This is a genomic window from Ruegeria sp. CDSA034 (genome assembly GCF_059612275.1).
This window is the reverse complement of sequence record NZ_JBXWQH010000006.1, coordinates 111,870-168,036: the sequence shown is the minus strand read 5'-3', so window position 1 is coordinate 168,036 and position 56,167 is coordinate 111,870. Positions and strand designations below refer to the sequence as shown.

General features: G+C 57.6%; 54 protein-coding genes and 1 pseudogene (2 of these 55 only partly in view). 23 read left to right on the top strand and 32 right to left on the bottom strand.

Annotated elements, in window-relative coordinates; all coding sequences use genetic code 11:
- Positions 1–867 carry the 5' portion of a glycosyltransferase family 4 protein gene (locus AC2FLJ_RS12665; protein WP_496706085.1) on the bottom strand. Its footprint begins 135 nt before the window's first position, so only the first 867 of its 1,002 coding nucleotides appear in the window; it begins with the start codon at positions 865–867; its stop codon lies off the left edge, out of view.
- Between the two features lie 217 nt (positions 868–1,084).
- Here AC2FLJ_RS12665 and AC2FLJ_RS12660 point away from each other — a divergent pair, with 217 nt between their 5' ends.
- Both AC2FLJ_RS12660 and AC2FLJ_RS12655 read left to right on the top strand, forming a co-directional pair.
- Positions 1,085–1,864 (top strand): succinate dehydrogenase iron-sulfur subunit, encoded by a 780-nt coding sequence (locus AC2FLJ_RS12660; protein WP_496698778.1) that lies wholly within the window; start codon positions 1,085–1,087, stop codon positions 1,862–1,864.
- An 88-nt stretch (positions 1,865–1,952) separates the two neighbouring features.
- Complete coding sequence (locus AC2FLJ_RS12655; RefSeq protein ID WP_058278778.1) at positions 1,953–2,201, top strand: hypothetical protein; 249 nt, start codon at positions 1,953–1,955, stop codon at positions 2,199–2,201.
- A gap of 566 nt (positions 2,202–2,767) precedes the next feature.
- Here AC2FLJ_RS12655 and deoD read toward each other — a convergent pair.
- The 3 genes and pseudogenes from deoD to AC2FLJ_RS12640 form a co-directional block, all read right to left on the bottom strand.
- Entirely contained in the window at positions 2,768–3,478 is a 711-nt protein-coding gene (gene deoD, locus AC2FLJ_RS12650) for a purine-nucleoside phosphorylase (RefSeq protein WP_496698781.1), read from the bottom strand.
- 24 nt (positions 3,479–3,502) lie between these two features.
- Entirely contained in the window at positions 3,503–3,817 is a 315-nt protein-coding gene (locus tag AC2FLJ_RS12645) for an H-NS histone family protein (protein ID WP_058278776.1), read from the bottom strand.
- Positions 3,818–3,941: 124 nt separating this feature from the next.
- Positions 3,942–5,912 (bottom strand): annotated as a pseudogene (locus tag AC2FLJ_RS12640) (methylmalonyl-CoA mutase family protein); the annotation flags it as partial.
- 141 nt (positions 5,913–6,053) lie between these two features.
- Here AC2FLJ_RS12640 and AC2FLJ_RS12635 point away from each other — a divergent pair.
- The 7 genes from AC2FLJ_RS12635 (at position 6,054) to AC2FLJ_RS12605 (ending at position 12,968) form a co-directional block, all read left to right on the top strand.
- Entirely contained in the window at positions 6,054–7,442 is a 1,389-nt protein-coding gene (locus AC2FLJ_RS12635) for a 1-acyl-sn-glycerol-3-phosphate acyltransferase (protein ID WP_496698784.1), read from the top strand.
- A gap of 113 nt (positions 7,443–7,555) precedes the next feature.
- Positions 7,556–8,842, top strand: a complete 1,287-nt coding sequence (gene ccrA / locus AC2FLJ_RS12630; RefSeq protein ID WP_058273680.1) for a crotonyl-CoA carboxylase/reductase — start codon at positions 7,556–7,558, stop codon at positions 8,840–8,842.
- A gap of 208 nt (positions 8,843–9,050) precedes the next feature.
- On the top strand, positions 9,051–9,269 hold the full coding sequence (locus AC2FLJ_RS12625) for a hypothetical protein (RefSeq protein WP_058278773.1): 219 nt from the start codon (positions 9,051–9,053) through the stop codon (positions 9,267–9,269).
- Positions 9,208–9,927, top strand: coding sequence for a helix-turn-helix transcriptional regulator (locus AC2FLJ_RS12620; RefSeq protein WP_282169795.1), 720 nt, complete (start codon positions 9,208–9,210; stop codon positions 9,925–9,927). Before AC2FLJ_RS12625 ends, AC2FLJ_RS12620 begins: the two co-directional genes overlap by 62 nt.
- An 84-nt stretch (positions 9,928–10,011) precedes the next feature.
- Positions 10,012–10,650, top strand: a complete 639-nt coding sequence (locus AC2FLJ_RS12615; RefSeq protein WP_496706084.1) for an acyl-homoserine-lactone synthase — start codon at positions 10,012–10,014, stop codon at positions 10,648–10,650.
- Between the two features lie 60 nt (positions 10,651–10,710).
- Positions 10,711–12,243 carry an ATP-dependent DNA helicase gene (locus AC2FLJ_RS12610; protein ID WP_496706082.1) on the top strand — a complete coding sequence of 511 codons (1,533 nt, stop codon included), beginning with the start codon at positions 10,711–10,713 and terminating at the stop codon, positions 12,241–12,243.
- Positions 12,240–12,968: an SDR family oxidoreductase gene (locus AC2FLJ_RS12605; protein ID WP_496706080.1), complete on the top strand. Its 729-nt coding sequence runs from the start codon at positions 12,240–12,242 to the stop codon at positions 12,966–12,968. The genes AC2FLJ_RS12610 and AC2FLJ_RS12605 overlap by 4 nt, the downstream gene beginning before the upstream one ends.
- 7 nt (positions 12,969–12,975) lie before the next feature.
- Here AC2FLJ_RS12605 and AC2FLJ_RS12600 read toward each other — a convergent pair whose 3' ends face one another.
- From AC2FLJ_RS12600 to trpS, 13 genes are all read right to left on the bottom strand, one after another.
- Entirely contained in the window at positions 12,976–13,740 is a 765-nt protein-coding gene (locus tag AC2FLJ_RS12600; RefSeq protein WP_282120127.1) for a TIGR02186 family protein, read from the bottom strand.
- Positions 13,741–13,742: 2 nt separating this feature from the next.
- Complete coding sequence (locus tag AC2FLJ_RS12595; protein WP_058273512.1) at positions 13,743–14,663, bottom strand: sulfite exporter TauE/SafE family protein; 921 nt, start codon at positions 14,661–14,663, stop codon at positions 13,743–13,745.
- 346 nt (positions 14,664–15,009) lie between these two features.
- Entirely contained in the window at positions 15,010–15,978 is a 969-nt protein-coding gene (locus AC2FLJ_RS12590) for an ABC transporter permease (RefSeq protein ID WP_058278769.1), read from the bottom strand.
- On the bottom strand, positions 15,978–17,072 hold the full coding sequence (locus AC2FLJ_RS12585) for an ABC transporter permease (protein WP_108860780.1): 1,095 nt from the start codon (positions 17,070–17,072) through the stop codon (positions 15,978–15,980). Before AC2FLJ_RS12585 ends, AC2FLJ_RS12590 begins: the two co-directional genes overlap by 1 nt.
- Before the next feature lies 1 nt (position 17,073).
- The gene (locus AC2FLJ_RS12580; RefSeq protein WP_058273509.1) at positions 17,074–18,603 is read right to left on the bottom strand and encodes an ABC transporter ATP-binding protein; all 1,530 of its coding nucleotides are present in this window, start codon (positions 18,601–18,603) and stop codon (positions 17,074–17,076) included.
- A gap of 89 nt (positions 18,604–18,692) precedes the next feature.
- Positions 18,693–19,691: a BMP family lipoprotein gene (locus AC2FLJ_RS12575; protein WP_496698793.1), complete on the bottom strand. Its 999-nt coding sequence runs from the start codon at positions 19,689–19,691 to the stop codon at positions 18,693–18,695.
- 159 nt (positions 19,692–19,850) lie between these two features.
- A complete protein-coding gene (locus AC2FLJ_RS12570) occupies positions 19,851–20,264 on the bottom strand; it encodes a GNAT family N-acetyltransferase (RefSeq protein ID WP_496698795.1) in 414 nt (137 codons plus the stop codon).
- The gene (tsaB, locus tag AC2FLJ_RS12565) at positions 20,264–20,848 is read right to left on the bottom strand and encodes a tRNA (adenosine(37)-N6)-threonylcarbamoyltransferase complex dimerization subunit type 1 TsaB (protein ID WP_282169789.1); all 585 of its coding nucleotides are present in this window, start codon (positions 20,846–20,848) and stop codon (positions 20,264–20,266) included. Before tsaB ends, AC2FLJ_RS12570 begins: the two co-directional genes overlap by 1 nt.
- A complete protein-coding gene (locus tag AC2FLJ_RS12560) occupies positions 20,838–21,401 on the bottom strand; it encodes a NifU family protein (RefSeq protein ID WP_058273506.1) in 564 nt (187 codons plus the stop codon). The genes tsaB and AC2FLJ_RS12560 overlap by 11 nt, the downstream gene beginning before the upstream one ends.
- A 69-nt stretch (positions 21,402–21,470) precedes the next feature.
- Complete coding sequence (locus AC2FLJ_RS12555; RefSeq protein WP_496698798.1) at positions 21,471–22,064, bottom strand: 2-hydroxychromene-2-carboxylate isomerase; 594 nt, start codon at positions 22,062–22,064, stop codon at positions 21,471–21,473.
- A gap of 9 nt (positions 22,065–22,073) precedes the next feature.
- Positions 22,074–22,529, bottom strand: a complete 456-nt coding sequence (locus AC2FLJ_RS12550) for a universal stress protein (protein ID WP_109312876.1) — start codon at positions 22,527–22,529, stop codon at positions 22,074–22,076.
- Positions 22,530–22,594: 65 nt separating this feature from the next.
- Complete coding sequence (locus AC2FLJ_RS12545) at positions 22,595–23,458, bottom strand: branched-chain amino acid aminotransferase (RefSeq protein WP_282120134.1); 864 nt, start codon at positions 23,456–23,458, stop codon at positions 22,595–22,597.
- Positions 23,459–23,517: 59 nt separating this feature from the next.
- A complete protein-coding gene (gene trpS, locus AC2FLJ_RS12540) occupies positions 23,518–24,546 on the bottom strand; it encodes a tryptophan--tRNA ligase (protein WP_496706075.1) in 1,029 nt (342 codons plus the stop codon).
- Between the two features lie 86 nt (positions 24,547–24,632).
- On the opposite strand from trpS, the gene AC2FLJ_RS12535 reads away from it, so the two are divergent.
- On the top strand, positions 24,633–25,319 hold the full coding sequence (locus AC2FLJ_RS12535; protein ID WP_496706073.1) for a rhomboid family intramembrane serine protease: 687 nt from the start codon (positions 24,633–24,635) through the stop codon (positions 25,317–25,319).
- On the opposite strand, the gene murJ is transcribed toward AC2FLJ_RS12535, so the two are convergent.
- From murJ to AC2FLJ_RS12520, 3 genes are read right to left on the bottom strand one after another with little or no spacing between them, the layout of a single operon-like run.
- Positions 25,320–26,861, bottom strand: coding sequence for a murein biosynthesis integral membrane protein MurJ (murJ, locus tag AC2FLJ_RS12530; RefSeq protein WP_496706071.1), 1,542 nt, complete (start codon positions 26,859–26,861; stop codon positions 25,320–25,322).
- A complete protein-coding gene (locus AC2FLJ_RS12525) occupies positions 26,858–29,629 on the bottom strand; it encodes a [protein-PII] uridylyltransferase (RefSeq protein ID WP_496706069.1) in 2,772 nt (923 codons plus the stop codon). Before AC2FLJ_RS12525 ends, murJ begins: the two co-directional genes overlap by 4 nt.
- 7 nt (positions 29,630–29,636) lie before the next feature.
- Positions 29,637–30,809 (bottom strand): penicillin-binding protein activator, encoded by a 1,173-nt coding sequence (locus AC2FLJ_RS12520; RefSeq protein WP_282120139.1) that lies wholly within the window; start codon positions 30,807–30,809, stop codon positions 29,637–29,639.
- An 88-nt stretch (positions 30,810–30,897) separates the two neighbouring features.
- Between AC2FLJ_RS12520 and rsmI the strand changes: the two genes are divergently transcribed.
- The 3 genes from rsmI (at position 30,898) to gshB (ending at position 33,122) form a co-directional block, all read left to right on the top strand.
- A complete protein-coding gene (gene rsmI, locus AC2FLJ_RS12515; protein WP_058278756.1) occupies positions 30,898–31,755 on the top strand; it encodes a 16S rRNA (cytidine(1402)-2'-O)-methyltransferase in 858 nt (285 codons plus the stop codon).
- Position 31,756: 1 nt separating this feature from the next.
- Positions 31,757–32,128, top strand: a complete 372-nt coding sequence (locus AC2FLJ_RS12510; protein ID WP_496706066.1) for a YraN family protein — start codon at positions 31,757–31,759, stop codon at positions 32,126–32,128.
- Positions 32,129–32,189: 61 nt separating this feature from the next.
- Positions 32,190–33,122, top strand: coding sequence for a glutathione synthase (gene gshB, locus AC2FLJ_RS12505; RefSeq protein WP_496698809.1), 933 nt, complete (start codon positions 32,190–32,192; stop codon positions 33,120–33,122).
- Here gshB and AC2FLJ_RS12500 read toward each other — a convergent pair.
- Genes AC2FLJ_RS12500 through cobU form a run of 4 tightly spaced genes read right to left on the bottom strand, consistent with a single transcriptional unit; the run spans position 33,119 to position 36,718 of the window.
- Positions 33,119–34,633 (bottom strand): YifB family Mg chelatase-like AAA ATPase, encoded by a 1,515-nt coding sequence (locus AC2FLJ_RS12500; protein WP_496698810.1) that lies wholly within the window; start codon positions 34,631–34,633, stop codon positions 33,119–33,121. The genes gshB and AC2FLJ_RS12500 overlap by 4 nt on opposite strands.
- Before the next feature lie 45 nt (positions 34,634–34,678).
- Positions 34,679–35,563: a glutathione S-transferase gene (locus AC2FLJ_RS12495; protein WP_496706120.1), complete on the bottom strand. Its 885-nt coding sequence runs from the start codon at positions 35,561–35,563 to the stop codon at positions 34,679–34,681.
- A gap of 58 nt (positions 35,564–35,621) precedes the next feature.
- Positions 35,622–36,200, bottom strand: coding sequence for a histidine phosphatase family protein (locus tag AC2FLJ_RS12490; RefSeq protein WP_496706064.1), 579 nt, complete (start codon positions 36,198–36,200; stop codon positions 35,622–35,624).
- Entirely contained in the window at positions 36,197–36,718 is a 522-nt protein-coding gene (cobU, locus tag AC2FLJ_RS12485) for a bifunctional adenosylcobinamide kinase/adenosylcobinamide-phosphate guanylyltransferase (RefSeq protein ID WP_496706062.1), read from the bottom strand. The genes AC2FLJ_RS12490 and cobU overlap by 4 nt, the downstream gene beginning before the upstream one ends.
- 100 nt (positions 36,719–36,818) lie before the next feature.
- Here cobU and AC2FLJ_RS12480 point away from each other — a divergent pair, with 100 nt between their 5' ends.
- The 6 genes from AC2FLJ_RS12480 to AC2FLJ_RS12455 all read left to right on the top strand — a co-directional run bounded on the left by AC2FLJ_RS12480 (position 36,819) and on the right by AC2FLJ_RS12455 (position 43,409).
- Positions 36,819–37,697 (top strand): RNA polymerase factor sigma-32, encoded by an 879-nt coding sequence (locus AC2FLJ_RS12480; protein ID WP_058273490.1) that lies wholly within the window; start codon positions 36,819–36,821, stop codon positions 37,695–37,697.
- Positions 37,694–38,509, top strand: a complete 816-nt coding sequence (locus AC2FLJ_RS12475) for a ChaN family lipoprotein (RefSeq protein WP_058273489.1) — start codon at positions 37,694–37,696, stop codon at positions 38,507–38,509. Before AC2FLJ_RS12480 ends, AC2FLJ_RS12475 begins: the two co-directional genes overlap by 4 nt.
- A gap of 62 nt (positions 38,510–38,571) precedes the next feature.
- The gene (gene coaBC / locus AC2FLJ_RS12470) at positions 38,572–39,768 is read left to right on the top strand and encodes a bifunctional phosphopantothenoylcysteine decarboxylase/phosphopantothenate--cysteine ligase CoaBC (protein WP_496698818.1); all 1,197 of its coding nucleotides are present in this window, start codon (positions 38,572–38,574) and stop codon (positions 39,766–39,768) included.
- Between the two features lie 15 nt (positions 39,769–39,783).
- On the top strand, positions 39,784–40,239 hold the full coding sequence (gene dut, locus AC2FLJ_RS12465) for a dUTP diphosphatase (RefSeq protein WP_282169778.1): 456 nt from the start codon (positions 39,784–39,786) through the stop codon (positions 40,237–40,239).
- A complete protein-coding gene (locus AC2FLJ_RS12460) occupies positions 40,239–41,288 on the top strand; it encodes a HesA/MoeB/ThiF family protein (protein WP_496698820.1) in 1,050 nt (349 codons plus the stop codon). The genes dut and AC2FLJ_RS12460 overlap by 1 nt, the downstream gene beginning before the upstream one ends.
- A 105-nt stretch (positions 41,289–41,393) precedes the next feature.
- Positions 41,394–43,409 carry a M3 family metallopeptidase gene (locus AC2FLJ_RS12455; RefSeq protein WP_496706059.1) on the top strand — a complete coding sequence of 672 codons (2,016 nt, stop codon included), beginning with the start codon at positions 41,394–41,396 and terminating at the stop codon, positions 43,407–43,409.
- A gap of 5 nt (positions 43,410–43,414) precedes the next feature.
- On the opposite strand, the gene AC2FLJ_RS12450 is transcribed toward AC2FLJ_RS12455, so the two are convergent.
- The 6 genes from AC2FLJ_RS12450 to AC2FLJ_RS12425 are packed head-to-tail and all read right to left on the bottom strand — an operon-like array spanning position 43,415 to position 49,982.
- Positions 43,415–44,347, bottom strand: coding sequence for a 2-hydroxyacid dehydrogenase (locus AC2FLJ_RS12450; protein ID WP_496706057.1), 933 nt, complete (start codon positions 44,345–44,347; stop codon positions 43,415–43,417).
- Between the two features lie 15 nt (positions 44,348–44,362).
- On the bottom strand, positions 44,363–45,502 hold the full coding sequence (gene rodA / locus AC2FLJ_RS12445) for a rod shape-determining protein RodA (RefSeq protein ID WP_282169774.1): 1,140 nt from the start codon (positions 45,500–45,502) through the stop codon (positions 44,363–44,365).
- Positions 45,499–47,448, bottom strand: coding sequence for a penicillin-binding protein 2 (gene mrdA / locus AC2FLJ_RS12440; RefSeq protein ID WP_496698828.1), 1,950 nt, complete (start codon positions 47,446–47,448; stop codon positions 45,499–45,501). Before mrdA ends, rodA begins: the two co-directional genes overlap by 4 nt.
- The gene (locus AC2FLJ_RS12435; protein ID WP_282120150.1) at positions 47,445–47,981 is read right to left on the bottom strand and encodes a rod shape-determining protein MreD; all 537 of its coding nucleotides are present in this window, start codon (positions 47,979–47,981) and stop codon (positions 47,445–47,447) included. The genes mrdA and AC2FLJ_RS12435 overlap by 4 nt, the downstream gene beginning before the upstream one ends.
- Positions 47,974–48,876 (bottom strand): rod shape-determining protein MreC, encoded by a 903-nt coding sequence (gene mreC / locus AC2FLJ_RS12430; protein WP_108860807.1) that lies wholly within the window; start codon positions 48,874–48,876, stop codon positions 47,974–47,976. Before mreC ends, AC2FLJ_RS12435 begins: the two co-directional genes overlap by 8 nt.
- A gap of 59 nt (positions 48,877–48,935) precedes the next feature.
- Entirely contained in the window at positions 48,936–49,982 is a 1,047-nt protein-coding gene (locus AC2FLJ_RS12425; RefSeq protein ID WP_039523195.1) for a rod shape-determining protein, read from the bottom strand.
- Between the two features lie 155 nt (positions 49,983–50,137).
- On the opposite strand from AC2FLJ_RS12425, the gene AC2FLJ_RS12420 reads away from it, so the two are divergent.
- The 3 genes from AC2FLJ_RS12420 (at position 50,138) to AC2FLJ_RS12410 (ending at position 52,522) form a co-directional block, all read left to right on the top strand.
- Positions 50,138–50,929 (top strand): 23S rRNA (adenine(2030)-N(6))-methyltransferase RlmJ, encoded by a 792-nt coding sequence (locus tag AC2FLJ_RS12420; protein WP_496698830.1) that lies wholly within the window; start codon positions 50,138–50,140, stop codon positions 50,927–50,929.
- 177 nt (positions 50,930–51,106) lie between these two features.
- Complete coding sequence (locus AC2FLJ_RS12415; protein ID WP_496706055.1) at positions 51,107–52,006, top strand: sterol desaturase family protein; 900 nt, start codon at positions 51,107–51,109, stop codon at positions 52,004–52,006.
- A gap of 18 nt (positions 52,007–52,024) precedes the next feature.
- The gene (locus AC2FLJ_RS12410) at positions 52,025–52,522 is read left to right on the top strand and encodes a DUF2141 domain-containing protein (RefSeq protein WP_496698834.1); all 498 of its coding nucleotides are present in this window, start codon (positions 52,025–52,027) and stop codon (positions 52,520–52,522) included.
- Between the two features lie 55 nt (positions 52,523–52,577).
- Here the strand turns inward: AC2FLJ_RS12410 and AC2FLJ_RS12405 are convergent, their stop codons facing one another.
- The gene (locus AC2FLJ_RS12405; protein WP_496706053.1) at positions 52,578–54,152 is read right to left on the bottom strand and encodes a 2-isopropylmalate synthase; all 1,575 of its coding nucleotides are present in this window, start codon (positions 54,150–54,152) and stop codon (positions 52,578–52,580) included.
- A 288-nt stretch (positions 54,153–54,440) separates the two neighbouring features.
- Between AC2FLJ_RS12405 and AC2FLJ_RS12400 the strand changes: the two genes are divergently transcribed.
- The gene (locus AC2FLJ_RS12400; protein WP_496698838.1) at positions 54,441–55,106 is read left to right on the top strand and encodes an SDR family NAD(P)-dependent oxidoreductase; all 666 of its coding nucleotides are present in this window, start codon (positions 54,441–54,443) and stop codon (positions 55,104–55,106) included.
- 5 nt (positions 55,107–55,111) lie between these two features.
- On the opposite strand, the gene AC2FLJ_RS12395 is transcribed toward AC2FLJ_RS12400, so the two are convergent.
- Positions 55,112–56,167, bottom strand: the 3' portion of a protein-coding gene (locus tag AC2FLJ_RS12395) for an MORN repeat-containing protein (protein WP_496698840.1). The gene runs 402 nt beyond the window's last position; only the last 1,056 of its 1,458 coding nucleotides appear in the window; its start codon lies beyond the right edge, outside the window; it ends in the stop codon at positions 55,112–55,114.

Genomic DNA, 56,167 nt, shown 5'->3' with positions numbered 1-56,167 from the left:
GCGGATCAGGCCTCTTGGGTTCCGCGCGGGATAGAGCAGATCATGACAGGCCTCCGGTGTAGTATGCTTGTGCGCATCAATGTCGGGGCCGATAATCGGCAAGCCATAGGTCTGCGCCAGCATTGCCGTTCCCGAGGTAAAAGTGGTCGTCGACGGCAGCATGTATGCATGCGCATTTGAGAACACTTGGGCTATTTCGGAATCAGGAATTCGATCTGGAATAACCGTAGTATTTCGGTTTGATCGCATGCGGCGCATCAGGCGGCGGCCGGACGGATACACCCGCCCGACGACTGATACCTGAAAGTCGTGACCACGATTGGTCATTTTTTTTGCGGCATCTTCCAACCGTTCCAATTCACGGCTGCCCCGCATTGTTCCAAAGCTTAAGAAATGGGTGCGCTCGCGTAGGGGAAGGGGGCGTTTCAACGTTTGCTCTGACGGTTCGTAAACACCAAGATAGCTCGGATGCGGAATGAGGCGCAGTTTATCTGGGTCAGTGCCATATTCATCAATCATATGTTGCCGGGCATGGGGCGTGTGAACGTGAATCAGGTCGACAATTTCCGCTAATTCCCGGCGGTTATTGCGGAAGTAATCTGTCTTGACTCCTTCGGAATGCGCGAACTGATTGTGAATGGTCCAGATCACGCGCCCGCCATTGGCCTGGTATTGTCTCATGCCGTCACAGGTAGACCGAAAATCAGAAGCCTGCGCTTCCGTTTCCGGCTTGGGGAACAACCGGTCGTCCCAATGAATATGAATGATGCTTTGATCGGGTTGAAAATCAGCCTTTGCAAACGCGGACAAAGGAGCGCTTCTGGAAGCAATCAAGCAGAACTCTGGCTTACAGGCCGAATACAGCATGTTCTGGTAGGGGTTCTTATTGCCGTAAGGTATGTTGACGACATTAATCGACATGCGCTGTCCTGAACTCAACTCGTTTCTTCAGCGGCACGATCCTTGTGCGCCGCGGGAATTTTGTGGTGAACTTGCCCAATTTTCTTGGGTGTTTTCAAGGTTAAAAGGTTGGCTTTCCGGCCCGCCGAGTATATCTATACGCAGGATTTTAGCGAGGTCGGAAATGGTACAACTCACCCTGCCAAAGAACTCTCGGATTACTACAGGTAAAACTTGGCCAAAGCCTGAAGGCGCGGCCAATGTTCGTAAATTCCAGATCTATCGCTGGAACCCGGATGACGGTCAAAATCCACGTGTAGACACCTATTTTGTCGATATGGACAACTGCGGCCCGATGGTTCTGGACGCGCTGATCAAGATCAAGAATGAAATCGACCCGACGCTGACCTTCCGCCGGTCCTGCCGCGAAGGTATCTGCGGTTCCTGCGCGATGAATATCGACGGGATCAACACGCTGGCCTGTATTTACGGCATGGATGAAATCAAGGGTGACGTTAAGATTTATCCGCTGCCGCATATGCCGGTCGTCAAGGACCTGATCCCTGACCTAACGCATTTCTACGCGCAGCATGCAAGCATCATGCCGTGGCTGGAAACCAAGACCAACCGTCCTGCGAAAGAGTGGAAGCAATCCATCGAAGACCGCAAAAAACTTGATGGGTTGTATGAATGCGTGATGTGCGCCAGCTGCTCGACCTCGTGCCCCAGCTATTGGTGGAACGGGGATCGCTACCTTGGGCCCGCTGCGCTTTTGCATGCGTATCGCTGGATCATCGACAGCCGTGACGAAGCCACTGGTGAACGTTTGGATGAGTTGGAAGACCCGTTCAAACTGTATCGCTGCCACACGATCATGAATTGCGCCAAGACCTGTCCGAAGGGTCTGAACCCGGCCAAGGCGATTGCCGAAATCAAAAAGATGATGGTTGACCGCGCAGTTTGAACACAGCCGAAAGAAATTATGACACCCGGGATGGTAACTTTCCGGGTTTTTTCGTGTTCTGCGAGTATTGAAAATTCGGAGAACATCAATGACTCAAACACTTACTAAGGTTTTGTCTGTCGCCGCGATCACGGCTCTTTCGGCCTGTGGTGGATCGAGCAGCAATCGGGCGGATATTGTATTCAAGCAAGTGGAATGCGCCGGGCAGGCGGGGATTAGTGGTTCGTTTACGACGCAATACGAACTGCAGGGTGGCAAGCAGGCTGAAGTATTTGTTCCAGGTGATGGCGTAAGCGAGGCTCAGGCCGCCAAAGCGAATGCCTGCATGGCGGCGTAACCGGCATCAAGCCCAGGGTTGGCAGATGCAAATGCCAGCCTTAGTTGCGTTCAGGGCATACCGAAACTGCAAAAAAATGCGGTGAATCTGTCGGCGCGTCTGTCTATTTTTCAATCAGGGAGGAGTGCTGAATTAGAACAGGATCTCTCCGATGGAAGAAAAACAGAACACAAAATCAGAGGCTCTAAAAACGTTGGAACAAGCGTGGTCCTATTACACTACGGAACCTGTGAATCCCGTAAATGACCGCATCCCAGATTTGTTCGAATACGCTAACGCCGCCTGAACCGACAACTGTGGGCTTGCCACCAGTGGGAAAAATGGGCCATGCATTGGCATGCCCATTTTGCTTCTTATTCTGGCAGGCGGAGTATTTGCCTATTTCCTGTGGCGATCGCGCACCTCATCCTTGAGCCGGGACTGCCGCTGGCGGCAGCACCGCAAAGAAGGCGTTTGGGTGTGTGCATTTTGTGGCGCTCAGCAGCAGGGAGGCGACGCTCCAACTCAATGCCTGAAGGGGCAATAGCGGCATAAGCAGGGCGGTTTCCCACCCTGCATGTTTGCATTTACGCCGCCGGAAATGCCGCCTGTAGTGCGATTTCAACCATATCGCCAAAACTGCTTTCGCGATCAGCTGAGGGCAAAGCTTCGCCGGTCAGCAAGTGGTCGGAAACGGTTAGAACAGCCAATGCCCGGCATTTGTGGCGCGCGGCCAGAATGTACAGCTCAGCAGCTTCCATCTCGACCCCGAGAATACCGTGCCGCACCATCTGTTCGTTCAGATCTGGGCGTTCGTCATAGAAAACGTCCGACGAGTAGATGCCACCAACATGGGTTGGCGTGCCTTTGGCCGCTGCCGCCTGAGCCGCCGCCTGAAGCAGCCCCCAATCAGCGCAGGGTGCAAAGTTCAGCTCTTTCATGATGCCGCGTGACGGTGAGCTAAGCGTGGTCGAGGTCATCGCAAGGATCACATCACGGACATTCACGCTGTCCTGCATTCCCCCGCAGGAGCCGATGCGGATCAGCGTTTTGGCCCCGTAGTCCCGGATCAATTCGTTGACGTAAATCGACAAGGACGGCATGCCCATACCGCTGCCCTGAATGGTGACAGGGTTGCCTTTCCAGCTTCCGGTAAAGCCCAGCATACCGCGAACGTCATTGACTTGCTTCACATCGTCCAAAAACGTTGCGGCCGCCCATTTTGCGCGATAAGGATCGCCAGGAAGAAGAACCGTTTCTGCGATGTCGCCTTTTTGGGCTCCAATATGAATGGTCATTTTGGGATCAGTTCCAATTAGATATTAGATTTCCAGATCCGAGATATCCGCCCCGGATTTCAATGCGTCATGAAGCCATTGCGGTTTTCGGCCGCGACCCGACCATGTTTGTTTTGGATCTGCAGGATTTCTGTATTTTGCTTTTGCAATTTTTCCGGAAGTCGGGTTGTCTTTTGCCAATTCTGACAATGAAAATCCAAATTCTGCAGCGGCTTTTTCAGCGGCTTTTAACGCCTCTTTCCGTTCGCGCTTTTCCGCGTCGATTAGTGCTTTTTCGACCTTTTCGCGCAATTCGAGTAGTTCTTTACGCGACATTTTTTCCAGATTTGTCCCCGACATTCACCCTCTCCCAGGAGTTAGTCATTACCGCTGTCCCCGATGGCACACCGTAATTCCAAAGAAATAAATTATCTATCCCCTTTTGTTCAGGGGATAGAAGAGGAATTGGCGAAATTGGCAGATATTACTCAGCAGCGAGGGTTTGCGGATCTACCAGGGTGACGATATCGCCCATGATTGCATTCAGCTCAAAATTCTTGGGCGTATAGATCTTTGCGACGCCCATCGCAGTGAGCTTTGCGGCATCGTCATCGGGGATGATGCCACCAACAATCACCGGAATATGATCCAGCCCGGCCTCGCGCAGTCGGTTCATGACGTCCTGCACAAGCGGAATGTGGCTGCCGGAAAGAATTGACAGACCGATGACATGTGCGTCGTCATCCACTGCGGCAGTTACGATTTCCTCTGGCGTCAGGCGGATACCTTCGTAACTGATTTCCATACCGCAATCACGTGCGCGGAATGCGATCTGTTCCGCACCGTTCGAATGACCGTCCAGGCCGGGTTTTCCGACCAGGAATTTCAGGCGACGGCCAAGCTTGTCGCTGACCGCATCCACTGCGGCCCGCAGATCTTCCAAGCCCTCTGTTTTGTTCGAGACCGAGCCCGAAACGCCCGTGGGCCCACGATAGGTACCGTAGACTTTGCGCATTTCTTCGGCCCACTCACCGGTGGTTACACCAGCCTTGGCAGCTGCGATTGAGGGCTCCATGACGTTGGTGCCGTTTTGCGCCGCTTCGCGTAGCGCGGCCAGAGCCGCCGCGACAGCTGTGTCATCGCGATCTTGCCGCCATTCATTCAGGCGCGCGATTTGTTCTTGTTCGACTGCGGGATCAACGACCATGATGCCGCCATCTTTGGTCTGCAGGGGCGAGGGTTCGCCTTCGATCCACTTGTTCACACCGACAACGACAGTTTCGTTCCGTTCAATGCGGTTCAGGCGTTCAGCGTTTGAATCAACAAGCCGTGACTTCATGTATTCGATCGACGCAACCGCACCGCCCATCGAATCCAGATTGGCCAGTTCGGCGCGTGCGCCCTGTTTCAATTCTTCAACCTTCGCGTCCACGGCGGGGTTGCCATCGAACAGGTCACCATATTCCAGAAGGTCGGTCTCATAGGCCAGAATCTGTTGCATCCGCATGGACCACTGCTGATCCCACGGGCGGGGCAGGCCCAGTGCCTCGTTCCATGCAGGCAGCTGAACTGCGCGGGCGCGGGCTTTTTTCGAAAGAGTCACGGCCAGCATCTCGATCAGGATGCGGTAGACGTTGTTTTCAGGCTGCTGCTCGGTCAAACCGAGCGAGTTGACCTGAACGCCATACCGGAATCGGCGGAATTTCGGGTTCTCTACGCCGTAGCGGTCGCGCAGGATTTCGTCCCAAAGATCGACGAAAGCGCGCATTTTGCACATTTCAGTGACAAAGCGGATACCTGCGTTAACAAAGAACGAAATCCGTCCGCAAAGTGCCGGGAAATCCTCGGCGGGAACACGAGGGCGCAGTTCGTCCAGAACGGCGATGGCGGTGGCCAGCGCATAAGACAGCTCTTGCTCCGGTGTCGCGCCGGCTTCTTGCAGGTGATAGGAACACACGTTCATCGGGTTCCATTTCGGCACGTTGGTATAACAGTACTCGGCCACGTCTGCGATCATCTTAAGCGAGGGTTTGGGCGGGCAGACATAGGTGCCGCGGCTCAGGTATTCCTTGATCAGGTCGTTTTGTACCGTGCCCTGCAGTTTGGAGATATCTGCGCCTTGTTCCTCGGCCACAGCGATGTAAAGCGCAAGCAGCCAAGGCGCTGTCGCGTTGATCGTCATCGAAGTGTTCATCTGTTCCAACGGAATCTGGTCGAACAGAACTCGCATATCGCCCAGGTGGCCGACAGGTACGCCAACCTTGCCCACTTCGCCGCGCGCGAGCGTATGATCGCTGTCATATCCGGTCTGCGTGGGCAGATCGAAGGCCACCGACAGGCCCGTCTGGCCTTTTGCCAAGTTCCCGCGATACAACGCATTCGACGCTTTGGCGGTGGAATGACCGGCATAGGTTCGGATGAGCCAGGGGCGATCTTTCTGCGTCTGCGTCATAGCTGGACCTCGCGTCTCGGTTGGGCAAGAAAATTACGTTCTTGGCCTCTAAAGCGCAATTTTCGGGACATGTCAATTCGCTGCGTCGCGGCATACTAGGTTCTTCAGATTGTAGGACGCAGCGTTTGGTGGCAGGGTGCACGCATGACTCAGACCGTGGAACTTCCGCTTTGGCTTTTTTTGCTGATCCTGGTGTTTGCCGTGGTCACTTTGGCATCACATTTTCTGTTCCCGTCGGTGCGGTGGTTTTTCAGGCGTCGCCTTGAACGAGCGGTGAAACGATTGAACACGCGCCTGAAGCGGCCGATCCAGCCGTTCAAGTTGGCACACCGTCACGATATGATTCAGCGCCTGATCTATGACCCGCAGGTTGGTCAGGCCGTTCAGGATCACGCACGCGAAACGGGTGTCCCCGATGCTGTGGCGTTCGAGCAAGCGCAGCGATACGCGCGTGAGATCGTTCCCTCGTTTTCAGCCGTTGCCTATTTCAGCATTGCGATCCGTCTGGCTCGTTTGCTGAGCAATGCGTTTTATCATGTGCAGCTTAGCTATCAGGACGAAGACGCTGTCGAAAACATCGACCCCGACGCCACGGTGGTTTTCGTCATGAATCATCGCAGCAATATGGACTATGTGCTCGTTACCTACCTCGCAGCGCAACATTCGGCCCTTTCTTATGCGGTGGGTGAATGGGCCCGTGTCTGGCCCCTTAGCCGTCTGATCCGTGCGATGGGGGCTTATTTTATCCGGCGAAAGTCCGGCAATGATCTCTATCGTCAGGTGCTGTCCTGTTATGTGCGCCACGCGACCGCGGCAGGAGTGACGCAGGCCATGTTCCCCGAAGGTGGGTTAAGTCTGACTGGTGCCCTGGGTCGTCCAAAGCTGGGTTTGCTCAAATACATTATTGACGGGACCTCGGAAGAGGGCCGCGATGTTGTATTCGTCCCCGTGGCGCTGAACTATGATCGTGTGCTCGAAGATACTGTTCTGACGCGTGCCGCATTAGGCAATGAACGACGGTTTCGCGCGCGGATCGGTGTAATCACCAGATGGATCCTCAAACAACTCTGGCGGCGCGTGATCGGGCGCTACAAACGATTTGGCCTAGCCTCGGTCCGATATGGTCAGCCCGTTTCCTTGCGGGCGTTTCGGGCAGATCATCAGCGCGATCTGATGACCGATTTGGCGCGTGACCTGATGACGCGACTCCGCGCTGCCATCCCGCTGGTCCCGGTACCCGCCGCGTGTTGGCTAATGCAAAAGCATAAAGAGATGTCGGAGGCCGATGCCGTTCAGGTGATTGTCGAGCTCATGCGTCGCAATGGAATGACGGATCAAGAGAACCAGACATCGGTTGAGGCCGCGATTGATCAGTTGGTCGAACGGCGAATTCTCAGGCGCAGTGACGGAAAAATATGCCTGTCCGGTCAAAGGGTTGATCTTCTGGAGTATTATGCAGCCTCGGTTCCGATGGGACCAGACGAGGGAAATGCTGCAGATGCGAAAGAAATTTCTGCATCCGCTGGGTCATAAAGTTACAAAATGGCACCGATTTCGGTTGCATTATTTCCTAAAGGCCAATATTCCATCGGTTAATGCACGCGATTCTGCATCGCGGCAAAGGTTTAGAACTGAAGGAGGCCAACATGGCTCTGGACACCGACAGCGGCATCGCGTCGTACGAGGCACCGGAAAAAGACCTCTATGAGATGGGTGAAATCCCTCCGATGGGTTTTGTGCCCAAGAAAATGTATGCATGGGCGATCCGCAAGGAGCGCCACGGCGACCCGGACACCGCGATGATTCAGGAAGTCGTAGACGTCCCCGTGCTGGACAGTCACGAAGTGCTGGTTCTGGTCATGGCTGCAGGCGTCAACTACAACGGCGTCTGGGCCTCGCTGGGCAAGCCGATCTCGCCTTTTGACGGCCATAAGGCACCTTATCACATTGCTGGTTCGGATGCGTCTGGCATCGTTTGGGCAGTTGGTTCAAAAGTCACCCGCTGGAAAGTCGGTGATGAAGTTGTCATCCACTGCAATCAGGATGACGGCGACGACGAGCATTGTAATGGTGGCGACCCGATGTATTCGGATAGCCAGCGGATTTGGGGCTATGAAACTCCGGACGGTTCGTTCGCGCAGTTCACAAATGTTCAGGCTCAACAGTTGATGCCGCGTCCCAAGCACCTGACTTGGGAAGAAAGCGCCTGCTATACGCTGACACTGGCAACCGCCTACCGGATGCTGTTCGGTCACGAGCCGCATGACTTGAAGCCGGGTCAGAACGTTCTGGTTTGGGGTGCGTCGGGTGGCCTGGGGTCTTATGCGATCCAGCTGATCAATACCGCAGGTGCAAACGCCATCGGTGTGATCTCGGACGAAAGCAAGCGCGACTTTGTGATGGGTCTGGGTGCCAAGGGCGTTCTAAACCGCAAGGACTTCAACTGCTGGGGTCAGCTGCCGACGGTCAACACACCCGAATATGCCGAGTGGTTCAAAGAGGCCCGCAAGTTCGGCAAAGCCATTTGGGACATCACCGGTAAAGGCAACAACGTCGACATGGTGTTCGAGCACCCCGGCGAAAGCACCTTCCCGGTTTCGACCTTCGTCGTTAAAAAAGGCGGTATGGTTGTAATCTGTGCCGGTACAACCGGCTATAACCTGACCTTTGACGTGCGCTACATGTGGATGCACCAGAAGCGTCTGCAGGGTTCGCACTTTGCTCACCTGAAACAGGCGGCCGCAGCAAACCAGCTGATGGTCGAGCGTCGATTGGATCCCTGCATGTCCGAAGTGTTCACCTGGAATGATCTGCCCGAGGCGCACATGAAGATGCTGCGGAACGAGCATAAGCCGGGCAACATGTCGGTGCTGGTTCAGGCTCCACAGACCGGGATGCGCACCTTGGAAGAGGTTCTGGCCGCACGCGACTAAGTTCGTCTCAGACAAAATCCAAAACACCCGCGAATCGGTTTTCCGGCTCGCGGGTGTTTCTCTTTTGGGCGGTGGTATCAGCCTTTTCAAAGGCTTAATCGAAAATGCCCCGCTGTTTTTGGGGAGTAGAAATCAGTGAATAGGCTAAAAAAACTTCCTCATGCTATGGTTGTGTTAACCCTTCGTTAACCGTTTCGGAGAGACGCTGATGGCGCAAAATGAGTGGATACTGGACGTACTGTCGGACCTCAGCGCCTTTGCTGTTGAAAACGGTTTGACCGCGCTTGCCGAGCAGTTGGATGACACCAAGCTGATCGCCGCAGCCGAAATCTCGTCCAGAAAGAATGAGGTTCGAGCACCAGCGGATGGCAACAAAACTCGATATGAGCCAGGTTCTGGAGGACTTGGAAAACACCAGCTCGCTTGACGAACTAAGCGAAGTCGCCATTCGCCTGCGGGACAGGCTGCAGATTGAAAACCTGATTTACCATTGGGTCGACGGGGCCGGTGATCAATACGGCTATACCACCTATCCCGACGTCTGGGCCGAACGGTACCGCGAGCGTAACTATCATAGAATCGATCCGGTCATACTGGGCAGTTTCCAACGGTTTCATCCGGTGGACTGGAAGACGCTGGATTGGTCGGGCAAGGTTGCCAAGACATTTTTGAAGGATGCATTAGAGCACGGCGTTGGCAATCAAGGTTATTCCATTCCGATCCGTGGGCCGAATGGTCAATTCGCCTTGTTTACTGTCAACCACACCTGTGATGATGAAACCTGGCAGAGATTCATCGAAACGCATGGGCGTGAGTTGATCCTGATCGCGCATTACTTCAACCGGAAGGCGCTGGAGTTTGAAAGTGACCGTCAGCCCGAATCTTCACGCGGATTGTCGCCGCGTGAAGTGGACGCCATGACCTTGCTCGCCCTGGGTTATAGCAGGGCACAGGTCGCTCATTCCTTGTCGATCTCGGAACACACGCTGAGGGTCTATATCGAAAGCGCACGCGCCAAGTTGGGTGCGCAAAACACAACTCATGCTATCGCAACGGCCTTGAGCCGAGGGTTAATAGTGGTTTAAGGCGCGCGCGCACTAAAAACCGGAAATTAACCACGACTTTGTACCCCCTTCGTTCTTGCACAGGACGACAAGGGGAAAAGAGCCATGTTGCGTTATGTCTATGCTGACGAATTGCACAAATATCCAAAACTGGCCGAGGGGATGTTTCGGGACCGCGCCGATCAATTCAAAACCCGGTTGGGCTGGGATGTTCATGTCAACGAAAAGGGGGAAGAGCGGGATCAGTACGATGATCTGAACCCGATCTATGTTATTTGGGAAGAACCGGATGGCAGCCATGGTGGGTCCATGCGTGTTTTGCCGACGACCGGTTCGGTCATGGTGAACGAGGTGTTCGGACACCTGACGGGCGGCAAACCAATCAACAGCCCCTTGATCTGGGAAGTGACGCGCTTTTGCCTGTCGCGCACGGCAAGCCCGCACACGGCCGGGGCCATCATGCTTAGCGGTGGCGAGATGATGGAGGGGTTTGGTCTAACCCACATTGCGGGTGTTTTTGATGCGCGTATGATTCGCATCTATCGCCTGATCGGATCATCCCCGATCGTGCTGGGCACGGAAGGTAAGGGACGTGAACAAATCTCGGTCGGGATGTGGCCGTATTCGGCGGACGACTGCAACCGCGTGGCCAAGCGCGCAGGCATCCCGCGTGAATTGTCGCGGCTGTGGTTCAGGACGGCTTTCGGCGTTGGCAGGCAACACCCGTTTGCATTGTCAGCGTGACAGGATGAAAACCGAATTCCACATCTGGTGATAGCTGGCGCGGGCTTGTAGGGTCGCGCCATGTCTTTGCCCTCTGTGACTTACTCTGACGACCAGGCCGCCGCGTATGACAGCATCTCTGAGATGCTGAAGTCGGCAGGTGTTGACCTTGACGATGACGCGCTGCTGAAGCTTCCGGGATCGGGTAAGTCCGGTGTGATGGCCGTGATTGGCAAGGCGGGGTCCGGAAAAACCCTGCTGCTGGCTGAGCTTTACAAAGCCATTGCGGACACCGGCGTTCAGATCGTGTCCGGCGATTTCGAGAGCCGCAAAGCCCGTGAAAAACGCAGTCTGGCGATCTTGGCCCCGACGAACAAAGCGGCCAGCGTATTGCGTCTGCGCGGGGTGCCAGCCACCACGATCCACCGCATCCTTTATACACCCGTCTACGACCCTGAATATGAGCGCATTGCCGAATGGTTGGCTGGCAATGACGAACGTCCCGAAATCGAGGGCCTGACCGACGAGGCGCTGGATCGCGCCGCGGCGTTTTACCAGAACAACAAGTCCATCCCGGGCGCTCTGGCCGCGGCAGGGTTACGGGGCTCCGATTTTATCACCGGCTGGAAGCGCCGGGACGAGCCGTTGGACATTGGGTTTGTGGACGAAGCCTCGATGCTGGATGACCGGCAGTTCGAAGACCTGCAGGAAATCTTCCCAACACTTCTGCTGTTTGGTGACCCGGCACAATTGGCGCCGGTCAATCAGTCGGGCAGCATGGTGTTCGAGGCATTGCCGGAACCGCGCAAACAAATCCTTCACCGAGTTCATCGGCAGGATGCGGATAACCCGATATTGGACCTTGCCCATGCGCTGTCGGACCCTCAGATGGGGTTCGAAGATTTTGAACGCATGGTCGAGCAGACCGCCCGTCAGGACGACCGTGTGGTTTGGGGGCAGCGGGTCGAGGTCGATCTGATGGCCCGCAGTCCCGTTCTGGTCTGGCGCAATGCAACCCGCATTCGGTTGATTCAGGCTTTTCGAAATGTTCACGGCGCGCCGGATACCGAATTGTTGGAAGGCGAACCGCTTATCTGCGACGGTATCGAACTGCCCCTTAAACATCGCAAGAAACGGCTGGATCTTGAGGCGCGTGGTCTGATCAAGGGCGCTCAGGTCATCTATCTGGGCCCTGGCCGCAAACCGGGCTTTTCCAGGTTGCACGTGATGGGTGCCGAAGACCCTCAGGTCAGCGCCGCATCCATCGTCAAGATTGAAAAACCGGACGAGGAAGAGCCGTTCATTCCCTTTGCCGCGCGCATGGGCGCCACCTTTTTGCACGGTGCAGCAGTCACCATTCACAAGGCGCAAGGGTCGCAGTGGGACACTGTTCAGGTTTTCGCTCCGGATATCTATGCCGCTGCCCGTATGGGCCGCACTGAGGCTGGACAGCCGTTGTGGAAACGTCTGGCCTATGTGGCCATCACACGCGCGCAGGAAAGGCTGATCTGGGTCGTGCGCAACCGGCTTGCCAAGCCGACCTATCCGCTGCGTGTGGACGACCTGCGCGCTGTCCCGGCGGCCTCGCTGACATTGGAGGCAGAAGAGACATGACTTCCATTATTGTGACCGGCGCAAGTTCTGGCATAGGGCGCGCCACTGCTGAATTGTTTCTGGCCCAAGGATGGACGGTTGGTCTATTGGCGCGCAGTGCTGACAGGCTGAACCAAATGGCTGCAGAGCACGCAAACGCAATTCCATTGGTCGCGGATGTCACCGATGCACAAGCGGTCGAGGCCGCCTTTGGAGAGTTTCAGGGCAAAGCGGGCCATTTGGATGTTCTGTTTAACAACGCCGGAATTTTCGCGCCGGGGGGAACGATTGACGAGATTGCGTTGGACGATTGGTACCAAAGCGTCGCCGTCAACCTGAACGGCATGTTCCTGTGCGCTCGCGAGGCGTTTCGGATCATGCGTCACCAATCGCCGCAAGGCGGGCGCATCATCAATAACGGCTCAATTGCCGCCCATGTGCCGCGCCCCAACTCGGTGCATTACTCGGCGACAAAACACGCCATAACGGGCCTGACCCGCAGTCTGTCTTTGGACGGGAGGGGCTTCAATATCGCTTGCGGGCAGATCGATATCGGCAATGCGCGAACACAGATGGTGCAGGGTCTGGTCGATGCGGCCATTGCAGACGGGCAGCAGCCCGACCCAACAATGGCCGTCGAAGATGCAGCACAGTCCGTCCTGCACATGGCGAACCTGCCGCTTGAAGCAAACGTTCAGTTCATGACGGTGATGGCCACGACGATGCCCTACATCGGACGTGGGTAACGCTCAGTTACTCGCGCAATAGGCGGAACGCGGTTGACGCACCCCAACCCGCCGCAATCGCGATCACCAATGACATCAAGCCGTACCAGACCGGTTGCTGGCGGGACATGTTGTACAAGAACCGCTCCAAACCCACTTTGCGCACGTCGATGGTGGTCTCAAATTGCGAAACGACCGAACCGCCACGGGTTAAGAAGATGCGTGCCACATAATCGCCTTCGGTCAGATCCGCGGGCATTTCGATCGAGGTACGGAACAGGGTTTGTTCATCAACGGCCACGGTGTCTTCGCGAATGGAATACAGACTTTCGTGCTCGCGAATACGAATAACAGCGTCCGCGAATTCCTGCGCGCCGCGGATGTTCATCGCAGCACCAACAGACCGGATGGCACGTTCGATTGAAACGCTGTACCGCAGGTCTTCGGTATCCGACAGGATCTCATTCAAGGGCGCGCTGGTCGCAACCGCATAAAAACTGGGGGCTTCGTCTACGAGGACACTGTCAGTATTAACCCAGATTCCAAGCTTGCGCTCTTTACGCCGAACGGTGACAGGACTGGATGGACCGGACACTGCGACAATCACTTCCAGCGGTGGTCCTGACGGAATGGGAGCTTCGCGTTTGACCGCGCCAAAGACCAGGATCTCAGAGCCGTCGAAATTGGCGGTGATGGCCACGCGATCCTGGCTGAGGCCCAGAACGACCTCCTCATCAACAGCCAGGGCGGGGCTGGCACAAAGAGCCAGCGCAACAAGCAAGCGTTTCAGCATGATCAGTGCCCTCCGCCGGTGCCAAGCGAATAGAGCTCGGATGGTTCAAGCAGCAGATCCAGCGCCAGTTTTCCGCAAACCACAAGAACAAGGGCTGCGAGCAACACGCGCAACTGCTCGGCAGGCATGCGGGCGCCGATCACCGTGCCGATCTGTGCGCCGATGACGCCGCCAACCAGAAGCAATACGGCGAGAACGACATCAACTGTAAAGTTGGTGGTGGCATGCAGCATGGTCGTAAAGGCGGTGACAAAGATGATCTGGAACAGGGATGTTCCGACAACAACCTTGGTGGGCATTCCCAACAGATAGATCATCGCAGGCACCATGATGAACCCGCCGCCAACGCCCATAATGGCCGACAGAACGCCAACGAACAGGCCAACCAGCGCGGGCGGAATGACCGAGATATATAGGCCCGAAGTCCGGAACCGCATTTTGAACGGCATCGCATGCACCCAGCCGCGTTGGCGACGCTTGGGGGGTGCGGACACGCCTTTCTTGGATTTACGGAGCGCATTCAGGCTTTCGATGAACATCAATCCGCCCACGACGCCAAGGAACACGACGTAGCACAACGTCACAAGCAGATCGACCTGCCCGAGGCTTTTGAGGTAGTTGAAAATCACCACCCCAAGCGCGGCACCCGTTAAGCCGCCCATCAATAGGACGGTCCCCATTCTCAGGTCGACGGTTTTTCGTCGGAAATGCGCCAGAACCCCAGAGAAGGAAGAGGCAACAATCTGATTGGCTTCAGTTGCAACCGCAACGGCCGGCGGAATGCCGATAAAGAACAGCAGGGGCGTCATCAGGAAGCCGCCGCCGACACCGAACATGCCCGAAAGAATGCCGACCATCCCCCCAAGCCCCAATAGAAGGAAGGCGTTTACAGAAACTTCGGCGATAGGAAGGTAAATTTGCATATCGAGCTACTGGATGAGGGTGGGCAGGTCACAGAGGGTGACCGCGGTCGCCTCAAGGCAAAGTGGTATAGGTTTAATGCAGCGCGCGGCGGCAATGCCCCGTGACCACATGGCGAATGTCGGTTCGCTGGGCGTCATGCCAGCTGCCTGATAAGGCTGGTGATCTGATTTTCCCCAGTGTTGAGGTTTGCAAGCGTTCCCAAATTCACGATCCGGACCGCTTCCGAGTCGCGGGGTATGTTTGGAGACACTTGCATACCCCTTTAGAACGGTTGCGGCATGCAAAATCAACTCTGCATGCCGCTCTGCAGCGAACAGGACTGAACTGAGTCCGAAACTGGACTTATCAGCGCTCTTTCACGTAAGGCTCACCACCGGCGCGGGGCGGGACAGCCTTGCCGACAAAGCCAGCCAGAATGACCACGGTGAGGACGTAGGGCAGGGCATCCATTGCCTGCACAGGGATAACCACGCCGCCCAGATCGATGTTCTGGAAACGCAGTGCGATGGCTTGCAGCAATCCGAACAAAAGGCATGCTCCCATGGCATGCCAAGGCCGCCATTTTGCAAAGATCAGGGCTGCCAGTGCGATGAACCCACGGCCCGCGGTCATGTCCTTGACGAACCCGGCCTGCAACGCAGTAGCCAGATACGCCCCGGCGATGCCACACAGCACGCCACAGATGGCAACAGCGGCGTAGCGTAAGCCAACGACCGAGACACCGGCAGTGTCCACGGCAGCGGGGTTTTCACCCACAGCGCGGAGGCGCAGGCCGAACCGTGTGCGATACAGAATCCACCATGTTGCCGGAACCATCAGGAACGCGACATAGACCAGGATTGAATGACCCGAGAGCAGCTCGGAGTAGATCGGCCCGATGATCGGCACCCCGCTCAGCGACTCGGCAAAGGGAAAATTGATAGGTGTGAAACGGCCGCCGCCAAACAACGATGGCGTGCGCCCGCCCTGTTCGAACCAGCTTTGCGCGACAAGGACCGTCATACCTGCCGCAAGAAAGTTGATTGCGACCCCGGATATCAACTGGTTGCCCCGGAAGGTGATCGAGGCCAAACCGTGAAGTCCGGAAAGAACAAGAGAAGAGGCGATCCCCGCCAGCAGGCCCAACCAGACCGACCCGGTCACAGCCGCGACGGCTGCCGAGAAGAAGGCGGCCATCAGCATCTTGCCTTCCAGACCGATGTCGAAAATGCCTGCACGTTCGGAATAGAGCCCAGCCAGACAAGCCAGCAATAGCGGTGTGGCCAGACGGATGGTCGAATCCAGGACCTGGATGAAGGTAATGAAGAACTCCATCACTGCGCTCCCTTCCGCAGGCTCAGGAACAGCTTTTCAAGCGGCATCCGGACCATGTTGTCCAATGCTCCGGTGAACAGGATCACCAGGGCCTGAATGACAACGATCAGTTCGCGCGGGATCGACGTCCAGAAAGCCAATTCTGCACCGCCCTGATAGAGAAACCCGAACAGGATCGCCGCTAGGAATACACCAAACGGGTGCGACCGGCCCATCAGGGCCACAGCGATGCCGATGAAACCTGCGCCTTCAGTTGCGTTCAAAACCAGGCGTTCGGCCTCGCCCATCACGTTGTTGATGGCCATCAGCCCCGCCAACGCGCCCGAAATCAGCATCGCAATGATCGTGATCCGCACCGGCGAAATGCCTGCATAGACAGCGCCGGTTTCGGTCTTGCCGTAGGACCGGATTTCATAGCCCAACCTTGTCCGCCAGATCAGTGCCCAGACGACAAAACAGGCCAATACCGCGATGAAGAAGGTGATATTAACAGGGGTCCCTTTGAACACCACGTTTTCGGCGGTTGAGAACATCGACTGAAAAGTGGGTAGGTGAACGGCCTCGGGGAAACGCGCAGACGAGGGGTCTTGCGCGCCCGGTGGTCGCATAAGATTGACCAACACGTAGTTCAAGAATGCCGCCGCAATAAAGTTGAACATGATCGTAGTGATCACGATGTGGCTGCCGCGCTTGGCCTGTAGATAGGCCGGAATGGCGGCCCATGCGGCGCCAAACAGCATCGAACCTGCGCAGGCCGCCAACAGCGCGATGCTCCAATGCGGCCATGGGATGTAAAGGCATACCATGGCAACGCCAAGCCCGCCTAGCATGGCCTGGCCTTCGCCCCCGATGTTGAACAGTCTGGCGTGGAAGGCGACAGCCACAGCCAACCCGGTGAACATAAAGTTGGTGGCATAATACAGCGTATACCCCCAACCGTAGGTCGACCCGAGCGCACCGGTCACCATCAGTTTCACCGCTTCGATCGGGTTTTCACCGATGGCCAGAATGACCAAGGCGGACAAGATTGCGGCCAATATCAGACTGATCAGCGGGATCAGCACCACATCGGCCCATTTGGGCATCTTTTCCATGTTACGCGGCCTCTCCCGCAACACCGGCCATCAACAGGCCAAGTTCTTTTTCATCTGTTTCATGGGGCAGTCTTTCGCCCATGACATGTCCGTCAAACATCACAGCGATGCGATCCGATAGCGAGAAGATTTCTTCCAACTCGACCGAGACGAGCAGGATTGCTTTACCTTGATCACGCAGCGCGACGATCTGCTTGTGAATGAACTCGATCGCGCCGATGTCGACGCCGCGGGTTGGTTGCCCCACCAATAGAAGATCCGGGTTCCGTTCAATTTCGCGCGCGACAACAATCTTTTGTTGGTTCCCGCCCGAGAAGCTCTTGGCTGTAAGCCACGCATCAGGTGGCCGGACGTCGAATTTCTCGATCTTGCGCTCGGTATCGGCGCGCAGGGCGGCGTTGTTCATGAAAATCCCGCTCTGATAGGCAGGATCACGGTGATAGCCAAAGGCCACGTTTTCCCAAGCGTGGAAGTCCATCACAAGACCTTCGCGCTGACGGTCTTCCGGAACATGCGCAATATGCTGGGCGCGACGGGCCTGACCGTCCGATCCCGGACCGCTAAGCGCCAGCGGGGCACCGTTCAGTTTGATCGAACCCTGACCCGGACGCATGCCGCCCAGAACTTCCAGAAGCTCCGATTGGCCATTTCCGGCCACGCCAGCGATACCGACGATTTCACCGGCCCGAACGGTCAGGTCGATACCCTTGACCCGTTCGACCCCGGCCGAATCGAAAACGCTGAGCTTTTCAATTTCCAAAACGGGCTTGCCGGGTTGCGCAGGTACTTTGTCGACCTGCAGCAGCACCTTGCGGCCCACCATCAGCTCGGCCAGTTCCTCGGGGCTGGTGTCGGCTGTTTTCACCGTCGCCGTCATCTGACCGCGCCGCATGACCGAAACCGTATCGGTGTTTTCCATGATTTCGCGCAGCTTGTGCGTGATCACGATGATCGTCTTCCCTTCGGCCCGCAGGCGGTCAAGGATGCGGAAAAGCTGGTCAGCCTCGGACGGGGTCAGAACCCCGGTGGGTTCGTCCAGAATCAGAATTTCGGCCTTGCGATACAGGGCTTTCAGGATCTCGACCCTTTGCTGCATTCCGACGCCAATCTCGTCGATGCGCTTGTCGGGATCGACGAACAGCTCGTATTCCTCTTCCAGCGCTTTCAGTTCTTTGCGCGCTTTGGACAGGGACGGGGCCAGCAGCCCGCCGTCCTCGGCACCGAGAACGATGTTTTCCAGAACGGTGAAATTCTCAACCAGTTTGAAATGCTGGAACACCATCCCGATCCCGGCAGCAATGGCCGCCTGGCTGTCAGGGATGTCGGTCTTGTTGCCGTTAATCCAGATTTCACCTTTGTCGGCTTTGTAAAAGCCGTAGAGGATGCTCATCAGCGTGGATTTGCCCGCACCGTTTTCACCGATGATCCCATGGATCGTACCGGGGGCGACGCTGATGGAAATGTCTTTATTGGCCTGAACCGGCCCAAAGGCTTTGGATATCCCTTTGAGCTCAATGGCGGGGACGGTCATGTCTTGTCCTCAATTGCCGAAAGGGCCGCGGTGTCATACGCGGCAGAGTCGAGGGCAAGGCGGAGGTTGTACCCCCGCCTTGCGCGATATCAGAACTGCAGTGCCGGGCAGCTGTCGTTCTCATAATAGCTGACAACAGAAACGTTACCGTCGATGATGTCCTGACGCGCTTTGTCGACTGCGCCTTTCATCTCGTCCGAGACCAGAGGTGCGTTGTTGTCATCCATGGCGACGCCAACACCTTCTTCGGCCAGACCCATCTGGAATACGCCGGTTTCCAGGTCTTCGCCCGCAGACATCGCGTCATAAACAGCAACATCAACGCGTTTCAGCATCGAGGTCAGAACCTTACCCGGGTGCAGGTGGTTCTGGTTGCTGTCCACGCCGATCGACAGGATGCCTTCGTCTGCCGCGGTCTGCAATACGCCAACACCGGTGCCGCCAGCGGCCGCATAGATCACATCAGCGCCCTGGCTGATTTGTGCTTTGGTCAGTTCCGAACCCTTCACCGGGTCGTTCCATGCTGCCGGGGTGGTACCGGTCATGTTGGCAACAACAGTGATGTCAGGGTTTACAGCCTTGGCACCCTGCGCATAACCGCAGCCAAAGTGGCGGATCAGCGGGATATCCATGCCACCGATAAAGCCGACGGTGCCGGATTCCGATGCCATCGCGGCCATCATGCCAACCAGATATGACCCTTCATGTTCGGCAAAACCGATTTGGCGGATGTTGGGGATGTCCAGCCAGTTGACGTCAACCGCAACGAATTTGGTGTCTGGGTAATCGGCGGCCACGGCGGACAGCGGATCAGCCATGCCAAAACCCATCGTGATGATCGGGTTCGAGCCGGATTCAGCGAAACGGCGCAGAGCTTGCTCGCGCTGTGCTTCGGACTGGATCTCGATCTCGTTATACGAGCCGCCTGTTTCTTCGGCCCAACGCGATGCGCCATTGTGGGCGGCTTCGTTGAAGGATTTGTCAAACTTGCCACCAAGATCAAAGATCAGGGCAGGATCTGCCAGCGCAGCGCCAGCCGTAAGTGCGACTGCGGCGGTGGCACCCATCAAGGATTTCATCAGGGTCATTTTATACTCCCGTTTGTTATTATCGGTCGGGGCGAAGATAGCCCCGTTCACCCACTGTGAGCGAGCATAACTGTTGTGATGGCGGGAATTAAGGACGTTTGCAACCACCGTGGTCAACAGATTTTTGACCATTTGGTCGAAAAATTTTATCTGTGACGGTCAATCCAGCGCGGATTCCATCACGATAGCGTCGATTTTCTGATTGTTTTCGCGCAGGTAGTACCCCTTGCGCACTCCACAGGCGCGATAACCGCTGTGTTCATACAGCGCGATGGCCGGCAAGTTATCTGCAGCGACGTCCAGAACAGCGCGCGTTGCCCCCAAAGCCTTTGCTTTCGTGTGCCATTCATGCATGCAATTTCGGGCTAAGCCCTGTCGCTGAACGTCCGGATGCGTGGCGATCGTCAGCAATTCCGCCTCATCGCCGATCACCTGGAACAGCGCGAAAGATTGATTATTTCCAACGGTATGGATGAATCGACTGTTCAGAAGATCCGAGAATTCGACCGCAGCCCACGACCGTGACCGGGTAAATGCCGCCGCGTGTGTTCTGGCAAGATCCTCGGGAGTCATCAGTCCAGCAAAACCGGGGGGGTGTCTTTGGAAGGGGCCGCATCCGCAGGCCGAACATAGAGTGGAGCTGGCTGCGCGGTGTTGGTCTGCCACTTTTGCCCGGCGATCCGGGCAATTGCACGGATTTGCGCATCCGGGTCGTCATTCAGGATCAGGGGGCCAAGTGATTCTGCCTCAATTTGAGGCATAAGCATCGGACTTTGGTCCGGCAACGCCACGTAAACCTGATCACGTGGGGCGCGGATCGCGGGCAGGGCGTCCATAGACATTTCGGCCAATGCGTCGAACCCTGACACGCCTACCGCTGGAACGCCAAGCCCTAAGGCTAGGCCCCGCGCCGCAGAAACCGAGATTCGGATGCCGGTAAAGTTTCCGGGTCCAACGCCGACACCGATCGCGGACAGGTCTTTCCACCCATATCCGGCATCTGCCAGAACTTCTTCCAGCAACGGCATCAGACGTTCGGCTTGACCGCGTGACATGGCTTCGATGCGCGAAGTCACGATCCGGTTGCCGCACAACAAAGCGGCCGCGCAATGCGCGGCCGATGTATCAAACGCCAAAATAATGGGGTCAGACGGCAACAGGGCGAACCTCAGTCACTTCGGGGATGTAGTGGCGCAGCAGGTTTTCGATACCCATCTTCAACGTCAGGGTCGAAGACGGGCAACCCGCGCAAGCACCCTGCATGTGCAGGTAGACAACGCCCCGGTCAAACCCGTGGAACGTGATGTCGCCACCATCCTGCGCAACCGCCGGACGGACACGGCTATCAAGTAAGTCTTTGATTTGATTAACAACTTCGGCATCTTCGCCGGTGTGCTCTGCATGGCCCGATGCGGCTGTTTCACCAGCTCCGATGACCGGTTGGCCGGATTGATAATGCTCCATCACCGCACCCAGAATCGCGGGTTTGATGTGATCCCATTGGACGTCATCAGACTTGGTGACGGTCACGAAGTCATTGCCGAGGAATACACCCGTTACTCCGCTAACCGCAAAAATCCGTTTTGCCAAAGGTGATTTTTCACCGGCTTCAGCCGATGGGAAATCCGCAGTGCCCGCTTCTAGCACGGTCTGGCCGGGCAGAAACTTCAAGGTTGCAGGGTTCGGCGTGGATTCGGTCTGGATGAACATGTCACGGCTCCGTTTCAGTTGCCTCTGATATGCGGGTCCGAGCCGGATAAGTCAAGATTTGGAACGATTCTAAATGTTGGCCGCCAACCGGATTGCATCATCCAACCGATCGTCACCCCAGTATAGTTCGTCACCGACCAGAAAACTCGGCGCGCCAAACAGCCCCTTGGCCTGAGCGGTTTTGGTCTGCTCGATCAGATCTGACTTGATCTCGGGGTCTTGGGTTCTGTCCAAAAGGTCGTCAGGCAAACCGGTGGATTTCAGGCAATCAACCAGAACCGCATCGTCCGACACGTTCTGACCCCGTGCAAATTCCGCTGTATAGACCGCCCGAACGAAACGCGCCCTGTGGGACTGATCTTCAATAGACAGCGTGAGGCGCGCAGCCTTCAGGCCGTTTTGCGGAAACGGGTCCGGCTGCCGGAAGGGCAGGCCGCGCTGCGACGTCAAACGCTCCATATCGCGCCACATATAGCGCCCTTTGGCCGGGTAGATGTTGAACGGGGAATTGTTCCAGCCCTGCGTCGCGAAAATGGGCCCCAGAAGAAAGGGATGCCATTCTACGACGACGTCGTGCTGTGCCGCAGCCTGCTCGATTCGCATGGCGCTGAGGTAGGAATAGGTCGATGCGAATTCGAACCAGAACTGGATGCGGCGTTGCATAGGGTAGCCTCAGGTGATGGCTTCCAGCTTTTCCTTGCTAAGGTCGCCGGGCACAATTGTGATCGGAATCGGCAAGCTGCCCGAGTTTTTAGTCAGCTGCGTTACCAAAGGGCCAGGCCCTTTCTTTTCGATGCCAGCCCCCAGGACCAGAACGCCGATGTTCGGGTCTGACTGGACATGTTCGATGATCTGAGGGACAGGGTCGCCTTCGCGAATGGACAGCTCGGGATCGATCCCTTGTTTGTCGCGCATCCATTTGGCGAAAACTTCGTAATGCGCATGAATGCGTTCGCGTGCCTCTTCGCGCATGGTTTCGGCAACACCGATCCAGTGATTGAACTCATCGGGTGGGATGACGGACAGGATCGTTACCCCTCCACCGGTATGGGCTGCACGCATTGCAGCGAAACGCATCGCGTTAAGGCATTCACGGCTGTCATCCAGAATGACTAGAAATTTACGCATGGGTGTCCTCGTGTATTTAGGGGGATCATGCCCGACCAAATGCGGGCTGGCAACACGGCGTATGACTACCGAGTGCTTGCCGCCCAGTCCCAATAAAGCTCGCGCGCGCGACGTGCAATCGGTCCGACCTGATATTGGGTGTCTTCTAATGCGGTGACCGGCGTTATCTTGTTCATGTTACCGGTCATAAACACCTCATCCGCCTTGTGAAAATCTTCAAAGCTGAGAACAGATTCGTGGACCGTCACGCCGTCAGCGCGCAGGTTTTTGATATGTCGCGCTCGGGTGATTCCGGCCAGAAAAGTTCCATTGGGCGTAGGTGTGAATACCTCGCCGTCCCGGACCATGAAGATGTTTGCGGTGGCGGTTTCCGCCACATGACCCAAGGCATCCGCTACCAGCGCGTTCGAGAACCCCTTGGACTTGGCCTCTTTCAGCATTCGGGCGTTGTTGGGATACAGGCATCCGGCTTTGGCATTCACAACGGCTGATTCCAGAACCGGTCGGCGGAACCGCGTGGTGGTCAGCGTGACCGAAGCTGTTTCCGGTGCCATTGGTATTTCTTCCAGACAGATGGCAAATCCGGTGCTGTCCTGCTGAGGCACAATGGCCGTGGCGTCCCCGTCGATGCCCCAATACATCGGCCGAATATAGACGGCGGAACCTTTGGCATAGCCATCCAGCCCTTCGCGGACGATTTCGACCATCTGTTCGGTCGTCACTGTTGGGGTCAGCAAAAGCGCCTCGGCTGAGCGGTTGACCCGTTCGCAATGGGCCACCAGATCCGGGGTCAGCCCGTCGAAGAAACGCGCGCCGTCAAAGACCGAAGACCCCAGCCAAGCGCCATGGTCTGCCGCACGCATGATCGGGGCGTCCCCGTTGTGCCACTGACCATCAAAATAGGTGCGGATATTTTTGCCGACTGCCATGACGCCCTCCTTTGCCCTTGGGGCAACCTAGGAAGGCGTCACAGGAAGGTCCAGCGCAATCAGCCTTGTTTTGCGCCAACCATACCCACGATGTCGTAGGTCTGTTGCAGGATCGGGGCCGCTATCGCCCGCGCCCTTTCCGCGCCGCGTGCGAGAATCCGGTCAATCTCGGCCTCTTCACCCATCAGACGCGCCATTTCGGTTGAGATCGGCGACAGTTTGGCGACCGCCAGCTCGGCCAGCATCGGTTTGAATTCACCGAATTGCTTGCCGCCGACTTCGGCCAGAACCTGTTCCGCCGTTTGATCGCTGAGCGCGGCGTAGATGTTGACCAGATTGCGGGCCTCGGGGCGTTCGGACAGACCGTCGGCTTCTGAAGGCAGGGCATCCGGGTCGGTCTTGGCCTTGCGGATCTTCTTGGCGATCTCGACGGCATCGTCCGTCATGTTGATCCGGGTCATATCGGACGGGTCCGAAGACGACATCTTCCGCGAGCCGTCCCGCAGGTTCATCACGCGCGGCGCGGGTCCACCGATTACAGGCTCGGTCACCGGAAAGAAATCCACGCCATAATCATGGTTGAACTTGATCGCGATGTCGCGAGTCAGCTCCAGATGCTGTTTCTGGTCCTCGCCCACCGGCACATGTGTCGCATGGTAGGTCAGGATGTCCGCTGCCATCAGTGCCGGGTAAGCAAACAAACCCAGCGAGGCGTTCTGAGCATTCTTGCCCGCCTTGTCCTTGAACTGCGTCATCCGCTGCATCCAGCCCATCCGGGCGATACAATTGAAGATCCACGCCAGCTGCGTGTGCTCGGCCACCTGGCTTTGGTTGAACAGGATGGACTTTTCAGGGTCCAGACCGGCGGCGATGAAACCGGCGCAAACCTCGCGGGTCTTTTCGCGCAGACGGGCAGGGTCTTGCCAGACGGTGATCGCGTGCAGGTCGACCATGCAATAAATGGTCTCGAAATCTTCGCCCTGCATATCCACAAAACGCTTGAGTGCACCCAGGTAGTTGCCAAGGTGCAGGTTTCCCGAAGGCTGGATGCCGGAAAACACGCGCGGCGTGAACTTGGTTTCGGTCATCGAAGGGAACTCCCGTCTGGAAAAATCAGCCCCCGTCGCTTACCCATGAGGTCAAGGGACGTCAACAGCCGCGAAAGGCCAGCCCAATGAGCAGTGAGCATTATACACCCGCAGTAAACCCTCTGCCGCCCGTTGTGGTGGCGTTGGTCCTGTTCATCATGGGGATCGAATTGGCGTTTACGCTGGGTGCACGCGGTCTTGTAGGTGGTCCATCAGCGGTAGGTTGGCGGTTGGATGCCCTGCAGAGTTACACCTTTTCCCCGGATATCTTTCACTGGATGATCGAGAATGGCCGTTGGCCGTTTGAACATGTGATCCGTTTCGTGACCTATCCGTTCGTGTCGGGCAGTTTCACCCAGGCGGTTTTTGTCAGCGTCTTCGTTCTGGCCATGGGCAAAATGGTGGCCGAAGTTTTCGGCGGTTTTCAGATGCTGATCATTTTCGTTTTATCCGGTATCGGTGGCGCGTTGGCCTATGGTTTGTTGCTGAATCCCGCCTATCCGCTGGTCGGAGGGTTCCCACCGGTTTACGGTCTGATCGGCGCGTTCACTTGGCTGCTGTGGCGCAAGTTGTCACTGGTCGGTGAAAACCAATCCCGGGCCTTCAGCCTGATCGCGGTTTTGATGGGCATCCAGCTGGTGTTCGGACTTTTGTTTGGCGGCACGTCCGATTGGGTTGCCGATCTGGGCGGGTTTGCCACCGGTTTTGGCCTGTCGTTTTTTCTGGCACCCGGCGGATGGTCACGGATCGTGGGACGTATTCGCCGCGACTGATCAGGACCGACGCAGCGCTTTTCTGAATTCGGACAGCTCGAACGCTTTGAAGAGGTGACCGAGTAAGAAGTAGGCGGCAGCTGCAACTATGATCAGGACAAGCAGCGCCAGATAACGCCATCCGGGTACTTGGAAGGTCCAGCCAAAAATATGAAGGGCGGCGAAAAGCACAACGCCCATACCCAGCGATGCCGCGACGACGCGCCAGGCACGTCGTTTGAACCGGTCGTCAAACCGTGCTTCATCGCCGAAACGGCGCGCTCCAATCGCCAACAAGGCAACCATCGCCCAACCGGCAGCCGAAGCCGCGATCGCCGGTGCGATCCACCCCACCAATGGGTAAAGACCAAAGGCCAGCCCGGCATTGATCACCATCGCAACTACGGCATAGCGAAACGGAGAGCGGGTGTCTTCGCGCGCGAAGAACAAGGGCTGCAGCAGCTTTTGCAGCATGAAAGCGGGCAGGCCGACGCCATAGATAGCTACGGCCAAGGCAGTGGCTGCCGTGTCCTCCGGGCTGAATTGGCCTCGTTCGAACAGGACCGACACCAGAGGTATTGGAATGATCAGAAAGGCAACCGTGGACGGCAGGGTCAGCAGCAGTGTGAACTCTCCGGCGCGGGAATAGGCATTGCGCGCCCCGCCCTTGTCCCCGGCCCGTAAGCGGCGGGACAGATCTGGGAGCAGGACGATCCCCACCGCAATACCGACCACGCCCAATGGCAATTGATACAGCCGATCCGCTGCGAATAGCCAACTGACAGCCTTTTCGGTTTTGGACGCGACCAACTGGCCAACCACCAGATTGACCTGCGTAACGCCCATTGCCAAAGCGGCGGGCACTGCAATGCGAACCATGCGTCGCATTTCCGGGCTGAGCTTGGGCAGGCCGGGACGGATGCGAATACCTGCACGTTCTGTCGCCACCCAAACCAGCGCCAGTTGCGCGACCCCTGCCAGCGGAATGACCGTGATCAGCCACCAGATTACGTCGCCGCCAGACAGCGCGCCTGCGATCAAAGCAGTACAGGCAAAGATATTGAGTAAGACAGGCGCGGCAGCGGCAGCGGCAAACCGACCAGTGGCATTTAGAACGCCGGAAAACAGCGCGGCCAGCGACATGAACAGGATATAGGGAAAAACGACGTAACCGTTGTCGACAGCCATGTCGAAGCGTTCATCGCCATAGAACCCTTCGGCGGTCAGCCAAACAAGTCCAGGCATGAATACCATCGCCAATCCAACTAGTGCCAAAACAGCCGCCGCCAGCAGGTTGAAGGCATCCTGAGCAAACCCTTCGGCGTCTTCTTCGCCCTCCAGTCGTTTCGAGAACATTGGCACAAAGGCGGCGTTGAAGGCACCTTCGGCAAAGAAACGGCGAAACATGTTGGGCAGGCGGAAAGCGGCAACAAAGGCATCCATCACCGGACCGGGCCCGATATAGGCGGTTAGCAGAATCTCTCGGAGAAATCCCAAAATTCGACTGGCCAGAGTCCAGAATCCGACCGTGAACAGGCCTGAAAACAACCGGATTTGTTTCATGAGATCGCGCGCTCCGCACCTTCAGTGATGGCTTTGCGTAGCTTGGTCTCAAGACCGCGTTGTTTGCTTTCGGAATGGTATTTCAGGCCGAACATGTCCTTGACGTAAAACGTATCGACAACCTGTTCGCCATAGGTCGCGATCACGGCGTTGGCGATATAGACATTGGCCGCCGCCAGCGTTCTGGTCAGGTCATACAACAGGCCCGGGCGGTCGCGGGTATCAACCTCGATGATGGTGTAGATCTCGGACCCGTCATTATCGAAGATGATATGGGTCGGCACATTGAAGGCGCGTTCGCGTTTCTTGATCTTGTCGCGCGATTTCAGAGCGTCACGCGCCACGACTTCGCCCTTGAGCGTCTTTTGGATCATCTGTGTCAGTCGCGGTAATCGGCTGGCCTCAAAAGGGTGGCCCTCGGCATCCTGAATCCAGAACGCATCGGTGACGTACCCGTCCTTGGTGGTATAGCTACGGGCGTCGACCACGTTGGCCCCAACCAACGCAAGCGCCCCGGCGATGCGGGCGAAAATCCCCGGATGGTCTGCCATGGCAAAACACGCGCGGGTGGCGTCGCGATCGTCATCCGGATGCAGGTGAATTTCCATCGCGCCGGGGTCGCCGCTGTGTTCCAGAGCGCGTAGCATTTTCGCGAACTCAATATGTGTAGACAGGTTCAGGCCCTGCCAATAGGGCGCATAGTGTCGTCCTGTTTCGGCCTTCAGGTCAGCCTTCGACCAATCGTCAAGCGCCGAACGCAGCGCCTTTTTGGCTTCGGCGCCACGGTTGGCCCGGTTCAGGTCTTCCATACCGGTTTCAAGCGCCCGTTTGGTTTCAGCGTGCAAGGCGCGCAGCAGGGTGGCCTTCCAGTTGTTCCAGGTGTTGGGCCCAACGCCGCGAATGTCACACACGGTCAGAACCGTGAGCAGATCCAACCGTTTGACCGTCTTAACCGCCTTGGCAAAATCGCGCACTGTGCGCGGGTCCGAGATGTCGCGTTTCTGCGCCATGTCCGACATCAAAAGATGATATCGTACCAACCATTCCACGGTTTCAGAGTCTGATTTGTTCAGACCCAACCGTGGAGCAACCTTGCGCGCGATCTGAGCGCCCAGAATGGAATGGTCCTCGGGTCGCCCTTTGGCGATATCGTGCAGCAGCAACGCTACGTAGAGGACCTTGCGATTAACCCCGCGTTTCAGGATCGATGAGGCCAGCGGTAGTGACTCGACCAATTCACCGCGTTCAATCTGGGCCAGGTTGACGATGGTCTGGATCGTGTGCTCGTCCACTGTATAGCTGTGATACATGTTGAACTGCATCATCGCCACGATGTGTTCGAACTCTGGCAAAAACGCCGACAATACTCCCAATTCGTTCATGCGGCGCAGGGCGCGTTCCGGGTTGCCGTGTTTCAGCATGAGGTCCAGAAAAATGCGCTGCGCCTCTTTGTTTTGGCGCATGTCGTCGTCGATGAGGCTTAGGTTGGCTGTTACCAGCCGCATCGCATCCGGGTGGATCAGCATGCCAGTGCGAAGACCTTCCTCGAATAGACGCAGAAGGTTCAGCTTGTCGGACAGAAACTTCTTGGCGTCCGCTACATCCAAGCGACCGTGAACGACCTTGTACCCTGCTTTGACACGCGGTCGACGCCTAAAGATGCGTTCCAGTAGGGCGGCACCTTTCACGTGTGACGCTTCGAGTTTGGTCAGGAATATCCGGGTCAGTTCACCAACGCGCGTTGCCTCGCGGAAATAGCGTTGCATGAACACTTCAACAGCCCGTCGCCCGGCCCTGTCTTCATAACCCATACGGTCGGCAACCTCGACCTGCAGGTCGAAGGTCAGCTGTTCTGTTGCGCGCCCGGTCACTAGATGCAGATGTGAACGCACGGCCCACAGAAACTCTTCGGCCTCTACAAAGGTGCTGAATTCCTCGGGTTCAAACAGGCCGAGAGGGACCAGTTCAGCCACGTCCTGAACGCCATAGATGTACTTTGCAATCCAGTAGAGTGATTGAAGATCGCGCAGCCCACCCTTGCCCTCTTTTACATTGGGCTCGACCATGTAACGCTCGCCCTGCTTGTGGTGGCGCTCGTCACGTTCCTGCAGCTTAGCCTCGATGAATTGACGCTCGCTGCCCTTGAACAGCTCGGTTTTCAGACGGTCGTCAAGTTCTTCGGCAAGAGCCGCGTCCCCAGCCAGATAGCGTTGCTCGAGCATGGCGGTGCGGATGGTGAAATCCTCGGTGCCCAGTCGCAGGCAATCCTTGATCGTTCGGGATGAATGGCCAACCTTCAGGCGTAGATCCCAAAGCATGTAGAGCATGGACTCGATGACGCTCTCGGCCCAGGCGGTGATCTTGTAGGGCGTCAAAAAAAGCAGATCGACGTCCGAAGCCGGGGCCATTTCGCCGCGGCCATATCCACCAACAGCAAGAACCGCAATCTTTTCGCCCTGCGTCGGGGTTGCCAGCGGATGTAGATAGGTGCTGGCCACTTGCATCGCTGTGCAGACCAACCCGTCGGTCAAATAGGTGTAGGACCGGGTCAAAGGTCTGGCGTCAAAGGGGCGTTTAGCGAAGGCATCCGCAATGGTCTTGCGCCCAGCCTTTTGGGCATCGCGCAGGATGCGCACGGTTTCATTCCGCCGCGCGGCATTGTCTTGAATATTTTCAAAGGCTTCCGACAGTTGCGCCAGGATGGCGGTACTGTCGAAAATTTCATCGGCCGGGCAGATCAGCTCACCCTTGGGGGTGAGCGTCAGCATCGGCTGATCAGAAACCGGCGCCAGAGAAGCTTTGAGGGGCGGAGTCAATCACTACTACCTGTTTGTTCTGGATCGTGGCAACGGCCAGACCGCGTTCATTCGTGCCGTCTGATCGCAGGCGGAAGATGCCGCCAACGCCCTGGAAACCGGCATTTTGTGTCAGGGCAGATGCGGTCAGCGCGTCGGATTTTCCTTGGCTCACCAAAGCCGCAATCGCTGCAATGCCATCATAGGCCAGACCGCTGATCGGGTGCGGAGCCTCACCATAGGTGCTGTTATACCGCTGACGGTACGCCTGCGCCTTTGCCGGGTCGGGCAGGGCGAACCAGCCCCCTTGAACACCCGGCAGTTCCAGCGTCTGTGCCGGTATGTCCCAGCGCGTCAGGCCGAGGAACTGGGTGGTGGCCGACGACACACCAGCTTCTGGCAACAGCTGCGAATACAACGGCAGCGCGCCAGCTGTCGTTGCCGTCAGAAACACCGAATCCGCACCGGCAGCATCCACGGTTGCCTTGATCGTTGGAACCGAATTGATGACGCCTTGCTGGGACCGGTCATAGCCAACCGTACCCGCGTTCGCTACGCGGCTGCTGGCAAGCGCAGTTGCAATCGCTGATTGACCAAGCTGCCCGGCTGCATCGTTGCTGTGGACGATGACCATGCTGGTCTTGCCTTGTGAACCGGCAAAGTTGACCAAACGGTTCGCAGTGTTTTGAAAAGTCGGGCCCAAAACAAAGACGTTGCCACCTGCAATGCTGGTATTGTTCGAGAAGGACAGCACGTTGACTTTGTTATTCAGTACAGAGAGACCTGCCGAGTTTGCCGCCTGCGCGTAAACCGGGCCAATGATGATCTTCGCCCCATCCGCGACGGCTTGTTGCGCCACTGTCGCGGCCGTGTTCGAGCTGCCCCGCGTGTCATAAACGCGCAAATCAATCTTAACATTCTGCAGATCAGCCATGGCCAGACGCGCCGCGTTCTCAAGGCTCCGCGCCAGTTCGGCGTCGCCGGAATTTCCCGATCCCGCCGGAACCAAAAGTGCGACCGGAACGGGTTTGGACGTGTTGATTGACGGGCCTCCGCCAAGGCCGCCGGGCTCACATGCCGCGAGGAATGCGGCGGTTGCCAGGATCGCGGCGGATTTCGCCAGCTTGCGAACGGGCTTGCAAACGGTAAACATCTAAATGAAAACTCCCTGTCCCGGCGGCTTGGGGTACCACCAATCTGTTATGCCGCGATAATAAACGTCACGCTGTGAGGGTCCAGCTTTGAATTTTCAAAAAGTAAGATTGGGCGCGGGCCTGTATTTTGTTGCCACTCCGATCGGTGCGGCGCGCGATATAACGCTCAGAGCGCTGGATGTGCTGGCCTCGGCTGACGTCATTGCTGCCGAAGACACGCGCAGCTTGCGCCGGTTGATGGAGATTCACGGCGTACCGCTGGATGGGCGACGAATCCTAGCCTATCACGATCACAGCGGCGTCGGCGCGCGCGGCAAAATCCTTGATGCGTTGCAGGACGGGAAGTCTGTCGCTTATGCATCTGAGGCCGGAATGCCGCTGATCGCCGATCCGGGATACGATTTGGGGAAGCAGGCCGCCGAAGCGGGTCATACGGTGACCTGCGCACCGGGACCGTCAGCGGCGCTAATGGCGCTGACACTGGCCGGGCTGCCGACAGATGCATTCTTTTTTGCGGGCTTCTTGCCGAACGCGACCGGCGCGCGCCGGTCGCGGATCGAAGTATTGCGGGACGTGCCGGGCACACTGGTGTTTTACGAATCTCCGAAACGCGTAGCGGCGTGTTTGTCGGATCTTGCAACCGTGCTAGGCAATGACCGTCAGGCCGCAATGTGCCGCGAACTGACAAAGAAATTCGAAGAGGTTCGTCGCGGGACGTTGGAAGAACTGGCGGCCAACCTGCATGGGCAGACAGTCAAAGGTGAAATTGTGCTGCTCGTGGACCGCGGACATTCAGAAACTGTTAACGAATCCGACGTAGAAGAGGCGTTGAAACGAGCCTTGGAAACCCATTCAGTTCGCGACGCGGCCGATCTGGTATCAGAGATGTACAAGCTGCCGCGCCGCCCGATCTATCAGAAGGCTCTGAAATTGGGAAAGGGATGACATGGCTGCACGATCCGTTCGTAGTTCGGTGTCCTATCATGCCGGGCAGGCGGCGGAGCAGCAGGTTGCGTCAAATTATGAACAACGCGGCTATTCCATCATGATTCGCCGCTGGCGCGGCGCCGGTGGGGAGATCGATCTTATTGCGCGCGACGCTCACGGGATTGTCTTTGTCGAAGTGAAAAAAAGTGTCAGTTTCGATGCCGCTGCCGCCCGGATCAATCGGCGCCAAATGGATAGGATCTGCGCATCGGCGGCCCAATTCCTGGAAACCGAACCAAACGGGCAATTGACCAATGTGCGGTTTGACGCGGCTTTGGTGGATGCCTCGGGCGCCGTTCAAATTATCGAAAACGCCTTCGGTTTAGCCTGATCCCCATTGAACCCCCGACGTGGCTGGGCCATGTATCTGGCGTGAAACTGAGGGACACGCCATGAAAATCGCCTTTCAGATGGACCCAATCGGGGCCGTGGATATCAATGCCGACAGCTCATTCCGTCTGGCCGAAGAGGCGCAGGCGCGCGGACATACGCTGTTTTTCTACAGCCCGGATCAGCTGGCCTATCAAGAGGGGCGGATCACCGCGCGCGGTCAGGACATGAAAGTTCAACGGGTGGCGGGCAATCCGGCGGAACTTGGCCCCGAACGTGAAGTGGACCTGGCAGAGTTCGACGTGATCTGGCTGCGTCAGGACCCGCCGTTTGACATGCATTACATCACATCGACCCACTTGCTGGACCGTCTAAAGGGGCAAGTATTGGTTGTGAATGATCCGTTCTGGGTGCGGAACTACCCCGAAAAACTACTGGTTCTGGATTTCCCGGACCTGACGCCGCCCACAACGATTGCGCGGGATCTGCAGACCATCAAGGCGTTCAAGGAAAAGCACGGCGACGTCATCCTCAAACCGCTTTATGGCAATGGCGGTGCCGGAGTTTTCCGGTTGGACGCGAATGATCGCAACCTGACGTCTTTGCATGAGCTGTTCACCGGGTTCTCGCGCGAGCCTTTGATTGTTCAGAAATTCCTGCCGGATGTCAGCAATGGCGACAAACGTGTGATTCTGATTGATGGTGAAGCCGTAGGTGCGATCAACCGCGTACCGGCCGCGGGTGAAACACGTTCGAACATGCATGTAGGCGGTCGTCCCGAAAAGATTGGCCTGTCCGAGCGCGACCTGGAAATTTGTGCCGCGATCGGACCGCTGCTGAAGGAAAAAGGCCAGATATTTGTCGGCATCGATGTGATCGGCGATTACCTAACGGAAATCAATGTGACCTCGCCAACAGGCATTCAAGAGCTAGAGCGGTTCAACGGCGTGAACGTCGCCGAAAAGATTTGGCAGGCGATTGAAGCCAAGCTTTAAGATGCCGCCTTGGCGCTGATACGAAAGCTCAGCGCCTCGGCTATATGAGGGCGCCGGACATCCGGTGCCCCGTCCAGATCAGCGATAGTGCGCGCTACGCGCAGGATGCGGTGAAAAGCGCGGGCGGACAGGCCAAATCGCTCGGCTGCCTTCAGCAACAGGTCTTTGCCTTCAGCATCCGGGGCGGCAATTTCGTCCAGCTGCTTCCCCTCTACGTCGGCGTTCTGACGGGTGGACGGTGTATCGCGAAACCGCTCTGCCTGAATTGAACGGGCTTGTTCGACACGCGCGGCAACGGTGGCGGAACTGTCGCCAGAGGGTGGCAGGTCCAGATCGGTGAAACCGACCGGAGGCACCTCAATCCGCAAATCGAACCGATCCATCAGCGGTCCGGAGATTCGGCTCAGATAATCCTCTCCGCAAACAGGAGCGCGGGAACAAGCGCGCCCGGGATCGGTGAGGTAGCCGCATTTGCAAGGGTTGGCCGCCGCGACTAGCATGAACCGGCAGGGGTATTTCACATGGGCATTTGCACGCGCGACCATGACCTCTCCAGTTTCAATAGGCTGGCGCAGGGTCTCAAGAACCGTGCGCGGAAACTCCGGGAACTCGTCCATGAACAGAACGCCGTTGTGGGCCAGTGAAATCTCACCCGGCTTTGCCCCCCTGCCGCCACCAACGATCGCAGCCATGGACGCCGTGTGATGAGGTTCGCGAAACGGCCGGCTGCGGCTGATCCCACCTTCGTCCAATAGCCCGCACAACGACTGAATCATCGAAGTTTCTAACGCCTCGGTCGGTGTCAGCGGCGGTAAAATCCCGGGCAGGCGTGCAGCCAGCATGGATTTGCCGGAACCGGGTGTGCCGGTCATGATCAGATGGTGCCGACCTGCTGCGGCGATTTCCAGGGCGCGCTTTGCACGTTCTTGCCCTTTGACGTCGCGCAGGTCACGCGCGCTGGGCTCAAGTGTGACTTCGCCGGGCTGTGCGGCGGATAGCGGAGACTGGCCAGAGAAATGCCGCACCACGTCCCCAAGCGACCCAGCGCCGATCACCTGTGTTGCATCAACCCAAGCAGCTTCGGCACTGGAGGCGCGGGGGCAGAGCAAGGCCCGATCCTCAGCCGCCGCAGTCATTGCAGCGGGCAGGGCACCGACCACAGGCACCAGTGAGCCGTCCAAAGATAGCTCGCCTAGCGAAACCGAACCTTCGGCGGCGTCCCGCGGAATGATCTCTAAAGCAGACAGCAAGGCAACTGCGATGGGCAGGTCGAAATGGCTGCCCTCTTTGGGTAGGTCGGCAGGCGACAGGTTGATGGTGATCCGTTTTGACGGCAACGCGATCGCCATCGAGCTCAGCGCGCTGCGGACGCGGTCCCTCGCCTCCGACACGGCTTTGTCGGGCAGCCCGACGATGGAAAATGCGGGCAGGCCCGGTGAGACGGCGCACTGCACCTCGACCGGGCGGGCATCGACCCCTTGAAAAGCAACTGTGTGGGCGCGGGCAACCATGAATGACCTTTTTGGTTAACAGGTCGTTGCTGCCACGGCTGCGGTTTAAGAATGGTTAACGGCGCGGGTCATCTCGGTGAATTTTGGCCATGCACCGGGATCAGCGACTGTTTTGTCACGGCAGAACCGGTTGCAGAACCCCCAACGCTGGCCGTTCAGTTCAAGAACTGCGGTGACAGCTTTGCCGGAATAAGGGCAGGCGTCGTTGATCGACGTAGTACCATCTACCGCTTTTGCTTGCGAAGTACCGGCAATTTGCCAAGGCTCTGATGGCAGATCCATTGGGTATGGAAAAGGGTCGTAGTTGACCGTCAGCCCCATCGCACGCCACTGGCGGGCGGAAGCATCCGACAGCAAATCAAGGCAGTAGTCGCGATTGGCATCAGCGATCGGCAAGCCATAGCCAATAATCCGTGCCGCGACAGGCGTATAGAACACGTCCGCAAGGGAATAGTGGCCGAACAAAGGGCCGGAGTCCGCGCCTGACATATTACGGGCATGGGCCCACAAGGTCTCGATCCTTGCAAGATCGGTGCGTGTTTCGGTCGAAGGAGAGAACCCCTGCCAGCACTGTTTGAGCTGCATTGGACACTGCCCGCGCAATGCGCCAAACCCAGCTACCATTTCAGCACATAGCCACCGCGCGGTGGCGCGCGCGGCGGGGTCTTTGGGCCAAAGCCCCGTTTCGGGATGTAGCTCGGCAAGAGTTTCCGCCATCGCCAGACTTTCCCCAACCACGGTGCCGTCGGGCAATCGCAGGGCCGGGACAAGGCGGGCCGGTGCGAGGGGTTTTATATCCTCGGCCATGGTGCCGGAATAGAGGCCGATCATGTGGGAACGATAGGGCAGGCCGAACTTTTCCAGCATCAGCCACCCGCGCATGGACCAGCTGGAAAACAGGCGGTCTCCGATAAACAAATCATAAGTCATGCGGCTAGGATGGCGTGGCCGATCCATTCCGTAAATCAGTGATTTGTGCGCGGTTGCATCACGGAAGATGATTGATCCGTCCGACAGACCAGCGATCGCCGTGATGCGTGATTTCGGTAACCGAAAGGTTGTCGATGCGATGGCCAAAAGCCTCTTGCGCGTCAACGTCGAGCGCCCTTTGGACCTGGGTCAGGATCACGCCAAAATGCGCCACGACCACCAGATCGCATCCTGTGTGTTGTTGGATCAATTGGTCAACGGCTGCGTCGACGCGCGCGCGGACCTCGTTCCAGCTTTCCCCGCTTGGGGGGCGCACATCGCCGGGGTTGTCCCAATATGCAAAGGCAAGTTCGGGGTCTTCAGCCTCAATCTCTTTGAAGGCGCGCAGCTCCCAAGTGCCGAAATTGATTTCGCGCAGCGCAGACTGATGTTGCAGCCGCCGCCGTGTGCCTTGAATGGCCGATGCAGTATCGGCGGCGCGGCTCAGGTCAGAGGAAACAAAGATAGCGTCCGCAGGCAGGTGGTCATGCAACCGGGCAACGGCGGCGCGATCGCTGAGGTCAGCAGGCAGGTCGGACCAGCCAACCATCGTTGTGGCGTGGGTCGGGCCGTGACGCACGAGATGCAGACGTGTCAATCCAGTCGCCCCTTCAATACCAACGGCAGGCCAGCCGTGACTTGCACCACCAGATCGGCCTCGGCGGCCAATGCGATGTTCAGCCGCCCCTGCGCCTCGCGGAACCGCCGGGATAGTGCATTGTCAGGGACGATCCCGTGTCCAACCTCGTTCGAGACGATGACGACCTGTGCGGAACACAGGCGTAGCGATTGTAAAAGCGCGCTTTGCACCTGTTCCAGATCGTTTTCTGCAAGCAGGTGATTGGTCAGCCACATGGTGGCACAGTCGATCAGGCAGACAGAGTTCGGGGGCAAATCCGCCAATGTCGGGCCAAGGTCAAACGGTGCCTCGATCGTCTTCCAGCCTTCGCCCCGTTGGGAAACATGGCGCTGGACCTTATCTTGCATCTCGTCATCAAACACTTGTGATGTTGCAAGATAAACCCTCTTTTTTCCTGATGAAACAACAAGATGTTCGGCAAAAGCCGACTTGCCCGAGGCCGCGCCGCCCAACACAAAGGTTAAATCCGGACTCACGATAATTACCTTCCATGTGATCCACCCGGTTTTGTTTTGCGTATCGTTCATAGGTCGGCAAAGCAACCCCGGCCCGCGCCTGTGAAAAGGGGAGATTTCAATGGCACTGGACAATGCGAACGACTTCTCGATGTCCCGGAGGGCAATGAAAGCCGAGCTTCTGGACGCGGAAACCGAATTAAAGTTGGCATATGCGTGGCGGGACGACCGCGATGAACAGGCCCTTCACCGATTGATCACGGCCTATATGCGTCTGGCCATTTCGATGGCGGCCAAGTTCAAACGCTATGGGGCGCCGATGAATGATCTGATCCAGGAAGCCGGGTTAGGATTGATGAAAGCCGCCGACAAGTTCGACCCCGACCGGGGCGTGCGGTTTTCGACCTATGCGGTCTGGTGGATCAAGGCGAGCATTCAGGACTATGTGATGCGCAACTGGTCAATGGTGCGCACCGGGTCCACGTCTTCGCAAAAATCCCTGTTCTTCAACATGCGACGTGTGCAGGCCCGGCTAGAGCGTGAGGCCGCGTCCGATGGCATGGATCTTGACCGTCATCAATTGCATCAGATGATTGCCGCAGAGATCGGCGTTCCGTTGCGGGACGTGGAAATGATGGAAGGTCGTTTGTCCGGCTCCGATTTCTCGTTAAATGCCGTTCAATCGGCAGATGAAGACGGCCGGGAATGGATCGACGCGCTGGAAGATGAGCGCGAACAAGCCGCTGAAGCTGTCGAAAACAGTCACGATACCCAGCAATTGCGTGAATGGCTGGTGACGGCAATGCAGGCTTTGAATGATCGCGAGAGGTTTATTGTCCGCGAACGCAAGTTGCGCGAACCCGCCCGAACGCTGGAAAGCCTTGGGCAGGAACTTAGCCTGTCCAAAGAACGCGTGCGTCAGCTTGAGGCTGCGGCTTTTGTGAAAATGCGCAAGAACCTTGAAGCCCAATCGCGTGAGGTGCAACACTTCATCGCATGAAACATCTTGCGATTCTGCTTTGTGCACTGGTGGTTATGGCCAACCCTGGCCATGCCGATGAGCTGATACCCGACGACGTTGTGTCTGCGATGACGTCTGCGGACGTCGTCATATTAGGCGAAATTCACGACAACCCGCAGCACCACATCATTCAGGCCGAGGCGTTGAAGGCCATCAATCCCTCGGCGGTTGTCTGGGAAATGGTGACTGAAGAAGGTGCTCAGAGATTGGCGGACAAGGCCATTTCCGATCCGGAAGAGCTTGCCAGAATACTGAAGTGGCTCGAATCCGGCTGGCCGCCGCTTAGCATGTACTACCCGGTCTTTCAGGCCTCAGACGCGCCGGTTTACGGTGCCATGGTTCCGCGCGCGGCGGCGCGCGCGGCAATGGAACGTGGCGCTGCGACGGCTCTGGGTGCTGATGCCGCCCGTTATGGATTGACGGTGCCACTGCCGAAGGATGAGCAGGTCGAGCGTGAGGCTGATCAACTCGCTGCCCATTGCAACGCAATACCAGAGACTGCGCTGCCGCAACTGGTCGCAATCCAGAGGTTGCGGGACGCGGTTCTGACAAGGGCCATATTGCGCGCTGTGGATGATACCGGTGGACCGGTTGCGGTGATCACTGGCAATGGTCATGCCCGTATGGACAGAGGGATTCCAACCTTTCTGTCCCGGCTACGCCCCGGTTTGAAAGTTTTCGTGCTGGGTCAGTCCGAGGATGGCGTCATTGACGGTGAGTTCGACGCTGTGATCGACAGCCCCAGCATCGAACGTGAAGACCCTTGTCTGGCGTTTGAGACACAGAATTAACCGCTGGAACTGTCCGTTGGCCTTGCCTAATGTCGGGCCGACCGGGACGGGAAGGGCAAAATATGCTGGCATCGAAACGCATTCTTCTAATCATCGGCGCTGGAATCGCGGCCTATAAGTCGCTGGATCTGATCCGGCGGCTGAAAGAGCGTGGTGCCTCTGTAACACCGGTTCTGACAGGCGCGGCCGAAGAGTTCGTGACCCCGTTGTCGGTGTCGGCGCTGGCCGGAGAGAAGGTTTATCGCGATCTGTTCGACCTGACGGATGAGGCCGAGATGGGCCATATTCAGCTGTCTAGGTCCGCCGATCTGATCGTGGTCGCACCGGCAACGGCGGACATGATGGGAAAGATGGCGGCTGGGCTAGCCAACGATCTGGCCTCGACCCTGCTGATGGCGACAGATACCCCGGTTTTGTGCGCACCGGCGATGAATGTCCGCATGTGGGACCATCCGTCAACACAGCGCAACTTCAAGCAACTACAGGCAGATGGTATTCGGTTCGTTGGCCCAAATGAAGGCGACATGGCTTGTGGAGAGTACGGCCCAGGTCGAATGTCGGAGCCTCTTGAGATTGTGGCCGCGGTCGAGGCGCAACTTGGCAACGGTCCGCTGAAGGGCAAGCGCATTCTGGTCACCTCCGGCCCGACACATGAACCGATCGACCCTGTGCGCTACATCGCCAACCGGTCCTCGGGCGCGCAGGGCACCGCGGTGGCACGGGCGTTGTCTGCGCTGGGCGCTGATGTGGTTTTTGTTACCGGCCCTGCCGATGTTTCGCCGCCCGAAGGGGTGCAGGTTATCCGCGTGGAAACCGCGCAGCAGATGTCTGACGCGGTCGACGCTACACTGCCGATAGATGCGGGTGTTTTTGCTGCTGCGGTTGCGGATTGGCGCATGGCGGCGCCTTCAGACAAGAAGCTGAAGAAAAGCCGCGATGGTCTTCCGGTGCTGGAGTTTGCTGAGAACCCGGACATCCTCAAACGCGTGTCCAGGCTGGATGCGGGGCGGCCGACCTTGGTGGTTGGCTTTGCCGCAGAAACTGACAACGTGCTTGAACACGCCACTGCGAAACGCGCGCGCAAGGGCTGTGACTGGATCGTCGCCAATGATGTCAGCCCTGCGACGGGCATCATGGGGGGATCGGAAAACGCGGTCACCCTGATCTCGGACGAAGGGGCCGAAGAATGGCCGCGCATGGACAAGGATGCAGTGGCGCAACGTCTGGCGCAAAAGATCGCCGACGCTCTGACAAGCTGAACAAGAGGTGCAGTGATGGTAGCAATTCGTGTGATCCGCGAAGACGGGGCCGATCCGGCCATCGCTTTGCCGTCTTATGAAACGACTGGCGCGGCGGGAGCGGATGTCAGGGCGAATCTGCCGAATGGAAATTCGATCATGTTGGAACCGGGGCAGCGCGCTTTGATTCCCACGGGGCTTCGGATCGAGATTCCAAATGGGTACGAGGTACAGGTTCGACCCCGATCCGGCCTTGCGCTGAAACACGGGATTACTCTGCCTAATACGCCCGGCACGATCGACAGTGACTATCGCGGCCCGCTGGGGGTGATCCTGCTGAACGCCGGTCAGGAAAGTTTTGAGATTGCGCATGGCGAACGAATCGCGCAACTGGTCGTCGCCCCAGTCGTGCAGGCTGCGTTTGAACCCGTTGAGGTGCTCAGCGACACGGATCGCGGCGCAGGCGGTTTTGGCTCGACTGGACGCGGTTGATGCTTCTGGTTCTGATCCTTGCCGGTGCTCTGTGGGGCATTGGGTACGTAGCGGGGGTGTCCCGAACTGCTCGCTCCGTGTCGGTCAGCGTTTTGCTGATCGGAGTACTTGTTATCCAACTGACGTTGCCGGGTGGGCACCCGCTGCGCGAGGCAACCGGCGGGTCTGCGGCATTGTGGTTGATCCTAGGTGGTGCCGCGGTTTTGGTATTGAGCTATGGCAAGGTGCTCAAAACGCTGCGCAACCGTGCCGCGCCACAGCCAGCCGAGGAAACCGCGATGCAGTCTGACAAGTTCTCTGAGACCGAGTTGGAGCGGTATGCCCGCCACATCGTCCTGCGCGAACTGGGCGGGCCGGGGCAGAAAAAGATGAAACAGGCTCGTGTGCTGGTGATCGGCGCGGGCGGTCTTGGTGCGCCTGCGTTGCAGTATCTTGCGGCGGCCGGTGTGGGCACCATCGGCGTGATCGACGACGATATTGTTGAAAACGCCAATCTGCAGAGGCAGGTGATTCACCGCGATGCCGACATTGGCATGCCCAAGGTTTTCTCGGCCCAGCAAGCCATGCAGGCGCAAAACCCGAACGTGATTGTTCTGCCCTACCATCGTCGTCTGACTGATGAGATTGCAGCAGACCTGTTCGCCGATTTCGACTTGATCCTCGACGGTACCGACAATTTTGACACGCGCTACTTGGCCAACCGTACTGCGGTCGCACTGGGAAAACCGCTTATTTCAGGTGCTCTGTCACAATGGGAAGGTCAGCTAAGCGTCTTTGACCCCGCCAATGACGCGCCTTGTTATCAGTGTATCTTCCCTGAGGCACCGGCCCCCGGTCTGGCCCCGTCCTGTGCCGAAGCAGGGGTTGTTGGCCCGTTGCCCGGCGTTGTGGGGTCCATGATGGCGGTTGAGACGATCAAGGTGATCACTGGGGCCGGGCAGGCTCTGCGCGCCGAAATGCTGATCTATGACGCGCTCTATGGCGAAAGCCGCAAGATCACCCTGACCCGACGCTCTGATTGCCCCATTTGCGGAGAAGTCGACGCGTAAGCCTACTGTCGCGCTAGATTGGCTAGAGATTTCGGCTGTATCGCGGGCACCCCCTCTGGACCATTTCGGCCCGCCTCCCTAGCTTGACCAGCAAAGGAGATCCGCATGACCAACCCGATCCTGTCCGCCTGGACCACTCCATTTGAAATCGCGCCATTTGCCGAGATTTCGGATGATGATTTTGCGCCTGCATTGGACGAGGCGTTGGCTGCCCATAACGCGCAGATCGACGCGATTGCCAACAACTCCGACCCAGCCAGTTTTGCCAATACAATCGAGGCGCTTGAGGCGGCCGGAGAGCAGATGGACAAGGTGCTGTCTGTCTTTTTCACCGTTTCGGGTGCCGACAGCAACCCGGCACGGGAAGAGCTGCAACGCGCGTTTTCGCCCAAACTCTCGGCGCATTTTTCGGGAATTTCGTCAAACAAGGCGCTGTTTCGGCGAGTTGCGGACCTGTGGGTGCGCAAGGATCTGCTTGACCTGACCGATGAACAGGCCCGCGTTCTGATGCTGACCCATCGCGGTTTTGTGCGCGCTGGTTCGGCTTTGGAAGGCAACGATGATACCCGCATGCAAGAGATCAAGTCGCGCCTTGCCACGCTGGGGACGTCCTTCACCCAGAACCTTTTGGCGGACGAGCGCGAATGGTTCATGAACTTGACCGAGAATGATCTGGAAGGATTGCCGGGTTTCGTCGTGGATGCAGCCCGCGCTGCCGGGGAAGAGAAGGGGGCTGATGGTCCTGTCGTCACTCTGTCGCGGTCGTTGATTGTTCCGTTTCTACAATTCTCACCGCGCCGCGATTTGCGTGAGAACGCGTATCGGGCCTGGACCGCGCGTGGTGCCAATGGTGGTGAAACGGACAACCGCGAGATTGCGGCCGAGATCCTGAACTTGCGCGAAGAACGGGCCAAGCTATTGGGATATTCCAGTTTCGCGGACTACAAGCTGGAAACTGAAATGGCCCGAACGCCGGACCGCGTTCGCGATCTGCTGATGCAGGTTTGGGGGCCGGCAAAGGCAAGGGCTGACGCCGACGCCGAAACCTTGACCGCGATGATGCAGGAAGATGGCATCAACGGTCCGCTCGAGGCGTGGGACTGGCGCTACTACGCCGAAAAGCGCCGCAAGGCTGAACATGATTTGGACGAGGCTGCGCTGAAGCCGTACTTGCAGCTGGATCGTATGATCGAGGCCGCCTTTTCCTGCGCCAACCGGCTGTTCGGGCTGGAGTTTGCCCCGCTGGATGTACCGCTTTATCACTCCGATTGCCGGGCTTGGGACGTTACACGCGACGGGCAGCATATCGCTGTCTTCATCGGTGACTACTTCGCGCGGGGTTCCAAACGATCGGGCGCATGGTGCAGCGCCATGCGGAGCCAGGCAAAGTTCCCCAAGGTGCAAGCCCCCGTCGTGATCAACGTTTGCAACTTCGCCAAGGGCGACCCGGCGCTGCTGTCTTATGACGATGCGCGCACGCTTTTCCACGAGTTCGGCCACGCATTGCATCAGATGTTGTCCAACGTGACCTATGAAAGCATCTCTGGCACAAGCGTCGCGCGTGACTTCGTAGAGCTTCCCAGCCAGCTTTATGAACACTGGCTGGAAGTGCCGGAAGTCTTGGCGGAATTTGCCACGCATGCCGAATCTGGTGAGCAGATGCCGCAAAATATGCTTGAGAAGGTTCTGAAGGCCGCGAATTTTGATCAGGGGTTCCAGACCGTGGAATACGTAGCCTCAGCCTTGGTCGATCTGGCGTTTCACGAAGGCGAAGCGCCAGCTGATCCGATGGCGAAACAGGCCGAGGTTCTTGATGGTATCGATATGCCGCATGCCATCGGTATGCGCCACGCGACACCGCATTTTGCCCATGTCTTCGCTGGCGATGGCTATAGCTCGGGCTATTACAGCTACATGTGGTCCGAGGTCATGGATGCCGACGCATTCGCGGCCTTCGAAGAAGCCGGGGGAGCCTTTGACACAGAGCGCGCCAAAGCACTGGAGGACAATATCCTGTCCACCGGCGGCTCGCGCGAAGCTGAGGAGCTGTATCTGGCGTTCCGCGGGCGTTTGCCGGGGGTCGAGGCGCTGTTGAAAGGCCGCGGGCTTACCGCGGCCTGATCGGATCAGTAGCCTAGATTGCGGTCGACGAGGTGCAGGAAGGGTTTGCCTTCCTCACCTCGGATAATGTTCTGGCAGATCACTTGGGCCGCAGTTGTCGGACGGGTTTCCGACGCGATATGCGGCGTGACGGTCACGTTGGCATGCGCCCAATACGGGTGTTCCGGCGGCAGGGGTTCCACGCGGAATACGTCTAACGTGGCGTGGGCAATGTGTCCGGAATCCAGTGCGGCCAGCAACGCGTCGTCGTCGATCAATGGACCGCGACCGGGATTGATGATCCGAGCGCCTTTTGGCAGCAAGGCCAAAGTGTCCGCATTCAGTGCGTTTTCCGTTGCGGGGGTGTCGGGCAGCAACAGGACAACGATCTCGGCACTGGACAACGCGGCGCGCAAGCCGTCGGTGCCATGCAGGCACGTTACCCCCGGGATGTCCTTTGCGGTTCTGCTCCAACCGGTCACTTTGAAATTCAACGCGGCAAGCGCGGTTGCGGCGGCTTCTCCCAACGCACCAAGGCCCAGCACACACACATTCCGTTCACTGGCAAGCGGTGGGGCATCGGGCGTCCACACGCCGTCCTGCACGGTGATATAGCGGTCCATGCCCAGGTGATAGCGCAGCACGTGGCCGACGACCCACTCAGTCATGCCATGCATCAGCCCGTGGTCCACCATCCGGGCCAATGGCACGGTCAGCGTTTCGTTGCCCGCGATTTTTTCAACACCTGCCCAAAGACTCAGAACCGCCTTCAAACGTGTATAGGGTGAAAAATCCAGCAGCCCGCTTGTTGGTGCATAGACAACATAGTCGACCTGATCAGGCGCAAACTCGGTTGCCAGACGGAAGTCCAGATCGGCCTGCGACAGCCCTTTTGTAAGTAGAGGTTCATACACGGGCCATTGTTCTGGGCGCGCGGAAAACAGGACGTTGACGGGCATGAGGGGCCTTTCAATTCAGCGGGGGCGGTGAATATGCGCGCTTTGAACAATGCCGAAGGCGGCCATCAGAACCAGCATGGCGGACCCGCCGTAGCTGACCATCGGCAGGGGCACGCCCACAACCGGTGCCAGGCCCATGACCATGGACATATTGACCGCAAAGAACAGGAAGAAGTTCAGCGCAACACCCAAGGTGACCAGGGATGAGAACCGGTCCTTTGTCGCCAAAGCCGTGACCAGACAAAAGATGATAATCAGGGCGTAAAGGGTCAGCAAAGTGATGCCTCCGACAAACCCGAATTCCTCGGCCAGCGTGGTAAAGATGAAGTCCGTGTGCTTTTCGGGCAGAAAGTTCAGGCGCGACTGCGTCCCTTGCATGAACCCGCGCCCGTTCCAGCCGCCTGACCCCAGCGCAATTTTCGACTGGGTAATGTGATAGCCTGCACCCAGCGGATCGGTGGAGGGATCAAGGAAAGTGTCTATTCGGCGGAACTGATAATCCTTGAGCAACTGCCACTCGGTGCCCCGACTGTTGAACACGGTCGCAATCAAGCCGACCACCGCCGCGATAACGGCGGCGAAATAAGCCCAGTGCACACCAGCCAGGAACATCAGTCCCCCGCCCGCCGCCAACAACAGGATCGAGGTGCCCAGATCGGGCTGCTTCAGAACCATAGCCGTAGGGATCAGGATCAGGATGACCGGGATAAGCACCCAGAGCGGTCGCGATGTCTTATGGGAAGGCAACCAGTCGTAATAGGCGGCCAGAACCATGACCAGCGCAATCTTCATGACTTCGGAAGGCTGGAGCCTCATGAAACCAAGGTCGATCCAACGCTGCGCACCCATGCCGATGGTACCAAAGAGTTCCACAAATATCAGCAAAACGATCGAGCCGAGATAGGCCAAGACGGACATGTTGCGCCAGAACCAGATCGGTACCAACGCGATGATGAACATAACGGTCAGCCCCAGTCCAAACCGCTCAATCTGGGGTTCGGCCCAAGGCATCCAGGACCCGCCCGCGACCGAATACAGCATCAGGAATCCGGCGCTGGCGACGCTGATCAGCAACAAAGTCAGCGGCCAGTTCATATAGAGGAATTTGCGAAACCCTGTTGGCGTGGATTTGACGGCGTACTCAAGATAGCTCATGCGCGGTCCTTTTCATCAGGTCGCGCTTTGGGGCGGCGGTCGCCCTCAAGCCGTTTTTGTTGTTCCTTGATGCGGTCACGATCTGCAACCGGATAAGCCTCAAGCGGTGGGGTGCCGTTGTACAGAGCCTGCAGCATGATATCCCGCGCGACCGGGGCCGCTGCCTTGGATCCGCCACCGCCGTGTTCCACCACCACCGCCACGGCGTATTTCGGGTTGTCGTAAGGCGCATAGCTGACGAACAGCGCGTGGTCGCGCCGTTCCCACGGCAGGTCTTCGTTGCGGATTACGCCAGCCGCGCGTTCGGCCTTGGTGATGTTGCGTACCTGGCTGGTGCCGGTTTTACCGGCCATGCGGAATTCATCATTGATGATACGGCTGCGATAGGCGGTGCCTGCCCTATCGTTCGAGACCGAGAACATCGCTTTGCGCACCTGATTCAGGTTGTACGGATTGACGTCCAGCGGCTCACCTGCTCCTGACGGTTCCTCGACGCCATTGACGGACCGCACCAGACGGGGTGTCACGGCCCGGCCCGTGGCGATCCTTGCCGTCATGACCGCAAGCTGTAGGGGCGAGGCCAGCATGAACCCTTGCCCGATCGAGGCATTCGCGGTGTCGCCCACCAGCCAACCTTCACCGTGGACCCGCTCTTTCCATGCCTGATTGGGGGCCAAACCCGCGGCGACAGCTGACATCGGGATGTCGTGCTTGACGCCCAGTCCGAACTTGCGCGCCATTTCAGAGATTTTGTCGATGCCGGTACGCACCGCGACATCGTAATAGTAGACGTCGCAGCTGCGCTTTAGCGACAAATTGAGATCCACTGTCCCATGCCCGCCGCGCTTCCAGCAGTGGAAGCGGCGGCTACCGACCTTCAGGTGGCCGGGGCAATAGACGGTGTTGCCGGGGCCAACAACTCCGGCCTCAAGTGCGGCAAGCGCAGTGATCATCTTGAAGGTCGAACCCGGCGGGTAGGTGCCCTGAACCGTCTTGTTGGCCAGCGGGCGGTAGTTATCTTCAGTCAATGCCCGGTAGTCCGCGACCGATATCCCGCGCACGAATAGGTTCGGGTCGAAACTGGGTGCAGAACTGATGGCCCGGATATCCCCGGTTTCGCAGTCGATGACGACTGCAGCCGCGCTTTCACCGGCCAGGCGCGCCTGGGCGTATTGCTGCAGGTCCGCATCAACGGACAATTGCAGATCGGCCCCTGCCTCGCCTTCTTGCCGGTCAAGCTCGCGCATGATGCGGCCTGTGGCGTTGACCTCGACACGTTTTGCGCCAGCTTTTCCGCGCAGGCTGATTTCCTGTTTGGACTCCAGACCGACCTTGCCGATCTGGAACCGGGGGATACGCAGCACCGGTTCGGGATCTTCGATCAGGCTGAGATCATAGTCACTGACCGGCCCGACGTAACCAACGACATGAGCGAAATCCTCGTAGCGGGGATACTGACGGGCCATGCCCACCTCAGGCGTAACGCCGGGCAGGGCGGGCGCATTGACAGCGACCTTGGAGATATCCTCCCACGTGACCTGATCGGCCAGTGTGACTGGCAGGAACGGGGCAGAACGGCGCATCTCGGTCTTGGCGCGATTAATCTCTTCCTGAGTCAGCGGGATAAGCTCTGAAAGTTTGGCGATGACTTTGTCGACGTCGCCCGCATCTTCGCGGACCATAACAATACGATAGGACTGCGTGTTTTGTCCGATGATCTGGCCGTTGCGGTCATAGATGCGCCCGCGCGTTGGCGGGATCAGGCGAATGTTGATCCGGTTTTCTTCGGCCAGCAGACGGTACTCGTCAGCCTGATCCACTTGCATAAAGCGCATTCGCGCTGCCAGGCCGCCGATAAACGCAGTCTGCAACCCACCCAGGATCAACGCGCGGCGCGGCAGGCGTTTATAGGCCAATCCTTGCGCTTTGGGATTGCGTTGTTTCATGCCCTGGCCCCTCTTGTGCCGGGGTCCGACACTGACACGCGCCGAACGCCAAGCACATTCTGGCTGAGAAGTACGACGAGAGGATAAACCGCAATTGTCAGAACCACTTGTATCACCACAGGACCCAAAGCTGCTTGCTGTACCGATAGAATAGCAAGAATGACACGGTTCAATATGAAAATTCCCGCGATCACCACAGCGGCCGTTGTCCATTCAGCCATAAACCCGGCGTCGCGCATTCCGGGCGCGGCCGAGCGCAGATACGACGATCCCAAAACCACAAGTGCTGCCAGCAGGCCCGGAGGTCGTTGCAGCAGCAAATCGGCCATCAGCATCACCGCAGCAACCAGAAAAATGGGAACGTATTCCGGTCGGCGAAGAACCCAGGCGAACGTTAACGCAATAAGCATGTCCGGAAACGGCCACCGGTCCGGCTGTGTATCCAGAGGCAGAAGATGCAGGAACATAATCAGTAACGCCAGGAACACGTACAAACAGCGTTTGAGCCAAAGATGAGAGGTTTGCCTATCCATCGCCGACCTCCGGTGGGGTCAGGGCAGCCTCGGGTTGCCGTGGGCCCACGATGCCGCCAGGATCCGAGATCACCGGGGCCAAGTGGAAGCGCAGAACGCGAAGGAATTCCAGTCGTTCAAAATCTGCGGAGAGGCGCACCCGCAAACGCCCGCCTGGGTCTTCGGTGATCTGCCCGATCAGCAACCCTCCGGGGAACACGCCGCCATCACCCGAGGTTACAACGCGGTCGCCGGGACGTACCAGTTCGCGGTTTTCCAGAAACTCCACCGACGGGGATTGCGTGTTGTCGCCGGTGATCAGAGCGGTTTGGCCAGACGGTTGAATCGTGGCAGGAATTGCACTGGATGCATCTGTCATAAGGATGACACGCGCGGTGTCGGGGCCAACGCCCGAGATACGCCCGACGACGCCAATCCCGTCCATGGTGGCCCAGCCGTCCCTGATCCCATCCCTTTCACCCACGTTCAGCAGGACCGACTGGCGGAAGGGCGAGCCGCTATCGGCCATGACCACCCCGGTGATATAGGTCAGGCGCGGATCAAGACGCACGTTGTTCAGGTCCAGAAGCCGGGCATTTTCCTGCTCCAGCTGCAACGCGGCCTCTTTCCAGGCGCGCATGATGCGCAATTCGCTGCGCAATTCCTGGTTCTGATCACTCAGCCGTTGGTAACTTTGGAAATCGCGCACCAGATTGACGGCGGCGGTGACAGGAACCATGGCCCATTCCATCGACGGCACAACACTGTCCACGACCTGTGCGCGAAACCGTTCCACGCGCGGGCTGTCGATCCGCCAGATCAGAAAGATGCCTAGCAGACACAACACAACAATCCCCAGCAACAGGCGGCGCAAGGGGGTTGTGTATTCATCGCGCTGTGATCGGTCTTTTGCCACAGGACTCCTTCCCGTGCTGCTCGTGCCGAATTTACCCAATGTAGTAAAGGGTGCGCGCCTTAGCTTTCGTAGTCAATCGCGTGGCGCAGTTGTTTTTCGTATTCCAGCGCCTTGCCGGTGCCCAAAGCCACACAATTAAGGCTTTCGTCGGCTATCGACACGGCCAAGCCGGTCTGTTCGCGCAGGGCAAGGTCCAGATCGCCCAACAGTGCACCGCCGCCGGTCAGCATCACGCCCCGGTCCACAATGTCCGCCGCCAGATCAGGCGGAGTGGTTTCCAGTGCGGTCATTACCGCCTCGCAAATCTGCTGGACGGGTTCGGACAGCGCCTCGGCCACTTGGGCCTGGCTGATTTCAATTTCCTTGGGCACACCATTCAGCAGGTCGCGTCCGCGAATGTGCATCGACTGGCCGCGGCCGTCGTCGGGCATGCGCGCAGTGCCGATGGTGGTCTTGATCCGCTCGGCCGTGGATTCACCGACCAGCAGGTTCTGCTGGCGGCGCAAGTACGAGATGATCGCCTCATCCATACGGTCACCGCCGACGCGGACCGAGCGGGCATATACGATGTCACCCAGCGACAGAACAGCAACCTCGGTGGTACCCCCGCCGATATCGACAACCATGTTGCCGGTCGGGTCGGTGATGGGCATGCCCGCTCCAATCGCGGCAGCAATAGGTTCGGCAATCAGACCGGCGCGGCGGGCGCCTGCGGACAGAACCGACTGGCGGATCGCGCGTTTTTCAACAGGGGTCGCGCCATGGGGGACGCAGACGATGATTTTGGGTTTCGAGAAAGTTGACCGCTTGTGCACTTTGCGGATGAAGTGCTTGATCATTTCCTCGGCAGTATCAAAGTCGGCAATCACGCCTTCGCGCATCGGGCGGATGGCTTCGATCGATCCGGGGGTCCGGCCCAGCATCAGCTTGGCGTCTTCGCCAACAGCCAGAACCTTTTTCACGCCGTCCTTGACGTGATACGCCACCACAGAGGGTTCAGACAGGATAACACCGCGACCCTTGACGTAAACCAGCGTGTTCGCTGTACCAAGGTCGATAGCCATGTCCGCTGTGAACAGGCCGCCCAGATTGCCAAAGATCCCCATATTTTTCCCTGATCCTGTATGTCAGTTTTCTACTGCCCGCGACTCGACGGTTCCGGGACGGATGACTTATAGGGTGCCAACTCGCCCGGTAAAAGGGCTGATTCCGCGACAATCAGCACCTTTCCGCCTTAATTGCAGGGACTTTAGAAGGCATCATGCTCTCATATCAACATATTTACCACGCAGGTAACCTTGCGGACGTCCATAAGCACGCAATTTTAGCAGAAACGTTGGCCTATCTAACCCAAAAGGACAAACCGCTAAGCTACATCGAAACCCATTCGGGGCGGGGGCTGTACCAGTTGGACTCGGATCAAGCCGTTCAGACTGGTGAAGCAGCTGCGGGAATTGAACGTGCGTTGACCGAAGGCTGGTTTGACGCCGATCATCCCCTGAGCAGGGCCATTGCCGCTGTTCACGATCGGCATGGCAAAACGGCGTATCCGGGGTCGCCGCTGATCGCGGCGAACCTGCTGCGGCCGCAGGATAAGATGCATCTTGCTGAATTGCATCCGCAGGAATACCGCGCGCTGTCTGACGCCATGATCACGACCGGTGCCCGGACCTATCAGCAGGATGGCTTTGAACTGGCCCAGTCCCTGCTGCCGCCAACGCCGCGCCGTGGCGTTTTGCTGATTGATCCAAGTTATGAGATCAAATCCGATTATGACAGACTGCCCGGCATCATCGCATCGCTGAATCGGAAATGGAATGTGGGTGTGATCGCGCTGTGGTATCCGATACTGGCCAATGGGCGACATCAGGCCATGCGCGACGCTTTGGCGAAACGGGATTTCGCCAAGGTTCTACACCACGAGGTCCACTTTCCGGCCGCACGCGAAGGGCACGGTATGATTGGATCGGGAATGTTTGTTGTGAACGCGCCCTATGGTCTGAACGAGTGCGCCGAAACGCTGGACGGCCTGTTTGGCAATCTGCGCGGATGAGCAATCAGTGATCACATGTGATTTTCCTAAAGTAAGCCTCGCAGGTATGAAATCTGCTGTGACAGCAATGAGCTTTCAGGAAAAACCGTTTTTTTAAACACCGGGACCTTGATTTCCGGCGATGATCTCGTAAATAAACTATCACAAGTGACAGCAAACGGGAATCGGATTGCTTCGATGGACTTCCTAAGCCGCCATATCAGTGACTTTCATCTGAATTACTGGGAAACCTTGATTGACGATTGGTTCTTCGTCTTCGCCATGGCCTTTCTGGCCTTCGAATTGATCCGATACGCAGTCGTCAAAAAGCTGAATTGGCAGATGATGGGTGACACCGTCACCAATTTCATCACGCTCGTTTTCTTCATCGGTATCAGCTTTGTTCTGTTGGCTGGTTTCTATATCGGTGCCTATGTCTGGGCTTCGCAATTTGCCGTGTTCGATATTCCGACAACATGGGCTTCGTTCATCATCGTGCTGATCCTTGCAGACCTGGCCTATTACTGGGAGCATCGAATCCTGCATCGGATCAACTTCCTTTGGGCCACGCATTCTGTTCACCATAGCTCGCCCTTTTTCAATATCTCGGTCGCCTATCGCCATGGTCCGCTGGATGGTTTTTGGCCGCTGTTTTTCCACCTGCCGCTTGTGCTTTTGGGGTTCAACCCGTTCATGGTGCTGGTCGCGGAACTGCTGGTGCAGCTGTATCAGACGGCCCTGCATACCGAAGTTATCAAAAAGCTGTGGCGCCCGATTGAATACATCTTCAACACGCCGTCGCATCACCGCGTTCACCATGGATCAAACCCGAAATACCTGGACAAGAACTATGCTGGGATTCTGATCATCTGGGACCGCATGTTCGGAACGTTCGAGGACGAAAAGGAAGAGGTGGTCTATGGCCTCGTCAAACCGATCGACTCGATCAATCCCTTCGTCGCCTTCCTTCACGGCTTTGCCCGCTTGTTCAAGGATGTCCGGAACATGCCGGGGTTCGGCAACAAGCTGGGTGTTTTCTTCGGACCGCCGGGCTGGCAGCCAAAGAACGGCCGTAAACAGAGTAAACTCGCTAAGTAAGGCGTAGGAGCGCAAAAGATGCCAAGCAACACACAACGCATCGTGGCGGCCATCGTTACGGCAGGTCTGTTTGTCGGAGGCGCCTGGGTCGCCTCGGGGTTCACCACAGATATTGACCAAGCAGCGGCTTCCACCACAGGGACCTCGCAAGACAAGGGTCTGACCGTCAATCTGCATGGTGCGCGCAGCACCAAGGGCAACGTGATTGTCATGGCCTTTGACCAGGCGACAGCCTTCGACAAAATGGATTACACCAAAGCTGCTAGTTATCTTGAGGCACCAGCGTCCGAGGACCCGCTCCGCTTCGATTTTCCCGACCTCCACAGCGGGTATTTTTCTGTTATCGCGTTTCACGACGAAAACGGGGATTATGATCTGAACTATGACGCGAACTACATACCAACCGAAGGGTATGCAGTATCGGGGCTGAACGATCTCAACGATACGCCGGTGTATGACTACTCGTTGATCGGGACAGAAAAGCCAGCAGATCTGACCTTATTCTATTGGCCGTAATGCGGCTGGAGATAATAGAGAAGGGGCGGTCGACAATCGTCCGCCCCTTTTTTGTTCAAGTGAGATCTTTGTAGCTGATTTCCCGGGTATCTGCGCCCGGACCGGCCTTTTGTCGGCGCACGATCAGGCGGTTCAGCGCGTGGATATACGCCTTGGCCGAGGCCACGACTGTATCGGTGTTGGCGGATTGGCCGGTTGCGATCATGCCGTCCTCTTCCAGACGCACCGATACCGTGGCCTGCGCGTCCGTACCTTCGGTCACGGCGTGCACCTGATAAAGCTGCAGATGCGCCGTATTCGGATGCACAACTCGAATGGCGCGGAAGGCAGCGTCGACCGGGCCGTCGCCTTGTTCGGTGGCGATGATTTCCTTGCCGCCTACTTCCATCTCGATGGTGGCTTCGGCCTTGCCGACGGTTCCGCAGGTAACCTTCATCGAAACCAGTTGCAGGTGATCGTTGCCGTCGTCATCATCCAGCGTCATCAACGCGATCAGATCGTCGTCGAACACTTCTTTCTTACGATCGGCCAGTTCCTTGAACCGAACGAATATGTCCTTGAGCTGGTTGTCGCCAACCTCATAACCCAGCGTGTTCAGCTTATCACGCAGCGCCGCGCGGCCCGAGTGTTTGCCCAGCGGCAAGGATGTCCCGGACAGACCGATATCCTCGGGGCGCATGATTTCAAAGTTTTCGCGGTTCTTCAGCATGCCGTCCTGGTGGATACCGCTTTCATGCGCGAAGGCGTTCTTGCCGACGATGGCTTTGTTGAACTGCACGTTGAAGCCCGACACCGTCGCGACCCGGCGCGAGATATGCATGATCTTGGTCGTGTCGATGCCGGTGTTCCAGGGCATGATGTCATTGCGTGTGCGCAGTGCCATCACCACCTCTTCCAGCGCGGTGTTACCGGCACGTTCGCCAAGGCCGTTGATGGTACATTCAATCTGACGTGCACCACCTGCAACAGCAGCCAGCGAGTTTGCGGTCGCCAGGCCAAGGTCGTTGTGGCAGTGGGTCGCGAAGACCACCTCATCCGCGCCCGGAACCGTTTCGATCAGACGTTTGATCAGATCGGCGGACTCCATCGGTGCCGTATAGCCGACCGTGTCGGGGATGTTTATTGTCGTCGCGCCAGCCTTGATCGCAATCTCGATCACACGGCAGAGGTAATCCCATTCGGTCCGCGTGGCATCCATCGGTGACCACTGCACGTTCTCGCACAGATTGCGCGCATGGCTCACGGTTTCGTGGATTTTGTCGGCCATCTCGTCCTGCGTCAGGTTCGGGATGGCACGATGCAGCGGTGAGGTGCCGATGAAGGTGTGAATTCGGCTTTTACCTGCGTGTTTCACAGCTTCCCAACAGCGGTCGATATCGGCGAAATTGGCGCGGGCCAAGCCGCAGATTCGGCTGTTCCTTGACCGTTCGGCAATTTCGGATACGGCCTTGAAGTCACCTTCGGAGGCAATTGGGAACCCCGCCTCGATAATATCAACGCCCATATCGTCCAACAGCTCGGCAATCTCCAGCTTTTCCGAATGGGTCATGGTTGCGCCGGGGCTTTGCTCGCCGTCGCGCAGGGTTGTGTCAAAGATCAAGACGCGGTCTTGGTCGGTCACGTTGGTCATGGGATTCTCTTTCTTCTTCTGTCCTAAAGCCTATGGCGCGCGGGCGTCCTCCTCTGAGCGGGCGCGCCGGATGGCACGCTCAGAGGCGGATTAGGATCAGTAGGCCACGCAGCGACGCACCGCGAAGGGCGGTGTCGGCAATCAGGATATCTGCGCGGTTGATCATGGGGTTGAGGTTATACATCGCGCGGCGGGAATGAAAAGAACGAATTTTCCTCCGGCATATGAAGAGATTTCTTTTTTCCCACATGTGTTGATCACGCATTGCCGACGGCTAGTTCAACCCGCATGGAAACAGCACTTATCATCGGCGCCTCGGGTGGGATCGGAGGTGCAATCGCCGACAGGCTTCGGCAACAGTCGGTCGACGTCACCACATTGTCCCGGTCACAGGACGGATTTGATTTGACCGACCCCGAGATCGTAGATCGGACGTTGGCGGGCGTTTCCGGCCCGTTCGACCTGATCCTGGTCGCGGCTGGCGCTCTTGAGGTTAATGGTGCCACCCCCGAGAAAACCATCAGACTGCTAACCGCGCCGGCGATGATGGATCAGTTCGCGCTGAATGCGGTCGGACCTGCGTTAGTTCTTGCGCATGCCGCGCGCTTGCTGCCGCGCGACCGGCGTGCCGTCTTTGCCGTGTTGTCTGCGCGAGTGGGGTCGATTGGTGACAACCGGCTTGGTGGATGGATCAGTTATCGGGCGTCCAAGGCGGCGCTGAACCAGATTGTGCGCACATCCGCGATCGAGCTTGCCCGGAGCCATAAACAGGCGATCTGCGTCGCCTTGCACCCCGGTACGGTCACGACAGCATTCACCCGGAAATATGTCGGGCGGCACCCTGCGGTTGCACCTGATGAGGCCGCCCGGAACCTGCTATCCGTATCAGCCGCGTTAAATGCGGCTGATACGGGTGGGTTTTTTGACTGGGCGGGAAAGCCAGTGCCCTGGTAGCTTGATTACCCGTCAGAGGCGGATGTATCAGGCTCGGTTTCGGTATCTGTCGCGTCGGGCGCACTTACGTTCTCACTGGGTAGGACGCCGTTTTCCCAAACGCCGGTTTCTTCCAGGCCATTGGCATAACGCATCGTGCCATTGCCGTGGCGTTTGTTATCCAAAAAGGTGCCTTCGTACACGTCACCGGTGGCATAGGTTGCCACACCCTGACCACTGATTTTGCCTTCGGCCCAGCCGCCGGTATAGCTGAATCCACGTGGGGTTTTGATAGTTCCCTCGCCGTGACGCTGACCGTCTTGGAAATCACCTTCATAGGATGTTCCGTCGGGAAATGTTGCCTTGCCTTTACCCTGACGGGCGCCATCTACCCAGTCGCCTTCGTACCGATACCCGTTCGCGAATGTCAGAACGCCCGTGCCATGGCTCAGACCGTTCTTGAACTGTCCTTGGTAAACAACACCATTGGGATACGTGGCCTTGCCGTTGCCCTCAAAGATGCCAGCCGTCCATTCGCCGTCATAGACGGTGCCATCCGGATAGGTCTGAACGCCTTTGCCATGCGGCAGATCTGCGCTGAAATCACCGGTATAGGTCGCGCCATCAGGATAGGTGACCTCACCCAGCCCTTCGATCTGGCCGTCCACCCATTCGCCGGTGTAATCAAACCCGTCGGTCCCAAGAAAGCGACCTTTTCCGTGGCGGCGGTCATCGGCATATTCGCCCTCATAAGTCGCACCGTTGGCATATGTGGCCTTGCCATTGCCCTGACGGCGGCCATCAACCAGATCGCCCTCGTAAAGGTCGCCATTGGCCTGCAACAAGCGGCCCTTGCCGGTCATGCTGTCCTGAGACCAATCACCGGTATATGTCATGCCATCCGGAACGGTCAGAGTACCCTGGCCATCGCGCAAGCCGTTGTTGATTTGCCCTTCGTAGATGCTGCCTTGCGTCGAGGTAATTTTGCCCTCGCCGTGCTTGACGCCATCCTTCCAGTCGCCATCGTAGACGTAACCGCTGGGGTCGGTCAGGACGCCTTTGCCGTGATAGCGGGCGTCTTT

Excerpts from the sequence above, each read along its gene's own strand:
- AC2FLJ_RS12660 (WP_496698778.1), top strand. The coding sequence starts at position 1,085 with ATGGTACAACTCACCCTGCCAAAGAACTCTCGGATTACTACAGGTAAA.
- AC2FLJ_RS12655 (WP_058278778.1), top strand. The coding sequence starts at position 1,953 with ATGACTCAAACACTTACTAAGGTTTTGTCTGTCGCCGCGATCACGGCT.
- deoD (WP_496698781.1), bottom strand. The coding sequence starts at position 3,478 with ATGACCATTCATATTGGAGCCCAAAAAGGCGACATCGCAGAAACGGTT.
- AC2FLJ_RS12645 (WP_058278776.1), bottom strand. The coding sequence starts at position 3,817 with ATGTCGGGGACAAATCTGGAAAAAATGTCGCGTAAAGAACTACTCGAA.
- AC2FLJ_RS12635 (WP_496698784.1), top strand. The coding sequence starts at position 6,054 with ATGACTCAGACCGTGGAACTTCCGCTTTGGCTTTTTTTGCTGATCCTG.
- ccrA (WP_058273680.1), top strand. The coding sequence starts at position 7,556 with ATGGCTCTGGACACCGACAGCGGCATCGCGTCGTACGAGGCACCGGAA.
- AC2FLJ_RS12625 (WP_058278773.1), top strand. The coding sequence starts at position 9,051 with ATGGCGCAAAATGAGTGGATACTGGACGTACTGTCGGACCTCAGCGCC.
- AC2FLJ_RS12620 (WP_282169795.1), top strand. The coding sequence starts at position 9,208 with ATGGCAACAAAACTCGATATGAGCCAGGTTCTGGAGGACTTGGAAAAC.
- AC2FLJ_RS12615 (WP_496706084.1), top strand. The coding sequence starts at position 10,012 with ATGTTGCGTTATGTCTATGCTGACGAATTGCACAAATATCCAAAACTG.
- AC2FLJ_RS12610 (WP_496706082.1), top strand. The coding sequence starts at position 10,711 with ATGTCTTTGCCCTCTGTGACTTACTCTGACGACCAGGCCGCCGCGTAT.
- AC2FLJ_RS12605 (WP_496706080.1), top strand. The coding sequence starts at position 12,240 with ATGACTTCCATTATTGTGACCGGCGCAAGTTCTGGCATAGGGCGCGCC.
- AC2FLJ_RS12600 (WP_282120127.1), bottom strand. The coding sequence starts at position 13,740 with ATGCTGAAACGCTTGCTTGTTGCGCTGGCTCTTTGTGCCAGCCCCGCC.
- AC2FLJ_RS12595 (WP_058273512.1), bottom strand. The coding sequence starts at position 14,663 with ATGCAAATTTACCTTCCTATCGCCGAAGTTTCTGTAAACGCCTTCCTT.
- AC2FLJ_RS12590 (WP_058278769.1), bottom strand. The coding sequence starts at position 15,978 with ATGGAGTTCTTCATTACCTTCATCCAGGTCCTGGATTCGACCATCCGT.
- AC2FLJ_RS12585 (WP_108860780.1), bottom strand. The coding sequence starts at position 17,072 with ATGGAAAAGATGCCCAAATGGGCCGATGTGGTGCTGATCCCGCTGATC.
- AC2FLJ_RS12580 (WP_058273509.1), bottom strand. The coding sequence starts at position 18,603 with ATGACCGTCCCCGCCATTGAGCTCAAAGGGATATCCAAAGCCTTTGGG.
- AC2FLJ_RS12575 (WP_496698793.1), bottom strand. The coding sequence starts at position 19,691 with ATGACCCTGATGAAATCCTTGATGGGTGCCACCGCCGCAGTCGCACTT.
- AC2FLJ_RS12570 (WP_496698795.1), bottom strand. The coding sequence starts at position 20,264 with ATGACTCCCGAGGATCTTGCCAGAACACACGCGGCGGCATTTACCCGG.
- AC2FLJ_RS12560 (WP_058273506.1), bottom strand. The coding sequence starts at position 21,401 with ATGTTCATCCAGACCGAATCCACGCCGAACCCTGCAACCTTGAAGTTT.
- AC2FLJ_RS12555 (WP_496698798.1), bottom strand. The coding sequence starts at position 22,064 with ATGCAACGCCGCATCCAGTTCTGGTTCGAATTCGCATCGACCTATTCC.
- AC2FLJ_RS12550 (WP_109312876.1), bottom strand. The coding sequence starts at position 22,529 with ATGCGTAAATTTCTAGTCATTCTGGATGACAGCCGTGAATGCCTTAAC.
- AC2FLJ_RS12545 (WP_282120134.1), bottom strand. The coding sequence starts at position 23,458 with ATGGCAGTCGGCAAAAATATCCGCACCTATTTTGATGGTCAGTGGCAC.
- trpS (WP_496706075.1), bottom strand. The coding sequence starts at position 24,546 with ATGACCGAAACCAAGTTCACGCCGCGCGTGTTTTCCGGCATCCAGCCT.
- AC2FLJ_RS12535 (WP_496706073.1), top strand. The coding sequence starts at position 24,633 with ATGAGCAGTGAGCATTATACACCCGCAGTAAACCCTCTGCCGCCCGTT.
- murJ (WP_496706071.1), bottom strand. The coding sequence starts at position 26,861 with ATGAAACAAATCCGGTTGTTTTCAGGCCTGTTCACGGTCGGATTCTGG.
- AC2FLJ_RS12525 (WP_496706069.1), bottom strand. The coding sequence starts at position 29,629 with ATGCTGACGCTCACCCCCAAGGGTGAGCTGATCTGCCCGGCCGATGAA.
- AC2FLJ_RS12520 (WP_282120139.1), bottom strand. The coding sequence starts at position 30,809 with ATGTTTACCGTTTGCAAGCCCGTTCGCAAGCTGGCGAAATCCGCCGCG.
- AC2FLJ_RS12510 (WP_496706066.1), top strand. The coding sequence starts at position 31,757 with ATGGCTGCACGATCCGTTCGTAGTTCGGTGTCCTATCATGCCGGGCAG.
- gshB (WP_496698809.1), top strand. The coding sequence starts at position 32,190 with ATGAAAATCGCCTTTCAGATGGACCCAATCGGGGCCGTGGATATCAAT.
- AC2FLJ_RS12500 (WP_496698810.1), bottom strand. The coding sequence starts at position 34,633 with ATGGTTGCCCGCGCCCACACAGTTGCTTTTCAAGGGGTCGATGCCCGC.
- AC2FLJ_RS12495 (WP_496706120.1), bottom strand. The coding sequence starts at position 35,563 with ATGACTTATGATTTGTTTATCGGAGACCGCCTGTTTTCCAGCTGGTCC.
- AC2FLJ_RS12480 (WP_058273490.1), top strand. The coding sequence starts at position 36,819 with ATGGCACTGGACAATGCGAACGACTTCTCGATGTCCCGGAGGGCAATG.
- AC2FLJ_RS12475 (WP_058273489.1), top strand. The coding sequence starts at position 37,694 with ATGAAACATCTTGCGATTCTGCTTTGTGCACTGGTGGTTATGGCCAAC.
- coaBC (WP_496698818.1), top strand. The coding sequence starts at position 38,572 with ATGCTGGCATCGAAACGCATTCTTCTAATCATCGGCGCTGGAATCGCG.
- dut (WP_282169778.1), top strand. The coding sequence starts at position 39,784 with ATGGTAGCAATTCGTGTGATCCGCGAAGACGGGGCCGATCCGGCCATC.
- AC2FLJ_RS12460 (WP_496698820.1), top strand. The coding sequence starts at position 40,239 with ATGCTTCTGGTTCTGATCCTTGCCGGTGCTCTGTGGGGCATTGGGTAC.
- AC2FLJ_RS12455 (WP_496706059.1), top strand. The coding sequence starts at position 41,394 with ATGACCAACCCGATCCTGTCCGCCTGGACCACTCCATTTGAAATCGCG.
- AC2FLJ_RS12450 (WP_496706057.1), bottom strand. The coding sequence starts at position 44,347 with ATGCCCGTCAACGTCCTGTTTTCCGCGCGCCCAGAACAATGGCCCGTG.
- rodA (WP_282169774.1), bottom strand. The coding sequence starts at position 45,502 with ATGAGCTATCTTGAGTACGCCGTCAAATCCACGCCAACAGGGTTTCGC.
- mrdA (WP_496698828.1), bottom strand. The coding sequence starts at position 47,448 with ATGAAACAACGCAATCCCAAAGCGCAAGGATTGGCCTATAAACGCCTG.
- AC2FLJ_RS12435 (WP_282120150.1), bottom strand. The coding sequence starts at position 47,981 with ATGGATAGGCAAACCTCTCATCTTTGGCTCAAACGCTGTTTGTACGTG.
- AC2FLJ_RS12425 (WP_039523195.1), bottom strand. The coding sequence starts at position 49,982 with ATGGGGATCTTTGGCAATCTGGGCGGCCTGTTCACAGCGGACATGGCT.
- AC2FLJ_RS12420 (WP_496698830.1), top strand. The coding sequence starts at position 50,138 with ATGCTCTCATATCAACATATTTACCACGCAGGTAACCTTGCGGACGTC.
- AC2FLJ_RS12415 (WP_496706055.1), top strand. The coding sequence starts at position 51,107 with ATGGACTTCCTAAGCCGCCATATCAGTGACTTTCATCTGAATTACTGG.
- AC2FLJ_RS12410 (WP_496698834.1), top strand. The coding sequence starts at position 52,025 with ATGCCAAGCAACACACAACGCATCGTGGCGGCCATCGTTACGGCAGGT.
- AC2FLJ_RS12405 (WP_496706053.1), bottom strand. The coding sequence starts at position 54,152 with ATGACCAACGTGACCGACCAAGACCGCGTCTTGATCTTTGACACAACC.
- AC2FLJ_RS12400 (WP_496698838.1), top strand. The coding sequence starts at position 54,441 with ATGGAAACAGCACTTATCATCGGCGCCTCGGGTGGGATCGGAGGTGCA.